Annotated in this window: 51 protein-coding genes, 1 rRNA gene and 2 pseudogenes (1 of these 54 cut by a window edge); 33 read left to right on the top strand and 21 right to left on the bottom strand. The window is 70.2% G+C overall.

All coding sequences use genetic code 11. The features are described from left to right. The 9 genes from rrf to AC067Z_RS12345 all read left to right on the top strand — a co-directional run. Positions 1 to 88, top strand: a 5S ribosomal RNA gene (gene rrf, locus AC067Z_RS12385); the annotation flags it as partial. A gap of 80 nt (positions 89 to 168) precedes the next feature. Further along, positions 169 to 813: an HAD family hydrolase gene (locus AC067Z_RS12380; RefSeq protein WP_478789414.1), complete on the top strand. Its 645-nt coding sequence runs from the start codon at positions 169 to 171 to the stop codon at positions 811 to 813. 43 nt (positions 814 to 856) lie between these two features. Further along, on the top strand, positions 857 to 2,095 hold the full coding sequence (locus tag AC067Z_RS12375) for an MFS transporter (protein WP_478789413.1): 1,239 nt from the start codon (positions 857 to 859) through the stop codon (positions 2,093 to 2,095). Then, positions 2,046 to 3,221 carry an acetoin utilization protein AcuC gene (locus tag AC067Z_RS12370; protein ID WP_478789412.1) on the top strand — a complete coding sequence of 392 codons (1,176 nt, stop codon included), beginning with the start codon at positions 2,046 to 2,048 and terminating at the stop codon, positions 3,219 to 3,221. The genes AC067Z_RS12375 and AC067Z_RS12370 overlap by 50 nt, the downstream gene beginning before the upstream one ends. 96 nt (positions 3,222 to 3,317) lie before the next feature. Beyond that, the gene (locus tag AC067Z_RS12365; protein WP_478789411.1) at positions 3,318 to 4,121 is read left to right on the top strand and encodes a phosphatase; all 804 of its coding nucleotides are present in this window, start codon (positions 3,318 to 3,320) and stop codon (positions 4,119 to 4,121) included. A gap of 128 nt (positions 4,122 to 4,249) precedes the next feature. Beyond that, positions 4,250 to 4,462, top strand: a complete 213-nt coding sequence (locus AC067Z_RS12360) for a helix-turn-helix domain-containing protein (RefSeq protein ID WP_014046653.1) — start codon at positions 4,250 to 4,252, stop codon at positions 4,460 to 4,462. Between the two features lie 122 nt (positions 4,463 to 4,584). After that, positions 4,585 to 4,683: a 30S ribosomal protein bS22 gene (locus tag AC067Z_RS12355; RefSeq protein ID WP_003948845.1), complete on the top strand. Its 99-nt coding sequence runs from the start codon at positions 4,585 to 4,587 to the stop codon at positions 4,681 to 4,683. 250 nt (positions 4,684 to 4,933) lie between these two features. After that, a complete protein-coding gene (locus AC067Z_RS12350; RefSeq protein ID WP_478789410.1) occupies positions 4,934 to 6,025 on the top strand; it encodes an NAD-dependent epimerase/dehydratase family protein in 1,092 nt (363 codons plus the stop codon). Positions 6,026 to 6,049: 24 nt separating this feature from the next. Further along, positions 6,050 to 7,204: a lysophospholipid acyltransferase family protein gene (locus tag AC067Z_RS12345; protein ID WP_478789409.1), complete on the top strand. Its 1,155-nt coding sequence runs from the start codon at positions 6,050 to 6,052 to the stop codon at positions 7,202 to 7,204. A gap of 80 nt (positions 7,205 to 7,284) precedes the next feature. On the opposite strand, the gene AC067Z_RS12340 is transcribed toward AC067Z_RS12345, so the two are convergent. The 3 genes from AC067Z_RS12340 to AC067Z_RS12330 form a co-directional block, all read right to left on the bottom strand. Continuing rightward, entirely contained in the window at positions 7,285 to 8,463 is a 1,179-nt protein-coding gene (locus AC067Z_RS12340; protein ID WP_478789408.1) for a DUF5667 domain-containing protein, read from the bottom strand. 296 nt (positions 8,464 to 8,759) lie between these two features. Then, on the bottom strand, positions 8,760 to 9,608 hold the full coding sequence (locus AC067Z_RS12335; RefSeq protein ID WP_478789407.1) for an ECF subfamily RNA polymerase sigma factor, BldN family: 849 nt from the start codon (positions 9,606 to 9,608) through the stop codon (positions 8,760 to 8,762). A gap of 335 nt (positions 9,609 to 9,943) precedes the next feature. Beyond that, a complete protein-coding gene (locus tag AC067Z_RS12330) occupies positions 9,944 to 10,894 on the bottom strand; it encodes an HAD family hydrolase (RefSeq protein ID WP_478789406.1) in 951 nt (316 codons plus the stop codon). Positions 10,895 to 11,009: 115 nt separating this feature from the next. Between AC067Z_RS12330 and AC067Z_RS12325 the strand changes: the two genes are divergently transcribed. From AC067Z_RS12325 to hemB, 7 genes are all read left to right on the top strand, one after another. Then, positions 11,010 to 11,285, top strand: coding sequence for a glutaredoxin family protein (locus tag AC067Z_RS12325; protein ID WP_478789405.1), 276 nt, complete (start codon positions 11,010 to 11,012; stop codon positions 11,283 to 11,285). 344 nt (positions 11,286 to 11,629) lie between these two features. Further along, positions 11,630 to 12,367: a redox-sensing transcriptional repressor Rex gene (locus AC067Z_RS12320; protein WP_478789404.1), complete on the top strand. Its 738-nt coding sequence runs from the start codon at positions 11,630 to 11,632 to the stop codon at positions 12,365 to 12,367. Beyond that, positions 12,364 to 14,094: a glutamyl-tRNA reductase gene (locus AC067Z_RS12315; protein ID WP_478789403.1), complete on the top strand. Its 1,731-nt coding sequence runs from the start codon at positions 12,364 to 12,366 to the stop codon at positions 14,092 to 14,094. The genes AC067Z_RS12320 and AC067Z_RS12315 overlap by 4 nt, the downstream gene beginning before the upstream one ends. After that, on the top strand, positions 14,091 to 15,050 hold the full coding sequence (gene hemC / locus AC067Z_RS12310) for a hydroxymethylbilane synthase (protein ID WP_478789402.1): 960 nt from the start codon (positions 14,091 to 14,093) through the stop codon (positions 15,048 to 15,050). Before AC067Z_RS12315 ends, hemC begins: the two co-directional genes overlap by 4 nt. Beyond that, entirely contained in the window at positions 15,047 to 16,708 is a 1,662-nt protein-coding gene (locus AC067Z_RS12305; protein WP_478789401.1) for a bifunctional uroporphyrinogen-III C-methyltransferase/uroporphyrinogen-III synthase, read from the top strand. Before hemC ends, AC067Z_RS12305 begins: the two co-directional genes overlap by 4 nt. A gap of 144 nt (positions 16,709 to 16,852) precedes the next feature. After that, positions 16,853 to 17,707, top strand: coding sequence for a class I SAM-dependent methyltransferase (locus AC067Z_RS12300; RefSeq protein WP_478789400.1), 855 nt, complete (start codon positions 16,853 to 16,855; stop codon positions 17,705 to 17,707). A gap of 64 nt (positions 17,708 to 17,771) precedes the next feature. Next, positions 17,772 to 18,773, top strand: a complete 1,002-nt coding sequence (gene hemB, locus AC067Z_RS12295) for a porphobilinogen synthase (RefSeq protein ID WP_478789399.1) — start codon at positions 17,772 to 17,774, stop codon at positions 18,771 to 18,773. Between the two features lie 91 nt (positions 18,774 to 18,864). Here hemB and AC067Z_RS12290 read toward each other — a convergent pair whose 3' ends face one another. After that, entirely contained in the window at positions 18,865 to 19,548 is a 684-nt protein-coding gene (locus tag AC067Z_RS12290) for a TetR/AcrR family transcriptional regulator (protein ID WP_478789398.1), read from the bottom strand. 207 nt (positions 19,549 to 19,755) lie between these two features. On the opposite strand from AC067Z_RS12290, the gene AC067Z_RS12285 reads away from it, so the two are divergent. After that, entirely contained in the window at positions 19,756 to 20,163 is a 408-nt protein-coding gene (locus AC067Z_RS12285) for a VOC family protein (protein ID WP_478789397.1), read from the top strand. Between the two features lie 134 nt (positions 20,164 to 20,297). Here the strand turns inward: AC067Z_RS12285 and AC067Z_RS12280 are convergent, their stop codons facing one another. Both AC067Z_RS12280 and AC067Z_RS12275 read right to left on the bottom strand, forming a co-directional pair. Further along, on the bottom strand, positions 20,298 to 23,075 hold the full coding sequence (locus AC067Z_RS12280) for a hypothetical protein (RefSeq protein ID WP_478789396.1): 2,778 nt from the start codon (positions 23,073 to 23,075) through the stop codon (positions 20,298 to 20,300). A 182-nt stretch (positions 23,076 to 23,257) separates the two neighbouring features. Continuing rightward, positions 23,258 to 24,127, bottom strand: a complete 870-nt coding sequence (locus AC067Z_RS12275; RefSeq protein ID WP_478789425.1) for a chitinase — start codon at positions 24,125 to 24,127, stop codon at positions 23,258 to 23,260. Between the two features lie 419 nt (positions 24,128 to 24,546). On the opposite strand from AC067Z_RS12275, the gene AC067Z_RS12270 reads away from it, so the two are divergent. Then, positions 24,547 to 24,816 carry a DUF1876 domain-containing protein gene (locus tag AC067Z_RS12270; protein ID WP_478789395.1) on the top strand — a complete coding sequence of 90 codons (270 nt, stop codon included), beginning with the start codon at positions 24,547 to 24,549 and terminating at the stop codon, positions 24,814 to 24,816. A 36-nt stretch (positions 24,817 to 24,852) separates the two neighbouring features. Here the strand turns inward: AC067Z_RS12270 and AC067Z_RS12265 are convergent, their stop codons facing one another. Then, on the bottom strand, positions 24,853 to 25,578 hold the full coding sequence (locus tag AC067Z_RS12265) for a DUF4232 domain-containing protein (RefSeq protein ID WP_478789394.1): 726 nt from the start codon (positions 25,576 to 25,578) through the stop codon (positions 24,853 to 24,855). 206 nt (positions 25,579 to 25,784) lie between these two features. On the opposite strand from AC067Z_RS12265, the gene AC067Z_RS12260 reads away from it, so the two are divergent. After that, complete coding sequence (locus tag AC067Z_RS12260; RefSeq protein ID WP_478789393.1) at positions 25,785 to 27,212, top strand: helix-turn-helix domain-containing protein; 1,428 nt, start codon at positions 25,785 to 25,787, stop codon at positions 27,210 to 27,212. A gap of 34 nt (positions 27,213 to 27,246) precedes the next feature. Here AC067Z_RS12260 and argS read toward each other — a convergent pair whose 3' ends face one another. After that, complete coding sequence (argS, locus tag AC067Z_RS12255; protein ID WP_478789392.1) at positions 27,247 to 29,019, bottom strand: arginine--tRNA ligase; 1,773 nt, start codon at positions 29,017 to 29,019, stop codon at positions 27,247 to 27,249. Positions 29,020 to 29,197: 178 nt separating this feature from the next. Here argS and lysS point away from each other — a divergent pair, with 178 nt between their 5' ends. Continuing rightward, complete coding sequence (gene lysS, locus AC067Z_RS12250) at positions 29,198 to 30,925, top strand: lysine--tRNA ligase (protein WP_478789391.1); 1,728 nt, start codon at positions 29,198 to 29,200, stop codon at positions 30,923 to 30,925. Positions 30,926 to 31,348: 423 nt separating this feature from the next. Here the strand turns inward: lysS and AC067Z_RS12245 are convergent, their stop codons facing one another. From AC067Z_RS12245 to AC067Z_RS12235, 3 genes are all read right to left on the bottom strand, one after another. Next, positions 31,349 to 32,683 carry a DUF2637 domain-containing protein gene (locus AC067Z_RS12245; protein WP_478789390.1) on the bottom strand — a complete coding sequence of 445 codons (1,335 nt, stop codon included), beginning with the start codon at positions 32,681 to 32,683 and terminating at the stop codon, positions 31,349 to 31,351. A 152-nt stretch (positions 32,684 to 32,835) separates the two neighbouring features. Then, positions 32,836 to 33,546, bottom strand: a complete 711-nt coding sequence (locus AC067Z_RS12240; RefSeq protein ID WP_478789389.1) for a DUF3558 domain-containing protein — start codon at positions 33,544 to 33,546, stop codon at positions 32,836 to 32,838. Positions 33,547 to 33,667: 121 nt separating this feature from the next. Beyond that, positions 33,668 to 34,561 (bottom strand): DUF3558 domain-containing protein, encoded by an 894-nt coding sequence (locus AC067Z_RS12235; RefSeq protein ID WP_478789388.1) that lies wholly within the window; start codon positions 34,559 to 34,561, stop codon positions 33,668 to 33,670. Positions 34,562 to 34,756: 195 nt separating this feature from the next. Between AC067Z_RS12235 and AC067Z_RS12230 the strand changes: the two genes are divergently transcribed. The 4 genes and pseudogenes from AC067Z_RS12230 to AC067Z_RS12215 all read left to right on the top strand — a co-directional run. After that, on the top strand, positions 34,757 to 36,013 hold the full coding sequence (locus AC067Z_RS12230; RefSeq protein ID WP_478789387.1) for an RtcB family protein: 1,257 nt from the start codon (positions 34,757 to 34,759) through the stop codon (positions 36,011 to 36,013). A gap of 232 nt (positions 36,014 to 36,245) precedes the next feature. Next, positions 36,246 to 36,416 (top strand): 50S ribosomal protein L32, encoded by a 171-nt coding sequence (gene rpmF, locus AC067Z_RS12225; RefSeq protein WP_266389065.1) that lies wholly within the window; start codon positions 36,246 to 36,248, stop codon positions 36,414 to 36,416. 5 nt (positions 36,417 to 36,421) lie between these two features. Then, positions 36,422 to 37,591, top strand: coding sequence for a GTP-binding protein (locus AC067Z_RS12220; protein ID WP_478789386.1), 1,170 nt, complete (start codon positions 36,422 to 36,424; stop codon positions 37,589 to 37,591). Between the two features lie 84 nt (positions 37,592 to 37,675). Beyond that, positions 37,676 to 38,001 (top strand): annotated as a pseudogene (locus AC067Z_RS12215) (permease); the annotation flags it as partial. A 224-nt stretch (positions 38,002 to 38,225) separates the two neighbouring features. Here AC067Z_RS12215 and rpsN read toward each other — a convergent pair. Together rpsN and rpmB are read right to left on the bottom strand one after the other, a co-directional pair. Continuing rightward, positions 38,226 to 38,531 carry a 30S ribosomal protein S14 gene (rpsN, locus tag AC067Z_RS12210; protein WP_478789385.1) on the bottom strand — a complete coding sequence of 102 codons (306 nt, stop codon included), beginning with the start codon at positions 38,529 to 38,531 and terminating at the stop codon, positions 38,226 to 38,228. Further along, a complete protein-coding gene (rpmB, locus tag AC067Z_RS12205) occupies positions 38,531 to 38,767 on the bottom strand; it encodes a 50S ribosomal protein L28 (protein ID WP_478789384.1) in 237 nt (78 codons plus the stop codon). Before rpmB ends, rpsN begins: the two co-directional genes overlap by 1 nt. 69 nt (positions 38,768 to 38,836) lie before the next feature. On the opposite strand from rpmB, the gene rpmG reads away from it, so the two are divergent. The 5 genes and pseudogenes from rpmG to AC067Z_RS12180 form a co-directional block, all read left to right on the top strand. Beyond that, a complete protein-coding gene (rpmG, locus tag AC067Z_RS12200) occupies positions 38,837 to 39,001 on the top strand; it encodes a 50S ribosomal protein L33 (protein ID WP_266992509.1) in 165 nt (54 codons plus the stop codon). Between the two features lie 30 nt (positions 39,002 to 39,031). Next, positions 39,032 to 39,286 (top strand): type B 50S ribosomal protein L31, encoded by a 255-nt coding sequence (locus AC067Z_RS12195; protein WP_478789383.1) that lies wholly within the window; start codon positions 39,032 to 39,034, stop codon positions 39,284 to 39,286. Continuing rightward, positions 39,286 to 40,440, top strand: coding sequence for a GTP-binding protein (locus AC067Z_RS12190; RefSeq protein WP_478789382.1), 1,155 nt, complete (start codon positions 39,286 to 39,288; stop codon positions 40,438 to 40,440). The genes AC067Z_RS12195 and AC067Z_RS12190 overlap by 1 nt, the downstream gene beginning before the upstream one ends. 54 nt (positions 40,441 to 40,494) lie before the next feature. Beyond that, positions 40,495 to 40,737 carry a 30S ribosomal protein S18 gene (gene rpsR / locus AC067Z_RS12185; RefSeq protein ID WP_478789381.1) on the top strand — a complete coding sequence of 81 codons (243 nt, stop codon included), beginning with the start codon at positions 40,495 to 40,497 and terminating at the stop codon, positions 40,735 to 40,737. Between the two features lie 312 nt (positions 40,738 to 41,049). Then, a pseudogene (locus AC067Z_RS12180) lies at positions 41,050 to 41,451 on the top strand (RtcB family protein); the annotation flags it as partial. A gap of 92 nt (positions 41,452 to 41,543) precedes the next feature. Here the strand turns inward: AC067Z_RS12180 and AC067Z_RS12175 are convergent. From AC067Z_RS12175 to AC067Z_RS12160, 4 genes are all read right to left on the bottom strand, one after another. Beyond that, positions 41,544 to 42,734 (bottom strand): low temperature requirement protein A, encoded by a 1,191-nt coding sequence (locus AC067Z_RS12175; RefSeq protein ID WP_478789380.1) that lies wholly within the window; start codon positions 42,732 to 42,734, stop codon positions 41,544 to 41,546. A 354-nt stretch (positions 42,735 to 43,088) separates the two neighbouring features. Beyond that, positions 43,089 to 43,637, bottom strand: a complete 549-nt coding sequence (locus tag AC067Z_RS12170; RefSeq protein WP_478789379.1) for a hypothetical protein — start codon at positions 43,635 to 43,637, stop codon at positions 43,089 to 43,091. A 304-nt stretch (positions 43,638 to 43,941) separates the two neighbouring features. Continuing rightward, positions 43,942 to 45,570, bottom strand: a complete 1,629-nt coding sequence (locus tag AC067Z_RS12165) for an alpha/beta hydrolase (protein ID WP_478789378.1) — start codon at positions 45,568 to 45,570, stop codon at positions 43,942 to 43,944. A 402-nt stretch (positions 45,571 to 45,972) separates the two neighbouring features. After that, the gene (locus tag AC067Z_RS12160; protein ID WP_478789377.1) at positions 45,973 to 46,905 is read right to left on the bottom strand and encodes an aldo/keto reductase; all 933 of its coding nucleotides are present in this window, start codon (positions 46,903 to 46,905) and stop codon (positions 45,973 to 45,975) included. 68 nt (positions 46,906 to 46,973) lie between these two features. On the opposite strand from AC067Z_RS12160, the gene AC067Z_RS12155 reads away from it, so the two are divergent. After that, positions 46,974 to 47,645 (top strand): helix-turn-helix transcriptional regulator, encoded by a 672-nt coding sequence (locus tag AC067Z_RS12155; protein ID WP_478789376.1) that lies wholly within the window; start codon positions 46,974 to 46,976, stop codon positions 47,643 to 47,645. Between the two features lie 7 nt (positions 47,646 to 47,652). Here the strand turns inward: AC067Z_RS12155 and AC067Z_RS12150 are convergent, their stop codons facing one another. After that, complete coding sequence (locus tag AC067Z_RS12150) at positions 47,653 to 48,417, bottom strand: SDR family NAD(P)-dependent oxidoreductase (RefSeq protein WP_478789375.1); 765 nt, start codon at positions 48,415 to 48,417, stop codon at positions 47,653 to 47,655. A gap of 122 nt (positions 48,418 to 48,539) precedes the next feature. On the opposite strand from AC067Z_RS12150, the gene AC067Z_RS12145 reads away from it, so the two are divergent. Beyond that, positions 48,540 to 49,040 carry a hypothetical protein gene (locus tag AC067Z_RS12145; protein WP_478789374.1) on the top strand — a complete coding sequence of 167 codons (501 nt, stop codon included), beginning with the start codon at positions 48,540 to 48,542 and terminating at the stop codon, positions 49,038 to 49,040. Between the two features lie 40 nt (positions 49,041 to 49,080). On the opposite strand, the gene AC067Z_RS12140 is transcribed toward AC067Z_RS12145, so the two are convergent. Beyond that, positions 49,081 to 50,607, bottom strand: coding sequence for an FAD-dependent monooxygenase (locus AC067Z_RS12140; protein WP_478789373.1), 1,527 nt, complete (start codon positions 50,605 to 50,607; stop codon positions 49,081 to 49,083). Positions 50,608 to 50,760: 153 nt separating this feature from the next. Between AC067Z_RS12140 and AC067Z_RS12135 the strand changes: the two genes are divergently transcribed. Continuing rightward, on the top strand, positions 50,761 to 51,336 hold the full coding sequence (locus tag AC067Z_RS12135) for a TetR/AcrR family transcriptional regulator (RefSeq protein WP_478789372.1): 576 nt from the start codon (positions 50,761 to 50,763) through the stop codon (positions 51,334 to 51,336). A 126-nt stretch (positions 51,337 to 51,462) separates the two neighbouring features. Then, a complete protein-coding gene (locus tag AC067Z_RS12130) occupies positions 51,463 to 51,963 on the top strand; it encodes a MarR family winged helix-turn-helix transcriptional regulator (protein WP_478789371.1) in 501 nt (166 codons plus the stop codon). A gap of 37 nt (positions 51,964 to 52,000) precedes the next feature. Here AC067Z_RS12130 and AC067Z_RS12125 read toward each other — a convergent pair whose 3' ends face one another. Both AC067Z_RS12125 and AC067Z_RS12120 read right to left on the bottom strand, forming a co-directional pair. Continuing rightward, a complete protein-coding gene (locus AC067Z_RS12125) occupies positions 52,001 to 52,729 on the bottom strand; it encodes a Mut7-C RNAse domain-containing protein (protein WP_478789370.1) in 729 nt (242 codons plus the stop codon). 63 nt (positions 52,730 to 52,792) lie between these two features. Then, on the bottom strand, positions 52,793 to 53,092 hold the final stretch of the coding sequence (locus AC067Z_RS12120) for an NAD(P)H-binding protein (protein WP_478789369.1). 546 nt of this gene lie beyond the right edge of the window; only the last 300 of its 846 coding nucleotides appear in the window; its start codon lies beyond the right edge, outside the window; the stop codon is at positions 52,793 to 52,795.

Below are 53,092 nucleotides of genomic sequence, written 5' to 3'. Positions count from 1 at the left end.
CGGTTACATTCCGAACCCGGAAGCTAAGCCTTTCAGCGCCGATGGTACTGCAGGGGGGACCCTGTGGGAGAGTAGGACGCCGCCGAACAATCATTGTGGGAAAGCCCCGGAACACCGTTCCGGGGCTTTTCTGCGTTTATCACCAGAACGAGGGATAGGGTCGTACGCATGCGCTATGACCTCGTCATCTTCGACAACGACGGCGTGCTCGTCGACAGCGAGCCCATCTCCAACACCATCCTCTCCGCCTACCTCACCGAGTTGGGACACCCCACTACGTACGAGGAGTCCCTGCGCGACTACATGGGCGCGGCCGTGCACCGGGTGCACGACATCGTGCGCGAGCGGACGGGGCAGGCGCTTCCCGAGGACTTCGACGAGACCCTGCACGCACGCGTCTTCGCCGCCTTCGAGCGGGAGTTGACCGTCGTCGAGGGAGCTACCGACGTACTGGAGAAGCTGAACGCCGACGGGACGCCCTACTGCGTCGCATCATCCGGGAGTCATGAGCGGATCAGGGTCGGACACCGCAAGACGGGGCTGGACCGCTGGTTCTCCGACGCGGTCGTGTTCAGCGCCGAGGACGTCGGCCGGGGCAAGCCGGCGCCCGACCTCTTCCTGCACGCCGCCGAGCGCATGGGCGTCTCGCCGGATCGGTGTGTGGTCGTCGAGGACAGCCGCCTCGGTGTCCAGGCCGCGCTCGCAGCCGGGATGGACGTCTACGGTTTCACCGCCATGACGCCGGCCGAGCGGCTTGCCGGTGCCCAGGGACACTTCGGAGCGATGGCGGAGCTGCCTGCATTGCTCGCGTGATCCACCTACCCCTCGGTAGGTCGCGGGCTTACGCTGTGCCGCCATGACGGATACGCGGTTGCGCCGTGGGCGCGCCTCCTTGGCGTTCAGCTTCTTCTCGCAGGGCGTCGCATTCGCTCTTCTCGTGACCCGTATCCCTGCCGTGCAGGACCGGTACGGGATATCCGACGGTCTGCTGCCGCTGTTCCTTGCGGCCGTGCCGATCCTGGCCGGAGTAGGGAGCGTCCTCACCGAGCGGGTGGTGCGGCGCGTGTCCGCGAGCGTGGTGCTCCGGTGGTCCCAGCCGGTGGTGCTGCTGTCGTTGCTCGGTGTCGCCGCCGGGCGGGAGCTGTGGCAGGTGGCTGTCGCCCTGGGGGTGTTCGGGCTTGCGGTCGGCGCGCTGGACGCGTCGATGAACATGCTGGGCGTCGGCCTTCAGCGGGCGTACGGGCGCAGCATCATGCTCGGCTTCCATGCGGCGTACAGCCTCGGTGGAATCGCCGGTGCCTCGCTCGCGTGGGCAGGCGCGCACTGGGATCTTGCACTGTTCGTCTCGTACCTGCCGGTGGTCGTGGTGCTGGTGCCGGCGGTGTTCGCGGGGAGCCGGTGGTACGTGGACCAGGCGCCTGGCGGCGTGGTCGTGGGGAGCGCGGGGGAGCGCGAGGGCGGTGGCGTGGCGTGGAAGCTGTTGATGCCGCTGTGCCTGGTGATGACGTTCGCGTACATCGGGGATTCGACCGTGTCCAACTGGAGCGCGAAGTACCTGCAGGACGTGCTGGGGAGTTCGGAGGAGCTGGCGACGGTTCCGTATAACGCCTACATGGTGACGACGCTCGTGGGCCGCGCTGTGGGCGATCTGGGCGTGCGGCGGTTCGGGGCCGCGGCAGTCGTCAGGGCCGGGGCGGTGTTGGCGGCGGCAGGGTTCGCGGTGGTCGCGGCGGCGCCCGGTGCGTGGGTGGGGCTGCTGGGCTTCACCTTGCTGGGGCTCGGTCTGTGCGTCATCGTTCCCCTGACGTTCGCGGCGGCGGGGCGGCTCGCGGCCGACAGCGACGCTCCGGGGCACAGCGATGCGGCCGTGGCGCGGCTCAACGTCTTCAACTATGTGGGGTTCCTGGTCGGGTCCCCTCTGGTGGGGGCGCTCGGGGACGCGTGGAGCTACCGGGGGGCCATGCTGGTGCCGATGGTGCTCGTCCTCGCGACGCTGGTGCATGCCAGGTCGTTCGGGGCGTTGCCCGCCCGATACGGTGACGGGCATGAGCGGCCGCGGGTTGTTGATGTGGGACGAGGCGGTAACGAAGTATGACTTCGGGGACAGCCATCCGATGGATCCGGTGCGGCTTGCACTGACCATGGGGCTGGTGCGGGCGTACGGGCTCGACCGTGCCATGGACGTGGTGGCCGCCAAGCCTGCCGGGGAGTCGACTCTCAGACTGGTGCACCGCGAGGACTATGTGGCCGCGGTCCGCGCCGCGTCCGAGAACCCGCGGAACGCGGACCAGTCGTACGGGCTGGGCACGCTCGACGATCCGGCGTTCGCCGGCATGCACGAGGCGTCGGCGCTGATCGCCGGGCAGTCGGTGGGTGCTGCGGAGGCCGTGTGGCGCGGGGAGACCGCGCACGCCGTGAACTTCGCGGGCGGGCTGCACCATGCGATGCCGGGTGGAGCGTCCGGGTTCTGCATCTACAACGACGCGTCGCTGGCGATCGCGCGGCTGCTGGAGCTGGGCGCCGAGCGGGTCGCTTACGTGGACGTGGACGTCCACCACGGCGACGGCGTGCAGGCGGCCTTCTGGGACGACCCGAGAGTGCTGACGATCTCGCTGCACGAGCACCCGCGCACGCTGTTCCCGCAGACCGGCTGGCCGGAGGAGACGGGAGGCCCGGGGGCCGGCGAGGGCACGGCGGTGAATGTGGCGCTGCCGGCCGGGACGGGCGACGAGGGGTGGCTGCGGGCCTTCCACGCGGTGGTCCCGGAGCTGCTGGCGGAATTCGGGCCGCAGGTGCTGGTGACACAGCACGGCGCGGACACGCACTTCGAGGATCCGCTGGCGCATCTGGCGGTGTCGCTGGACGCTCAGCGCGCGGTACAGGTGGCGTGTCACGACCTGGCCCATGCGCACGCGGACGGGAAGTGGATCGCGCTCGGGGGCGGGGGCTACGAGGTGGTGGACGTGGTTCCGCGTTCGTGGACGCATCTGGTGGGGATCGCGGCGCACGAGCCGGTGGATCCGGAGTCGGTGATCCCGTCGTCGTGGCGGGACGAGGTGTACGCGCGGACGCGGCAGTTGGGGCCGGCGCGGATGACCGACGGGCGCTGGCCGGTGAGTTGGCGGGCCTGGGAGGACGGGTACGACCCCGCGGACCGCCTGGACCAGGCGATCCTGGCGACGCGGCGGGCTTCGTTCCCGCTGCGGGGGCTGCTGGCGTAGCGCAGCAGAGCGACCGCAGGGGCCGGATTACGCCAACTGTGGGGCGTACATGGAGTTCTGCTTCGTCGGCCGGGCGGGTGCGCCAGCATCGGGAGGGTGTTGAGCACCGGGGCGCTGCGGGCGCATCTGCTGGCGGCGCGGCTGGCCGGGGACGTGGCAACCTCGCGTGAGGCGAGCCTGCGCAGTTATCGCGCCTTCGCCGCACGTGATCCGAGGGTGACGATCGGGCTCGATCCGTTGTGGACGTGGAACGAGCGGGATCTGATCGCGTTGATGGCCGACAAGTGCGGTGTGTCGGCGGATCCGGCGTGTGCGGCCGGACAGGATGTCATCGATCCGGAACTGACGCTGCGCGCCCTGGACGCGTTCGCCGGGCGGTTGGGAGAGACGGTGCGCCGAGGGGCGCCGGTGCTGTTCGGGACCGGGCATCCGCACCGCCTGCTCGGGTTCTACGCAGGTCTGGCAGACGCGGTGTCGGCGGCGGGTGGTTCCGTTCTCACACCCGCGCAGGGGCGATGTGTCGACATAACGACCCGGTTCGGCGTACGTACCCACAGCCTCGAGTACGTAAGAGGAGTGGCCCTGCTGCGTGAAAGCGGATCTCCCGAGGCGGGGGCGCACAGCCATTCCCCGCTGCCGGTTAGGGCCGCGTTGCAGGCGGCAGCCGCGGCCGGCGGTCCTCTGCCCGAGCTGGTCGTCGGGGACCACGGCTGGGTCTGCGGGGCAGGTCAGCTGGGTGTCGAGGCGATCGGGCTGGCCGATACGGACGATCCCGCGTTGTTCGTCGGCGAGGCCGAGGGGCAGGTGTCGGTCGCGGTTCCGCTTGATGACGCCGTTCGGTCGGACTACTACCGCCCTCTGGCGCGCTATGTACTCAATCGAGCGTGTCTGTCACAGTAGGCGGCCGATTGCAGCTCCTCTTCCCCACTCGTATCACCCGCCCCTAGTCTGGGCAGTGAGCGCACAGCGACGAAGAGTCACCGGAGGGGAAGCCGGTGCGCGTCGGGTGCGGAAGGTACAGGTGGGTCATGGCTGCTGGCAGCGAGAGGCCTCTGAACGAGGTCAAGTTTCTTACCGTGGCGGAGGTTGCCTCGGTGATGCGGGTGTCGAAGATGACCGTGTACCGCTTGGTGCACAGCGGTCATCTGCCGGCGATCCGGGTGGGGAGGTCCTTCCGGGTACCGGAGCAAGCGGTGCATGAGTATCTCCGCGAGTCCTTCGTGGGGGTGGAATCCGCGTAACGGGGGCCGGACGATTGGCCTCGGATTACGTCCCTCACTCGGCGGCAGGTAGGCTAGGCCGACGTAGGTCGTGTGGGCCCAGACGCCCCGCACCGAGTGAAGAGAAGTGAGCGAGGGTAGTCGTGGGCTCTGTTATCAAGAAGCGGCGCAAGCGGATGGCGAAGAAGAAGCACCGCAAGCTGCTCAAGCGCACCCGCGTTCAGCGTCGCAACAAGAAGTAAGGCGACAGCTGTAACGCATTTTCTCGGCCCTCCCACCAGCCCGGTGGGAGGGCCGAGGTGCGTTCTGGGGCCTGCGCCGTTGTTGGGGCGGTGGTGCGAACGAGTGACAGGGGGCGGAAAGAGGTGCGTGGGTGTGGACAGATGGGAGGGGCGTGAAAAGAAAGGTCGTGGCAAAAGTGCGCCGTGCGGTCATCACAGTGCAACATCGACGCGCTACGGTGACGCCAGGATCTAGGGGAAGGCGCTGATCTTGGGCAAGGTCGTGCTCGTCACCGGTGTGGCCCGGCAGCTCGGTGGCCGTCTCGTACGGCGCATTCAGCGGGATCCCGAGGTCGAGCGGGTGATCGGTGTCGATGCGATGGGGCCCGGACACCACCTGGGCGGAGCCGAATTCGTCCGTGCCGACATCCGCCAGCCGGCCATTGCACGGGTCCTTGCCGAGCACTCCGTCGACACGGTCGTGCACATGGACGTGACGGGGACGCCACTGGGCGCGGGCGGCCGTACGGCCGTCAAGGAGACCAACGTCATCGGCACCATGCAGCTGCTCGGCGCCTGCCAGAAGTCGCCGACGGTCAAGCGGCTGGTGATCAAGTCGAGCACGAGCGTGTACGGATCCGCGCCGCGCGATCCGGCCGTGTTCACCGAGACCACCCCGCCCAAGTCGCTGCCGAGCGGCGGCTTCGCGAAGGACGCCGTCGAGGTCGAGGGATACGTGCGCGGGTTCGCCCGGCGCCGCCCGGACGTCGCCGTGTGCGTACTGCGTTTCGCGAACATCCTCGGGCCGTGTGCCGACTCGCCTCTCGCCGAGTTCTTCGCGCTTCCGGTGATGCCGACCGTCTTCGGTTACGACCCGCGTCTGCAGTTCGTCCACGAGGACGACGTGATGGACGTGCTGCGGATCGCGCTGCACGAGCCGCGCCGCGGGACGCTCAACAGCGGCACGTTCAACATCGCCGGGGACGGTGTGCTGACCCTGTCGCAGTGTTCGCGGCGGCTGGGGCGGCCGACGATGCCGGTGCTGCTGCCCGCGGTCACCTGGGTGGGTTCCGCGCTGCGCACGGTCGGGATCACGGACTTCTCACCCGAGCAGATCCACCTGCTCACCCACGGCCGTGTGGTCAGCACGGTGCAGATGCGCGAGACACTGGGCTTCCGGCCGCAGTACACGACGGCGGAGACCTTCGCGGACTTCGCGCGCAGCCGCGGGCCCGGGCTGCTCCCGCCCGAGACCGTGGCCAAGGCGGTGGACCAGGTGGCGGCGGCACTGCCCTTCGGGCGCGGTGCGGGGTCTGCCGCAGAGACGACAACGCACAGCGAGACGACGCACAGCGCCGGATAGCCCGGAAAAGGAGCGCAGCCAACGATGGCGGACGCCAAGGTCATTCCCTTCGACGACGACCGTTCCCGCGGCAGTGCGCAGCGACCGGCGCGCCGGCGCCCGTCCGGGGCGGGTCGGCGCAAGGCCGACCCGGTCGCGGCGGGCGACGTCGTGGCGCGCGACGCGGCGGTGCGCGAGCCGAAGGACCGTGATCCGAAGGTGCGTGGAGTGGGCGCGCGTGGGGTGGTGGCTCCGGCACCGCTGCCGGAGCAGCAGGGCTTGCCCACGGCGGCGGCGAAGGCCGTGGTGGCTGCGTCGGCCGGAGGAACGGACGCGGGGGAGCCGGCCGAGGCGGGCGCCGGGAGCTGGGACCGGCGGATCGCGGGAGGGCTGGCGTTTCTGCGTCGCCGGCTGACCGGTGATTACGAGGTCGACGAGTTCGGTTACGACTCCGAGCTCACCGACCAGGTCCTGATGTCGTTGCTGCGGCCGCTGTACGAGAAGTACTTCCGCGTCGAGGTGAAGGGCATCGAGAACATCCCGTCAGAGGGCGGGGCGCTGGTGGTGGCCAACCACTCGGGCACGCTGCCGCTGGACGGGCTGATGATGCAGGTCGCCGTCCACGACAACCATCCGGCCGGGCGTCATCTGCGGCTGCTCGCCGCCGATCTGGTCTTCATGCTGCCCGTGGTGAACGAACTGGCGCGCAAGGCAGGGCACACCCTGGCGTGCGGCGAGGACGCGGAACGGCTGCTTCAGCGCGGTGAGGTCGTCGGTGTGATGCCGGAGGGCTTCAAGGGCATCGGGAAGCCGTTCAGCGAGCGGTACAAGCTGCAGCGGTTCGGGCGGGGCGGCTTCGTGTCGACGGCGCTGCGGGCCGGTGCGCCCATCGTGCCGTGCTCGATCGTGGGTGCGGAGGAGATCTACCCGATGATCGGGAACGCGAAGACGCTGGCCCGGGTGCTGGGCTTCCCGTACTTCCCGATCACGCCGACGTTCCCGTGGCTGGGGCCGCTCGGGGCGGTGCCGCTCCCGACGAAGTGGACCATCCAGTTCGGGGAGCCGATCCCGACGGACGGCTATCCGCCGGAGGCTGCCGAGGACCCGATGCTGATGTTCAACCTGACGGATCAGGTGCGGGAGCAGATCCAGCACACGCTCTACAAGCTGCTGGTGCAGCGCCGTTCGGTCTTCTTCTGAGGGGCCGGCACAGACGTTCCACCGAAACGGCAGAGGAGGGGTGCCCCGGCCGGGGCACCCCTCCTCTGGTCCTGCTCCTGTCAGTCGTCCTCGGCGTCGAAGCCGAGGCCCGGCAGGATGCCCGGCAGCAGCGGTGGGATGGTGACGTCCGGGCCGGGCGGGTCCGACTCGCTGCCGGGCGGGGACGAGCCCGCGTCCACCGGCGGGTCGAGCAGACCGCCGGTGTTCCCGCCGATCAGGCTGCCGTCGCCGGTGGCGGAACTGGAACCGGACGGGCGGGGCCTGTTGTCGTCGCCCGGGTGACCGCCGCCCGAGTCGGACGCCGACGGGGACGTACGGCCGGGGCCGGTGGAGCTACCGGAACCCTGTGGCGCGCCAGGACTCTGCGAACCGGGGGCCTCCGTCTCGGGGGCACGCGGCAGCAGGGACTCGAGCGGGCCGACTTCTTCGTCTATGGCGTCGAACACCGAACTGACCTCGTTGCCGACGTCGGTGAGCTGGGCGGGCAGCTGGTCGCGCAGTCCGTTCCACACGTCGCGGTGCGAGCGGGAGAAGGAGTTCAGTGTGGCCATCGGGCCGAGTGAGCCGTCGCGCTCGTACACCGCGCGCAGCAGGCGATGGCCCTCGCTCACGTCGTGCTTCATGCCGGTGAGCGTGCGACGGACCTCGCCGAGCGACTCGTGGTCCATGCTCCCGGAGCGGCCACGCTCCATCAGTCGGCGTGCCTCGCTGAGGCGGGTGGAGGCCTGGTCGAGATAGAGCTCGCCACGGTCGGAGTTGTCGTCCGCCATGTTGAGCTTGAGGTCTTCCATGCCACGCTTCAGCCCGTAGAGCGAATCACCGGGCAGGGCGTCGGAACTGGCAGCGGCCACTCCGCTGAACGCGCCCGCGGCCACACCGACGGTCAGACCGCCGGCCGCGAGCCCCTTCGACCAGCGGGAGCGCGGTCGCAACTTCCGGAGCGGGGAGGCCCGATGGGCGCCGCGGCCGTGTGTCCGCTGCTCGGGCACCGTAGGGCCCTCGGGCACACCTCCTTCGGCGATCATCGCTTCCATGGCTGCCACGAGCTGGGCCCGCTGCACCACCTTGACCTCGGGGTCCATCTCCGGTTTCGGCAGTTCGCCGAGACCGTGCGCCAGGCTCAACAGCCTTTCGTGCCCGGTCTCTTCGACCGACTCTTCGGGCTGATCGGCCGCCTGATCTTCCAAGGCCTGGGCGAAGGCGCTCGCCCGCCGGTGCGCCGAAACGTTCGCGATCACTGGCGGCACCTCCTCTCGTCATGACGATCGACTCCCCTGGGGGTCTGGAGGGTTGCACGCCTTGAGCACAACCACACGAATGAGTGAGTGGCTGCGGACATGGCGTGTCCACAGGGAGCCTGCATCCCGCACAACGAGCGGCGCGGCACTTGGGTTACGCGCGAAAGATGATCGGACCAGTGCGTCATCGAGGCGTCACCGATTGTGAGTTGGGTAGGGGTCGGTGGGGGTGTCCCGGGCTTTCCGGGGGTTCTGCGGCGTTGTCGTGGGGCTTCGGGTGCTGTGTACGGCACGGCTCAGCGTGCGTCGTCGGGCAGCAGTCGGGCCAGCGTGCGGACGGCCCGGTACTGAAGGGTCTTGATCGCGCCCTCGTTCTTGCCCATGGCCCTGGCTGTCTCGGCGACGGACAGGCCCTGCAGGAAGCGGAGAGTGACGCACTCCTGCTGCTGGGGGTTGAGCTTGCGTACGGCTTCGAGCAGAGCGGCGTTCGACAGGGACTCCAGGACCGAGTCCTCCGGGCTGCGCTCGACCTCGTTGGCGTCGAGCATCTCGCCGGTGGTGACCTCCAGGCGGAAGCGGCTCGACTTGAAGTGGTCGGCGACCAGGTTCCGGGCGATCGTCACCAGCCAGGCGCCGAAGTCGCGGCCCTGCCAGGTGAAGGTGGAGATCCTGCGCAGTGCCCGCAGGAACGTCTCGCTGGTGAGGTCCTCCGCAGTCGCCTTCCCGCCGACGCGGTAGTAGATGTAGCGGTAGACCGTGTCGCTGTACTGGTCGTAGAGCCTGCCGAAGGCCTCGGCCTCGCCCGCCTGGGCGCGCTCGACGAGGTCCATCATGCGGGCGCTGTCGCTGTCGGCGCTGGGCCGGCGGGCGGTGGTCGAGGCGCCGGAGGCGCTGCGTCCGCCGCGTCTGGCGACCGCCCGTCCGTCGACCGATCGCCGCCCCTCGACGACAGCGCTGCGCGCCGGGCCCTTGTCGATGCCGTCGGCGAGGGCGTAGCAGGGGGTGGCCGGGCCGCTGACGGCGAGGCCGGGCGTGGCGAAGGCGGGGACGGCGTACGCGGCAGGGACGAAGCCGCGCAAGTGGTCGAGGACCGCTGCGCGCAGCGTAGCCAGGCCCGAGGCGTCAACCCCGACGTGTGGGTACACGGGACTCCCAGAGGCAGAGCTTCCATCACGTGCAGTGCGGGACCGTTCACCCGTCGTGATGACTGATGGGGTCCGTCATGCGTCTGAGGAGAATAACGCTTCGTACAGGCAGTGCTACACCCAGTTGCTCAAATCGCCGTTTCCGTCGCTTCTGTTACGCCTTGACGACGGAACAAGTCGCACATTGTGAGCGGTTGTTGATCGAAGTGATGCGCGATCTGTCGTATTGGGCGGTGGCTTGTGGCCGCGCCGGGACAACGGGACTGGCCGGGGGCGTGCCCCGGTAAGAACGAAGATTCGGTGTGGCGACACGCGCGGGCGCGCCCGTGGGCGGGTCAGCGGCGGCGGCGGTGCAGGGCGACAGCTGCCGCGGTGCCGCCGGCCAGGGCGCCGACGCCCGCCGCGGCCGGGATGCCGACCTTCGCCGCCTTGCGGCCCGTGCGGTAGTCGCGCAGGCGCCAGTCCCGTTCGCGGGCGTGCTTGCGCAGCTTGGTGTCCGGGTTGATCGCGTAGGGGTGGCCCACCAGGGACAGCATCGGGATGTCGTTGTGGCTGTCGCTGTACGCCGCGCAGCGCGACAGGTCGAAGCCCTCCGCCGCAGCCAGGGCGCGGACCGCCTCCGCCTTCGCAGGGCCGTGCAGCGGTTCGCCCACGAGTTTGCCCGTGTAGACGCCGTCGACCGATTCGGCGACCGTGCCGAGCGCGCCGGTCAGACCGAGGCGGCGGGCAATGATCGTCGCCGTCTCCACCGGGGCCGCCGTCACCAGCCAGACCTTCTGGCCCGCGTCCAGGTGGGCCTGGGCCAGGGCGCGCGTGCCGGGCCAGATGCGGTCGGCCATGTACTCGTCGTAGATCTCCTCGCCGATGCTCATCAGCTCGGAGACCCGGTGGCCCTGCACGATCGACAGGGCGCTGTCGCGGGCGTCCTGCATATGTTCCGGATCCTCGACGCCGACGAGCCGGAACCATGCCTGCTGCCAGGCGAACCGGGCCAGTTCGCGGCGCTGGAAGAACTTCCGTTTGTACAGGCCGCGGCCGAAGTGGAAGATCGCCGCACCTTGCATGACGGTGTTGTCGAGATCGAAGAACGCGGCGGCGTGGACGTCCCCGGCAACGGGGAACTCGGGTTCCGCGGCAGCGCGCGTCTCCGCCGTTCCCTCGAGGTCCTGGAGCGCCTCGATCGTCTGCGAGGACTTGCGGGCTGCCTCGGCTGCGGCTTCGCCGGCGAGCACGCTGCGTGCGGTGGCGGAGCGCCTGCGGGGGGTGAGCCATCCCAGTGCGGCCATGACGTGAGCATAGCCAGTCTGTTCGGTGGTTCCCGACCTGCCGGGATGCGATGGCGTGAACAATCTGCGACCGCGTTGTTAAGGAGCCGATCGGCGGTGGAGCGAGAATGGGCTCATGAGTCCTGTGCTGCGGCGTACGAAGAAGAAGGCCGGCGAGCGGGTGGTCACGCTAATCGGCAAGCCCGGGTGTCATCTCTGCGACGACGCGCGGGTGGTGATCGAGACGGTGTGCGCGCAGACCGGTGCGTCGTGGGAGGAGAGGGACATCACGCAGGACGAGGAGCTGCACCGCGCCTATTGGGAGCAGATCCCGGTGGTGCTGGTGGACGGCGAGCAGCACACCTTCTGGCGCGTGGACGCCGGCCGGCTGCGCCGCGCTCTGGAGGGCTGACACCACGGAAGGCGGTTACCATCATGGTCGTTTTGCTTGGATTTCTCCGCCAGGCACGGCTCTATCGGGGCAGGGTCGCGACAGGGCAGAGTAGGCGGAGCCAGGCGGCCTCGGGGGCAGAATCGTGAAGGGTGTGTACCGCTTTGCCCTCTTCGGCGCCCGAACGGACCGGGGTGGTCCGTGGTTCCTGGATCCGGCCCCCGGATCGCGTGACCCCGGTCACTTTGCACGGACAAAACGGACACCATCTTTGTGCACGCGTTCACAAAGACATAGCCTGCATTCGACGGGGCGGTCTTGAGACACACGGCCGCCTGCAGCCTCGCTCATCCCGCAGGAGCACCGTGGCAACTGGCCGAAATCACCGACCGGCGACCCGTAGCCGAGGAATCCCCGAGGCCACCGTCGCCAGGCTTCCGCTGTACCTGCGCGCCCTGACGGCGCTCTCCGAGCGGTCTGTACCCACGGTCTCCTCCGAGGAGCTCGCGGCCGCCGCGGGGGTCAACTCCGCGAAGCTACGCAAGGACTTCTCGTACCTCGGCTCCTACGGGACCCGTGGTGTCGGCTACGACGTCGAGTATCTCGTCTACCAGATCTCCCGTGAGCTCGGTCTGACACAGGACTGGCCGGTTGTCATCGTCGGTATCGGTAACCTCGGCGCCGCGCTCGCCAACTACGGCGGCTTCGCGTCGCGTGGTTTCCGCGTGGCCGCGCTGATCGACGCCGACCCGACAATGGCCGGAAAGCCCGTCGCGGGCATCCCCGTCCAGCACACGGACGAGCTCGAGAAGATCATCAAGGACAACGGAGTGTCGATCGGCGTCATCTCCACGCCGGCGGGCGCCGCCCAGCAGGTGTGCGAGCGTCTGATCGCCGCGGGTGTCACCTCCATCCTGAACTTCGCCCCCACCGTGCTCTCCGTGCCCGACGGTGTCGACGTCCGCAAGGTCGATCTCTCGATCGAGCTGCAGATCCTCGCCTTCCACGAGCAGCGGAAGGCCGGCGAGGAGGCCGAGGCCGCGGCGGGTGCCGCCGGCCGGAAGGGACCCGACGGGGATCTGCCCGCCGTGATGCCGGCATGAGCCTCCTGGTCGTCGGGCTGAGCCACCGCAGCGCTCCCGTGAGCGTGCTGGAACGTGCTTCGCTGCCCACCGATTCACAGATCAAGTTGCTGCAGGACACCCTCGCCGCGGAGCCCGCGACCGAGGCGGCCGTCCTTGCGACGTGCAACCGCATCGAGCTGTACGCGGACGTGGACAAGTTCCACGCCGGCGTCGCCGAGCTGTCCACGCTCCTCGCGCAGCACAGCGGGGTGGGGCTGGAGGAGCTCACCCCCTATCTCTACGTGCACTACGAGGACCGGGCGGTGCACCACCTGTTCTCGGTGGCGTGCGGGCTGGACTCGATGGTCGTCGGCGAGGGCCAGATCCTCGGCCAGATCAAGGACGCGCTGGCGCTCGGGCAGGAACTTCACTCCGCCGGGCGGCTGATCAACGACCTGTTCCAGCAGGCGCTGCGGGTCGGCAAGCGCGCCCACAGCGAGACCGGGATCGACCGGGCCGGGCAGTCGCTCGTCACCTTCGGTCTCGAGCAGCTCGCCGCGGGTGCGCCGGTCGACACCTGGGCGTCCGACAAGCGGGCACTGGTCATCGGTGCCGGCTCGATGTCCTCGCTCGCCGCGACCACCTTGGCGCGGCTCGGCGTCCGCGAACTGGTCATCGCCAACCGGACGACGGAACGCGCCGAGCGGCTGGCCGCGGCACTGTCGGAGCCGGGCGGCGTCCGCGCGCACGCGGTGCCGATGTCCGCGGTCGCCGACGAACTGACACGTGCCGACGTGGCCGTCTCGTGCACCGGCGCGACGGGCCTCGTTCTCACTGCCGAGGCCGTCGCCACGGCGCTCGCGCAGCACGTGGTGCCGGATGCGGGCCGGGTCGCCGACCTGCGCGCGCCCGAGGGCAGCGTTGTCGCCCGCCTGGCCGCAGCCGCGGCACGCGACGGCCGCGTGGCCGAGCTGCCGGGCGGCACGGACGATCTGGCGGCTCTGCCGGGCGCGGGAACGGCCGGGGCCGACCGGGCCGAGACCGAGCGGCTCGCGGTCGCCGACACGGACCGGGATGCCGGTGGCGACCGCGTCGATGCGGGCGCCGACGAGCGCGGTGCAGATGTTGCCCCAGGCTCCGAGTGTCCCGTCGGGCTCGACGACTCCCTCGTGCAGCACGCGGCCTGGGTGGAGAACGCCTCCCGTGCCGCGCACGCCCCCGCCCGCACCACCGCTGTCAGCGGCAACGGGCCCGTGCGGCTCGCGCTGCTCGACCTCGCCATGCCCCGGGACATCGACGCCGCCGTCCACCGCCTCGCCGGTGTCCGGCTCGTCGACATCGAGTCCCTCGCCGAGGCCTCCGCCGACGCGCCGATGGCCGCCGACGTGGACCAGGTCCGCTCCCTCGTCTCCGACGAGGTGGCCGCCTTCGGCGCCGCCCAGCGTGCCGCCCACATCACCCCGACCGTGGTCGCCCTGCGCACCATGGCCGCCGATGTGGTCGCCGGTGAGATGGCCCGACTCGACGGTCGGCTCACCGGACTCGACGAGAAGCAGCGCGCCGAGATCACCCAGACCGTGCGCCGCGTGGTGGACAAGCTCCTGCACGCGCCCACTGTGCGGGTCAAGCAGTTGGCCAGCGAGCCCGGCGGTGCCGGGTACGCCGACGCCCTGCGGACCCTCTTCGACCTCGACCCGGAGACGGTCGCCTCCGTCAGCCGGGCCGATCTGAATGACGCAGACGTCAAGAACCGAGGGCGAGTATGACCGAGAGGGCACTGAGACTCGGGACCAGGCGCAGCAAGCTCGCCATGGCCCAGTCCGGGCAAGTGGCTCAGGCGGTGCGCCAGTTGACCGGCCGCGCCGTCGAGCTCGTCGAGATCACGACGTACGGGGACACCTCCCGTGAGCACCTCGCGCAGATCGGCGGCACCGGCGTGTTCGTCGCGGCACTGCGCGACGCGCTGCTGCGCGGCGACGTGGACTTCGCCGTCCACTCGCTGAAGGACCTGCCGACCGCGCAGCCCGACGAGCTTGCGCTCGCCGCGGTCCCCAAGCGGGAGGACCCGCGCGACGCGCTGGTCGCCCGCGACGGACTCACCTTCGACCGGCTGCCGAACGGCGCCCGCGTCGGCACCGGTTCGCCGCGCCGCATGGCGCAGCTCAACGCGTACGCCCGCTCCCACGGGATGCGCATCGAGACCGTGCCGATACGCGGAAACGTCGACACCCGGATCGGATACGTACGGAAGGGGGAGCTCGACGCCGTCGTGCTCGCCGCTGCCGGACTCCACCGCATCGGCAGGATCGACGAGGTGACCGACTTCCTGTCGGTCGACTTCGTCCTGCCGGCCCCCGGCCAGGGGGCACTGGCGATCGAGTGTCCCGCGGCTGACGCCGCGCTCGTCGCCGCACTCGCCGAGCTCGACGATCCGCACACGCGGGTCGCCGTGACCGCCGAGCGTTCCCTGCTCGCCGCCCTGGAGGCCGGCTGCTCCGCACCTGTGGGTGCGTTGGCCGACCTGCTGGCCGACGGACAGGTTGTCACCGAAATGCGCCTGCGGGGCGTCGTCGGCACGACCGACGGTTCCGCGCTGGTGCAGCTGTCCACCACCGGTCCCGTACCCACGTCGCACGGCGACGCCATCGCGCTCGGTCGCGAACTCGCGTCCGAGATGCTCGCCAAGGGTGCGGCCGGTCTTATGGGGGAGCGAGCACTTTGAGCCCCACCACCTCGAAACTGCCGGCCGTTCCGCCGCACGGGCACGTCACCTTCCTGGGTGCCGGTCCCGGCGACCCCGGTCTGCTGACCCTGCGCGCTGTCGAAGCGCTCGCCGTCGCCGACGTACTGATCGCCGAGCCGACTGTGCTCGACGTCGTTCGCGGCCATGCGCGGGCGAGCGTAAGCACGCCTGAGCTGACGGTTGTTGATGATGCATCAACAACCGCCGGGATCCCCGTACTCAGGGATGCGGCCAATCTTGTCATGGAGGCTGCGAGGGGCGGCAAGCGGGTCGTCCGTGCAGTCACCGGCGACCCCGGTCTGGACACGGACGCGGGTCGCGAGATGCTCGCCTGCGCCGCCGAGGGGATTCCCTTCGAGGTCGTGCCGGGTGTCGCCACCGCGGTGGGAGTACCGGCGTACGCCGGTGTGCCGCTGCGTGACGAGCAGGGCACGGACGTCCGCTTCGTCGATGCCCGCACGGCCTCCGACCGTTGTTGGACCGAGGTCGGCGCGAGTGACGGCACGGTCGTCGTCTCCACGACGCTGGAGACGGTCGCCGCGGCGGCGGGTGAGCTGGTGGCGGCCGGGCGCAAGCCCGACACTCCGCTGACCGTCACCGTCGCCGGTACGACGACCCGTCAGCGGACGTGGACGGCGACGCTCGGCACGATCGCGCAGATGCTGAAGCAGGCGAAGGTGCTGCCGTCGCCGGAAGGGCATCAGCCGGTCATAGCCGTGGTCGGTGAGCGCAGCTCCGCCGCCCAGCGCGACCAGCTCGCGTGGTTCGAGTCCAAGCCGCTGTTCGGCTGGAAGGTGCTCGTGCCGCGGACCAAGGAGCAGGCGGCGTCGCTCTCCGACCAGCTTCGTTCGTACGGCGCGGTGCCGCACGAGGTCCCGACGATCGCGGTCGAACCGCCGCGTACGCCGCAGCAGATGGAACGCGCGGTCAAGGGCCTGGTGACCGGCCGCTACGAGTGGATCGCGTTCACCTCGGTGAATGCGGTCAAGGCGGTCCGGGAGAAGTTCGAGGAGTACGGTCTCGACGCCCGTGCCTTCGCCGGGATCAAGGTTGCGGCGGTGGGCGAGCAGACCGCGGCCGCCCTGGTGGACTTCGGCGTGAAGCCGGATCTGGTGCCGAGCGGTGAGCAGTCCGCGGCGGGTCTGCTGGAGGACTGGCCGCCGTACGACCCGGTCTTCGACCCGATCGACCGCGTCTTCCTGCCGCGCGCCGACATCGCGACCGAGACCTTGGTGGCGGGGCTCATCGAGCTGGGCTGGGAGGTCGACGACGTCACGGCCTACCGGACCGTGCGTGCGTCGCCGCCGCCGGCGGATACCCGTGAGGCGATCAAGGGCGGTGGCTTCGACGCCGTTCTGTTCACGTCGTCGTCGACGGTGCGGAACCTGGTGGGTATCGCCGGGAAGCCGCACAACGTGACCGTGATCGCGTGCATCGGTCCCGCGACCGCGAAGACCGCGGAGGAGCACGGGCTGCGGGTCGACGTGCTGTCGCCGGAGCCGTCGGTGCACCGGCTCGCGGAGGCACTGGCGGAGTTCGGCGCGCAGCGCCGGGCGGCGGCGGTGGAGGCGGGCGACCATGTGACGCGCCCGTCGGAGCGGCGTCCCGGCGGACGGAGACGTCGCACGACGACGTGACCGGAGAGCGACGTGAACGCGGCACGGGCCGGACAGAATTTCCCTGTCCGGCCCGTGCCGCGTTCGACATTCGCGTCCACGGAGGCGTACACCGGAAGCAGAACGGCTCTTCAGGAGTTTCTGCGGACACGGTGGGTGACTTTCATGAGCGGCGGCACTGTGCATGTCGATCCGTCCAACGCCGAGCAGGCCCGGGCCTGGGACGGCGACGAAGGCTCGTACTGGGCCGCCCATGCAGAGGACTTCGACCGCGGGGTCCACGCCTATCAGGGCCCGTTCCTGGACGCGGCCGCCTTCCAGCGGGGTGAGCGTGTCCTCGACTTCGGCTGCGGCGCGGGTCTGACCTCCCGGGCCGCCGCGCGGCTGACCGTCGGCGGGCCGGTCCTCGGGGTGGACCTGTCGGGCGCGCTGCTGGGGGTGGGCCGGCGCGAGGCCGAGCGGGAAGGGCTCGACAGCGTCCGCTTCGAGCAGGGCGACGCACAGAACCACCCGTTCCCCGAAGCGTCCTTCGACGTCGCCATCAGTCGCACCGGGGCCATGTTCTTCGCCGAGCCGGTGACCGCGTTCCGCAACATCGCCCGCGCGCTGCGGCCCGGAGGCCGACTGGTGCTGATGGTGTGGCAGGACATGGCGCGCAACGAGTGGTTCAGGTCCTTCGTGACCGTGCTCGCAGCAGGCCGTGATCTGCCGAAGCCACCGCCCGGTGCACCCGGCCCCTTCTCCCTGGCCGATCCCGAGGTCGTGCGGGAGCGGCTGACGGCCGCCGGGTTCGACACTCCGCAGCTGACCGGAGTGGAGCTGCCGATGAACTTCGGACGCGACGTCGACCGTGCGTGCGGCTTCGTCTCCGGCCTGCTGGCGTGGATGCTCGAAGGGCTCGACGAGGCCGGCAGGGCACGGGCTCTCGGGGATCTGCGTGCGGACATCGAGGCGCACGAGACACCGGACGGTGTGCTGTACGGGTCGGCCGCGTGGATCGTCACGGCCACACGTCCGTAGGGGGCCCCGGCCGCCGACGGGCTGTCGGTAATCGTGGGTCCCCGGCGGGCGTAGCGTGGCACGTATGACTGTGTACGGATCCTTTCCCGGTGCGCGGCCGCGGCGGCTGCGGGTGAATCCTGCGATGCAGCGCATGGTCGCCGAGACCCGGCTGCATCCGGCCGACCTGATCCTTCCCGCATTCGTACGGGAGGGGATCAGCGAGCCAGTTCCGATCTCCGCGATGCCCGGCGTCGTGCAGCACACCCGCGACACCCTCCGGAAGGCGGCCGTCGAGGCTCGTGAGGCGGGCGTCGCCGGGATCATGCTCTTCGGTGTGCCCGAGGACGAAAAGAAGGACGGGCTCGGCACGGCGGGCACGGACCCGGACGGCATCCTTCAGGTCGCCATCCGGGACGTCCGCGCCGAGGTCGGCGACGAGCTCGTGATCATGTCCGACCTGTGCCTGGACGAGTACACCGACCACGGGCACTGCGGAGTGCTGGCCGATGACGGCCGCGTCGACAACGACGCCACGCTGGAACGTTACGCCGAGATGGCCCAGGTCCAGGCGGACGCCGGTGTCCACGTCGTCGGCCCGAGCGGCATGATGGACGGCCAGATCGGTGTGGTCCGCGATGCGCTCGACACGATCGGCAAGGAGGACGTGTCGATCCTCGCGTACACCGCGAAGTACTCCTCCGCCTTCTACGGCCCCTTCCGCGAGGCCGTCGGCTCGTCGCTGCGCGGTGACCGGAAGACCTATCAGCAGGACCCGGCCAATGTGCGCGAGTCGATGCGGGAGCTGGCGCTCGACCTGGAGGAGGGCGCGGACATGGTGATGGTCAAGCCCGCCGGCCCCTACCTCGACGTCCTGGCCAAGGTCGCCGAGTCCGTGGACGTCCCGGTCGCGGCGTACCAGATCAGCGGTGAGTACGCGATGGTCGAGGCCGCCGCCGAGAAGGGCTGGATCAATCGCGAGGCGGCGATCGCCGAGACGCTGCTCGGGATCAAGCGCGCGGGCGCGAGCATGATCCTGACATACTGGGCGACGGAGGTTGCCCAGGGCCTCGGCGCAGGTCGCTGACGAAGGACTCCCAGGCGGCCCGGTGCGAGCACGAGCACCGGGCCGTTCGCCTTTTCCGCATGCGTCGCCCGACTGCCCGGGCCGGCGGCGGTCAGGCGATCGCGTAGTCCCCGAGTGCCGGTTCGAGCATGTCGAAGGCGCGGGCGGCCTCGTCCGCGACGGCCTGCGCGATGTCGTCGTCGGTGCGGCCCGCGAGAGTGAGTTCCTGGATGCGCCCGAACAGGACGCGGTGCACCGCGCCGAGCAGGGCAGCCGCCGTACGCGGAGCGATGTCGGCAGCGGACGAGGCCGTGGCTCGGGCGAGGGCCTCGCCCAGGGCTTCCTCGCGCTGGTCGTGCAGGCCCCGCAGGCAGACCGAGAGGGTAGGGCTGTCGTCGATCATGCGGGAGAAGTCCGGGCCCGAGAAGCCCGCGACCGGGTCCTGCGAGGCGACGGCTGCCGCGAACGCGCGGCGCAGCGCGGTGAGGGCCGATTCCCCGTCGTTCCGGGATGCAACGGTGTGCGCCAGGCTGCCCACGAACGCGTCCTGGTGGTCCAGCGCCATGTCCTCCTTGCGCGGGAAGTAGTTGGTCACCGTCTTCTTGGCGACGCGCGCTGCGATGGCGATCTCGGCGATGGTCGTCTGCTCGAAGCCCTGAGCGATGAAGAGGCTGGTCGCCTGATCGGAGATCAGTTGCCGTGTCTCGCGCTTCTTGGACTCCCGCAGCCCGGTTGCCGGCGACTCGGTGGACGCGGGTGCGTGCGTGGCGGCCGGTGTGCTCGTCTCGATACCCATGGGAGAATCTTACATCCGTGGCAAATTTACATTGACACCCCTGGTTCCCTCGGGCTAAATTTACGTTCAACGTAAGTTCTCGTGGAGGGGGAGCACATGCGGACAGGGCAACAACCGTCGCGCCCGCAATCTCCCGCGTCGCGCTTCGTCTTGGTCACCGCCTCTACGGCGCCCCCGTCAACTGCCCTGCGCATGAAGGAGCCTGTCTTGCAGATCACCGCTTCCACCGTCTCGCTCACTGTCGACGATGTGGCCGCTTCCCAGGCCTTCTTCATGACGCACCTCGGCTATCAGGAGCAGGCCGCGGCCGATGGCTTCGCCTCCCTCACCCGGCCCGACGCCGCGGTGGACATCGTTCTCCTGAGGCGCGGCATGGAAGTGCTGCCGCCGGATCAGCGTGACCGGCACGCAGGAGGGCTGATCCTCGCCTTCACCCTCACGGGGCTGGAGGCCGAGGAGAAGCGGCTGCGCGACGAGGGCGTCGAGATCACCATGCCGTTGCGTGAGGAGCCGTGGGGGGAGCGCCTCTTCCAGGTCACGGATCCCAACGGCGTGATCGTCCAGTTCGTCGAATGGGTCACGCCGGTGGCGGACGGGGCAGCCGAGAGCATATGAAGAGGCGCTCTTCGGCCGGGCGTTCGCCCGCGAAGCGCCGGGCGTGACGGGAGGCGCCGGCCGACACACGGGGTGTCGGCCGGCGCGATCGGGCGGGTGATGATGCGAACTCACCCTGCCGTGAGACGTGATGGCTATGACGCGTCGCGCACCGTGCCGATGAGGACCGGGCCCTGCGGCTCGCCCTCGTCGTCGGTGGGCTGGAGGCCCACGTACTCAGCCGGCTCGGCCACCTGGTCGCGAACGGTGGGTACGGTCACCTCGGCGCTGGTCTGCCCGGCCGGCACCGACACCCACAGGGAGGCGTGCTCCAGTTGGGACAGGGGCACTTCACCGTCGGGGACCTCGCCGATCATGTCGAGCAGCCACTGCCGGTCGACGTCCTTGGTCGACAGCTCGGGGCGGCCCGGGACGGGCACGAACTGCAGCGTCTTCGTCAACTCCACGTCGGCGGGCGCGGACAGGGAGACCCGCCACTTCAACGGCTTGCCCTCCGCTACGTCATCGACAACCGGCTTCACGCTGACCTCGGGCATCGGGTCGTCGTTCTCGGCGGTGACCCCGCCGGAGTGCGAGCCGATCACGGCCCCTCGGACCGCCTTCACGAGCACGTCCTGGGACTCGTCCCAGGAGTAACGCGTGTCGCCCTTCACCTTGACCGCCACGTCGATGCCGCCGCTGCCGGGCCGGACGGTCACCAGCCGGTCCTTCGCCTTGCCGGTGACCGGGTCGACGACGTACAGCCGCACCGTGCCCTCGCCCTTGCCCTTCCCGGACACGCGCACGGGCACCCGGTATGTGCGTTCGCCCGAGTTGCCCTCCTTGACCTTCAGGCGGCCGATGTCGACGCGGGTGAGCGGTGCCTCCGACACGGCAGGGGTGCCCGGGCTCCAGGCCCAGGCATCCATCAGCCACGCGCGTCCGGAGCGGTTGCGCGGGGTCAGCTCCAGGGAGGCGACCCGGCGCAGGTCGAGTCCGGCGCGGGTGGCCTCGGTGAGCGGTACGCGTACCTCTCGCGCCCAGAAGGAGGCGGTGCGTTCGCTGCCGGGCAGCCCGTCCACCCGTACGCGACCGAGGTTCGCCCGCTTGCCGGAGGCGTCCGTGACGGACACGTCCAGCTGTGTCCCGGTGGAGTTCGGCGGCACGAAGACACGCAGTGCGAGGCTCTTGGCGCCCTTGACGGAAAGCGGCTTCTCGGGCCGGACCTTCACCGCCGAGCCAGGCGCGGACCAGCGCAGCGCCACCGCGCGGCGCCCGGTCTCGCGGTCCGGCTGCCACTGTGCGAAGTGGGGCGAGGCGCCGCCCTCCTCCGCGTTCATGCAGGCGGTGCGCGGGTCGGGGTCGATGGCGTTGCACAGCCGCCCGCCCGTCACCTTCACGGAGGCGTCCGGCAGGAACCCGGCGCCGCGGTTCGCGCCGACCGCGTGCGTCAGCACCCGCGCGGGGTCGGCGGAGGGGGCCCGGCGGCCGGAGCCGTCGAGCAGCTCGCGCACCCGGTCGTCACCGGCGACGAACAACCGGGCGGCGGCGGCGATGTAGGTGGCGCCGGCCCGGTGCTGCTGGTCCGCGGTCAGCCGAGTGGCGGTGCCGAGGGAGCACACCGGGTCCGGCTGCTCGGGGTCGTGCCAGAAGTCGTCGTCGGCGGGCGCCTGGGCCTGACCCGGCGTCCACTCGCTGTTGAAGTAGTTGTGGTTGGCACCGATCATGTAGACCGCGCTGTGCAGGGCCTTGCCCCGGCTGACGCCGCGTGTGCCGTCGGCGTAGACCTGGCCCTGGAGGTCGGAGACGTCGCCGTCGCAGCCCGGCAGGATCGTCAGCGACGGCACGTCCGGCACCGGGTTCTGGCCGAAGACCGTCGGGCCGATGAGCACGGTCCCGCGGATGTGCCAGCGCACCTTGCCGCGGTAGCCGTTCTGGCCGGCCGGAGGCGGGTACAGGCTGTCCATGGCGGCGAGGTTGACGCCCTCGCCGCCGCGCGAGTGGCCGACGAGCAGGACGCGGGAGAGGTCGGCCCTCGGGATGTCGCGTACGGCCTTGGGCGCCGTGGCCGGCTTGGCGGCCCAGTCGGCCCAGCGGGCCAGGTGGGTGCGCACCAGCGAGGAACGCGCCTGCGCACCGCCGTCCTCGGCATCCCCGTCCTGGCCGTTGACGCCGTTGGCGGAGATCGACACGGTCACATAGCCCTGGGAGGCCAGCAGCTTCTGATCGCGCAGGTACCCGCGGTGGCTCGGGATCGGCTCGGCGCCCTTGGCGCAGGGCCAGTCGATCGTCACCTCGTCGTCGTTACCGGGTACGTAGCAGGTGGCGTGCCGGCCGTGCAGGAACAGCGCGACCGGACGCTTGCCGGTGGCGCCCTTCGGGGCGACCACCACGCCGCGCATCTCGACCGGTGCCGAGAAGCCGGGCAGGCGGACGGGGGCGAGCGCGTACTCGCCGGTGACCGTCCCGTACGCGCCGGGCTTGCCCGGGTCGACGGAGCCCGCCGGAAGTTCGGCGGGCGGCTTCGCGGCGGGTGCGGAACGCCGGTCCCGGGCGTCGGTCGGCTGGTCCAGTCGTCGGCCGGCCGCCAGCACCTGAAGGTCGGTCAGGTCTGCCGTCCGTGCGTCGTCGAGGGGGAGCCGGAAGGTCCGCCCGTCCTGGTCCGGCTCGGGCGCGCCGACCAGCTTGCCGTCGGCGTGGAACTCCACGCGCGCGTCCCCCGCCGGCAACGGCCGCGGTGAACGCCACTCCAGCGCGTTCTTCCCGTCGGTGTTCGTGATCCGCCAGCCGGGCGGCAGATCACCGTCGTTGTGCTGTGCCGCTGTCGCGGGCCGGACATCCGGCGGCTGCCGGGCCTGCGCCACTGCCGGCGACACCCCCACCACCGTGAGCACCGCTATCGCGGTGGCCCATATCCTCCGGGCACGTATCAACAGTTCCCTCCTCAACCCCGTGGCTCAGACGCCCGGTTGGCCCGGGTGCCCCTCGCCCTCGGAGGACGGGGAGGAGATCCTGCGGGTTGCCTGTGGGCCCGCGTGAAAGCGCGTGAACATGGTGCGGCCGCGGCCGGGGGACGATGTCTCCCCGGTCCGCGGCCCGTTCATGTGGTGGCGGCTCAGCAGTACAGGTTGCCGCCGGTGGGCACGCCCAGGATCTGGGCGAACTGCTGGTACTTGCTGACCCTGCTCTGGACCTGCGCCGGGTTCTTTCCGTCGCATTCCAGGGAGCCGTTGATCGAGCGGATCGTGTGGCCGAAGCCGGCCTGGTTGACCATCGCGTTGTGGCCGGTCATGGTGCCGGGGCCGGACTGGGTGTTCCAGTACCAGAGGCCCGTCTTCCAGGCGACGGCCGCCTCGCGCTCCACACGCCACGGGTTGTTCAGCAGGTCGATGCCGAGTGCGTCACCCGCGGCCTTGTAGTTGAAGTTCCAGCTGAGCTGGATCGGCCCGCGGCCGTAGTACGCGGCCTGGCCGGCCGGGCAGCCGTACGGCTGGCTCCAGTCGCAGTAGTGCGGGTAGTTGGCGGTGTTCTGCTCCACGATGTGGACCAGGCCGCCGGTCTCGTGACTCACGTTCGCCAGGAAGGCCGCGGCCTCCTGCTTCTTGACGGTGTCGCTGCCGGTGTTGGCGAAGGCGGGGTACGCGCTCAGGGCCGCGGTGAGGCCGCTGTACGAGTAGAAGGAATTCCGGCTCGGGAACATCTGGTTGAACTGGGTCTCGCTGACCACGAATCCGGACGGGGACGGGTTGCCGCCTCCGCCGCAGTTGTACGGGTCCCAGTACCAGGTGCTGACCGTCGGGTCGTAGCCCGGGTTGTCGTGCTCGGCGATGTAGTACGAGCCGTTGTACTTGACAACGTTGCCAGTGGTGTACCAGGCGCCCTGTTGCCAGTTGGGCGCTGTGTCGCACGGGGAGGCGGCGGACGCGGACGGCGTCAGGACCACGGCGAGGCCTGTGGCGACGAGGAGCGCCGTCAGCAGGGCCATGAGGCGGATTCTCAGCACTCGATCACTCCTTTTTGAGCGCAACGACCCGGCCCGGAGCAGCAGTTGCTCTCCGGGCGAGGCCGCGGTGGGGGGCTGTGACGCCCACTCAAGCGCGATGTCATGATCGAGTCAAGGTATAGACCAATGAGAACTCCGGGTAACTTGCGACGCCGTCGGGAACGGGTGGGGTGTGCGCCCCCGAAGCTCGTGTCCGGTCGCTGTGTGCGGGATCGTGCACCTGAATGCCGGGGCGTCCGGCGCATGTGTGCACGATCCGGTGCACGCGGGGTCGCGGGCGGAGGGACCGCGGGCCGTCCGGGGTGTCTCGGGGGTGCTCCGGGTGGGTCGTGTGGGTGCGAGTTCGCGATCAGCCACGGGGCGGAGCACCCTTGAAGGGGTACCGCTGGAGGTGATCCGCCATGCAGACACTCGTCGGATGGCACATCGAGATGGAGTTCCGGGAGGACGGCGACCGGACGAGGGCGGCCGCGATGGTGAGGCTCGGCGACGGGACCGAGTACCGAGGGCACGGCGCCGCGAACCGGCACCGGTCCGATGAACCCCAGCTGCTGGTCGGCGAGGAGATCGCGGGCGCACGCGCCCTGATGGACCTCGCCTCCCAGCTGCTGCAGAAGGCTCACACGGAGATCGACGACGCGTCCGGGAGGACGTCGCACCCGCTCAGCTGACCCCGAGGAGCCGGTCAGGAGCCGGTCAGGAGCCGATCAGTACATGAGCGCGTCGTCCATGGAGCCCTGCCAGTAGGACACGGACGTAGAGCTGTCCGTGTAGGTGTCGGCAGGGAGCGTGAGGACGGTCGGAGCGGTGTTCGTGGAGTTCGAGCCGCTGCGCGGGGCGAACGACACGGCCAGGGTCTTCGCCGTCCGGCCGTCCTCACCGCTGCCGTCGGCCGCGGCCAGCATGATCGACGCGTAAGCGGACTCGCCGGGGGCGAGTGTGACGACTGCCTGCGGCTTGCTCTCCTGGTTGATCGCCGTGACCGCCTGGGCATCGTCGATGCGCAGGAGCGGGGCGTGGTAGGCGTTGCACGTCTTGCTGCCGGTGTTCGTCAGGGTCAGCAGTGCGTGATTGATCGGACGCTGCACCGTGCTGTAGGTGACCTTGGCAGTGGCGCCGGTGCAGGCGTCGTCGGCGCGGCCGGAGTCGTCGCCCTGGCCGCCGCCGTTGCCGCCGGTGCTCCCCTTTCCGGCGGCGTTCCCGGAAGTGCCGCTGCCCGAGCTGCCGCCGGACGCGGTGCCGGCGGTCGGGTCCGCGGGCTTGTCCTTGCCCTTGGAGGGGGCCCCTGCCGGCGCGTTGTCGGCAGGCACGCTCGCCGAGGGGCCGCTGCCCTCGTCGCGGGCGCCGCCGTCGTTCTGGCAGGCAGTGAGCGAGAGGGCCGCGGCGAAGGCGGTGGCGGCGATGCCTGCGGTGCGAATGCGGTAGGTGCGCATGGTGGTGGAACTCCCCGTTGGAACGTGCGATTCGGTCGGTGCCTTGCGGCGTGGTCACAGGCTGCCGGGCGGCGGATTCCGGCCGCAACGCGCCACGGACCATGAGGGACACCGGAATGCTCGCGGGTACTGTGACCTGGGGGGACGGACCGTCCCTGGAACGCCGTTCCGGGACGGGGCGACGGGCCGACGAGGAGGGGACCGCGGTGGCGACGACGCCGGAGGCCGAGGAGCTGGCAGCCCAGCTGCGGCAGTTGAAGGACCGCTCGGGGCACAGCTACGGGACCCTGGCCAGCAAACTGCACGTCAGCACGTCGACGCTGCACCGGTACTGCAACGGGGATGCCGTTCCCACGGAGTTCGCCGCTGTCGAGCGGCTGGCGCGTCTGTGCGGTGCGCAGCGCGAGGAGTTGATCGACCTGCACCGGCGGTGGATCCTCGCGGACGAGGCCCGCCGGCGGGGGCGGGCCGGCGCCGAAGGGCAGCCCCCTCCCTCGCCGACTCCGGCGCCGGGGCCCGTTGCGCCGGTCGGTGCGGTCCCGGCGCCTGCCGACGCGCCCGGCGCACCGCAACCGCACCCGACGGCACACCGCGAGCCCGATCCGGGACCTGAGCCCGCCCGCGAGCCCCATCCGGTACCTGAGCCCGCCCGCGAGTCCGAGTCCGCCACTGGCCGCGGGCCAGTGCCGGCCCCCGGAGCCCGGCCCGTTCCCGCCCCCGAGACCACCCCGCGCCGCAAGCGCGTCCTCGTTGCTGTCGCCGCCGCCGCGGTCGTCGCCCTCGCCGTCCCTGCCGCCGTCGTGGCGAACAGCGGTGACTCCTCCGACGGCAGCCGGAATGCCGAGGCCAAGGGCCCGGGCGCGACCGGCGCGGCGGCCCGTAAGCCCTCAGGCGGCGGGACCCCGTCCCGTTCCCCGTTGCCGAGCGCGACGCCGAGCGGCAGCGCGTCCCCGAGCGCGTCAGAGGCCGGGGCCACCCCGTCCGGCGCCGCATCGAAGCCGCCTGCCGAGCGCCCCGGCGGCGTACCGCTGCGCGTCGGCGTCAGCTCGTACAACTGGGCGTTGCCGTGCGGGCAGTTGTACCTGCTCGACCAGCAGCCGGGCGAGGTCCCACCGCCCCCCGCCCCGCAGGACCATCGCAGCTGGTCACGTGCGCTCGGCGGGGTCGACGGCGAGAGGGCGCGGCTCCAACTCACCGCCACCGGAAAGACGGAGGACTCGGTCGTCATCATCGCCGTGCACGTACGCGTCGTCGGGCGCGCGGCCGCCCTCCAGCGGCAGGCGTATTCGATGGGCGACGGCTGCGGCAGCGGGATCACCCCGCAGACCTTCGACATCGACCTGGACGCGCCGCGGCCGCTGGTGAAGCCCGTCGCCGGCCAGGACGGCGACACTGTCGTTCCCGCCAAGAACTTCCCGTACAAGGTGTCCACCACCGACCCCCAGGTGCTCAACTTCGACGTCCACACCGAGGGGCACGACGTCAGCTGGTACCTGGAGGTCGACTGGAGCAGTGGCGACCGGCGCGGGACCGTACGGCTCGACGACGCCGGCCGCCCGTTCCGCACGAGCGCGATCGAGGGCAGGCCCGTGTACGACTACTGGCCGGACAGGAGCGAGTGGGTGGCTCGCTGACCCGTCCGGCCAGTGGCCGTCGGCGCAGGAAGGATCAGAGCCGCTCGGGCGTACGGATGCCGAGCAGCGCCATGCCCTGGTGGAGCGTGCGGCCGGTGAGGTCGACGAGGAAGAGGCGGTTCTCCACGACCTCGACGGGGTTGTCGCCGCTCAGCACGTGGCACTGGTCGTAGAACGTGGTCAGGTGCGAGGCGAGCTGGTACAGGTACGCGGCCAGCTTGTGCGGCTCGTAGGAGGACGCGACCTCGGCCAGCACCTCGCCGAACTGGTCCAGGTGCAGGCCCAGCGCCCGCTCCGCCGGGGCCAGTTCGAGCTCGGGGTGCGCGACCGGCTTCGCCTCGCCCGCCTTGCGCTTGATCGACTGGATACGGGCGTACGCGTACTGCAGGTAGACGGAGGTGTCGCCGTTGAGCGACACCATCTGGTCCAGGTCGAACTTGTAATCGCGCACCGCTGACGTCGACAGGTCGGCGTACTTCACCGCGCCGATGCCCACGTGCTGTCCGTTCTCGACGATCTCCTGCTCGCTCAGGCCCACCTTCCCGGCCTTCTCGCGCACCACGGACGTCGCCCGGTCGATCGCTTCGTCGAGGAGATCGACCAGCCGCACCGTCTCGCCCTCACGGGTCTTGAACGGCTTGCCGTCCTTGCCGAGAACGGTGCCGAACGCCAGCTGGTGGGCCTTGACCTTGTCGTTCAGCCAGCCCGCCCGGCGCGCGGTCTCGAAGACCATCTTGAAGTGCAGCGCCTGCCGGGCGTCCACCACGTACAGCAGGGTGGTGGCGCCGAGGGTCTGCACCCGGTCGCGGATCGCGGACAGGTCGGTGGCCGCGTAGCCGTAGCCGCCGTTGGACTTCTTGACGATCAGCGGGACCGGGTTGCCCTCGGGGCCCTTCACATCGTCGAAGAAGACGCACAGCGCGCCCTCTGAACGCACGGCGACACCGGACTCCTCCAGCAGGCGGCAGGTCTCGTCGAGCATGTCGTTGTACCCCGACTCGCCGACGATGTCGGGGTCGCGGATCTCCATGTCGAGCTTCTCGAAGACCGAGTAGAAGTAGATCTTCGACTCGTCGACGAACTTCTGCCACAGCGCCCGGGTCTCCGGGTCACCGGACTGCAGGAGTACGACCCGGTCCCGCGAGCGTGCCTTGAACTCCTCGTCGGAGTCGAAGGCGGCGCGGGCGGCCTTGTAGAGCCGGTCGAGGTTGGACATCGCCTGCTCGCCGGAGGCTTCACCCTCGTGGTCCAGCTCGTGAGGGTGCTCGAGCAGGAACTGGATGAGCATGCCGTACTGCGTGCCCCAGTCGCCGATGTGGTGCCTGCGGATCACCCGCTCGCCCGCGAACTCCAGGATCTGCACCATCGCGTCGCCGATCACGGCGGACCGCAGATGGCCGACGTGCATCTCCTTGGCCACGTTCGGCTGCGCGTAGTCGACGACCGTGGTGCCGGGCTCCGACGCGAAGGGCACGCCGAGCCGGTCGTCCGCGGCGCGCGCGGCCAGCGTCCGCGTGATCGCCTCGTCGGTGATCGTGATGTTCAGGAAGCCGGGGCCCGAGACCTCGATGTCCTTCAGGACGTCATTCGCCGAGCCGTTGTCGAGCTCGGTGACGACCTTGGTCGCCAGCTCGCGCGGATTGCCCTTCAGCTTCTTCGCGAGCGCCAGGATGCCGTTGGCCTGGAAGTCGGCCCGGTCGCTACGTCGCAGCAGGGGATCGACGGAACCGGCCTCCGGCAGGGCTGCCGAGAGGGCGTCCGCGAGGCGCTGCTGCACGGTCGAAGCGAGGGAAGGGACCGAGGCCATGAGCTTCCGTTCCTGTTGAAGATTGCTGAGAGTGACTGTTGCGGTGGTCAAGTATCCCATGGAGGAGCAAGCCATTTCCCGCAAGAATGGGCGCCCTGTGGACAAGCGGGGGGATGATCCCCTCCGTCTGGGAGAATGGCTCACGCCGTTCCGAGAAAGAAGTTCGAGAAAGAAGGACGTGCCGACCGTGGCTCAGAGCAGCACCGAGACCGACTGGGTCTCCCGTTTCGCGGACGAGGTCATCGCCGAGTCGGAGCGACGTGCGCCTGGCAAACCGGTCGTCGTCGCCTCCGGACTCTCCCCCTCGGGCCCCATCCACCTGGGCAATCTCCGCGAGGTCATGACCCCGCACCTCGTCGCCGACGAGATCCGGCGGCGCGGTCACCAGGTGCGCCACCTGATCTCCTGGGACGACTACGACCGCTACCGCAAGGTGCCGAACGGCGTCGACGGTGTCGACGATTCCTGGGCCGAGTACATCGGCCGCCCGCTCACCTCGGTGCCCGCCCCTGCCGGCTCGGAGTTCGCGAACTGGGCCGAGCACTTCAAGGCCGCGATGACCGCGTCGCTCGCCGAGCTCGGCGTCGAGTACGACGGCATCAGCCAGACGGAGCAGTACACCTCCGGTGCCTACCGCGACCAGGTGCTGCACGCGATGAAGCACCGTGGCGACATCGACGCGATCCTCGCGCAGTACCGGACGAAGAAGGCCCCGGCCAAGAAGTCCCAGAAGCCGCTCGACGAGGCCGAGCTGGAGGCCGCCGAGGGCTCCGGCGCTGCCGCCGAGGACGACGGCACCGGCTCCGCCGGGTACTTCCCGTACAAGCCGTACTGCGGCTCGTGCGACAAGGACCTGACCACCGTCACGGCGTACGACGACGAGAGCACCGAGCTCACCTACACGTGCACCGCCTGCGGGTTCTCGGAGACGGTCCGGCTGAGCGAGTTCAACCGCGGCAAGCTCGTCTGGAAGGTCGACTGGCCGATGCGCTGGGCGTACGAGGGCGTGATCTTCGAGCCCTCCGGCGTCGACCACTCCTCGCCCGGATCGTCGTTCCAGGTCGGCGGGCAGATCGTCGGGATCTTCGACGGCGAGCAGCCGATCGGCCCGATGTACGCGTTCGTCGGCATCTCCGGTATGGCGAAGATGTCCTCGTCGCGCGGTGGCGTACCCACCCCGGCCGACGCCCTGAAGATCATGGAGCCGCAGCTGCTGCGCTGGCTGTACGCCCGCCGTCGCCCCAACCAGTCCTTCAAGATCGCCTTCGACCAGGAGATCCAGCGGCTGTACGACGAGTGGGACAAGCTCGAGGCCAAGGTCGCCGAGGACTCCGTCCTGCCCGCGGACGCGGCCGCGTACGCCCGTGCCGCCCGCACCGCCGCCGGTGAACTGCCGCGCACACCGCGGCCGCTGCCGTACCGCACGCTCGCGTCGGTCGCGGACATCACGGCCGGCCATGCGGACCAGACGCTGCGCATCCTCAGCGAACTGGACCCGGCCAACCCGGTCACGGACCTGGACGAGGTCCGGCCGCGTCTGGACCGCGCCGAGAGCTGGATCTCCACCCAGGTCCCGGCCGAGGCCAGGACCGTCGTGCGCACCGAGCCCGACACCGAGCTGCTCGGCTCGCTGGACGACGAGGGCCGCGAATCGCTGCGGCTGCTGCTGGACGGTCTGGAAACCCACTGGTCGCTGGACGGCCTGACGACCCTCGTCTACGGCGTGCCGAAGCTGATGGCCGGCCTGGAGCCGGACGCCAAGCCGACCCCCGAACTGAAGGTCGCCCAGCGCGCGTTCTTCGCCCTGCTGTACCGCCTCCTGGTCAGCCGCGAGACGGGGCCGCGACTGCCCACGCTGCTGCTGGCGGTGGGCGCCGACCGGGTGCGCAAGCTGCTGGCGGCATAGCCGCCCGGAGCGGTCCGAACAGCGTGTGCCGAAGGGCTCTCGACCCCGATGGGTCGAGAGCCCTTCGGCGTCACTGCAACCTTCGGCCTACTCGCAGGTCGGCCGTGCGCACGACGAATTGGGCAGCGGGCCAGGAGAGCGTGGAGCCATGAGGGAAATCGTGGCAATCATCGGCTGGGTGACCGGCATCCAGGGTGCGCTGGCCGGACCTTCGGAGACGGACCGTGGGGCCTGATCCACAAGTGGTGGGAGATCCCCACGGCCGCGTACGCGGTCATCGCCGCGGCGGGCCTGGCGTGCGCGGTGTGGGCGGAGACGGCGAAGAAATGGGCCTGACGGGCGCGGCCCCGACGGGCGCTGCGCTCGGCCGGCCATGCGGACCAGGCGCTGCGCTCGTCAGGCCCTGCGCTCGGCCGGCCCGGGTCAGGCGATGTGCTCGGCTTCCAGGTCGGCCTGGTAGCGGTTCTTGAAGTCCGGCAGCAGTCGGCGCAGCAGCACGGCACTGCGCGGATGCCGGATCCCGTGACCGTCGGCGAGGTGTATGTCGAGCTGGTCGGCGCTCGGCCAGTTGTGGTTCTCCTCGACGTACGCGATGAAGACCGGGTAGGCCAGCTCGGCGAACTCCTTGTCCTCCGCGGTGAAGTCGGGGACGGGCTCCGGGGCCTCGTACGGCTCCTGCTCGTAGCGTTCCTGCGCCGGGATCTCGCCGGTGAGCTGCCCGTCGAACGCCTCGGGAACGGGACCGGTGCCCAGAGGCCGTGTACGGCCGCCGGGGCCGGCCGGGACCGGCACCTGGACGGGCTCGAATCCGTCGGCATACGTCGGGTCGTACGTGCCCTGATACGCGTCCTGCGCGGCCTGCGACGCCGCGAACCAGGGGCTCTCGTAAGGGCCGGAGCGGGCGTCGGCGTACTCGTCCGGGGCCTGCGGCTCGGGGCGCAGATCCTCCCGGGCCCGATCACCTCCGCGGTCGGCGGACAGTCGCGCGGGCTCGGCAGGGATGGCCCCCCGCGGCGCGGTCAGCTCGGGACGGTCCTGCGCCTCCACCGGCGCGGGCGGCAGCAGCACGGGATCGATACCCGCGGCCGCCAGTCCGGCCGGGGCCGTGTCCGCCAGAGGCACCCCGTACTTCGCCAGCCGCAACGGCATCAACGCCTCGATGGGTGCCTTGCGGCGCCAGGCCCGGCCGAAACGTGCCTGCAGACGGGCCTGGTAGATCAGCCGGTCCTGCTCCAGCTTGATGACCTGCTCGTAGCTGCGCAGTTCCCACAGCTTCATCCGCCGCCACAGCTTGAACGTCGGTATGGGCGACAGCAGCCAGCGGGTGAGGCGCACGCCCTCCATGTGCTTGTCGGCCGTGATGTCGGCGATCCGGCCCACCGCATGGCGTGCGGCCTCGACGGAGACGACGAACAGCACCGGGATCACGGCGTGCATCCCGACGCCGAGCGGGTCGGGCCAGGCGGCCGCACCGTTGAACGCGATCGTGGCGGCCGTCAGCAGCCACGCCGTCTGCCGCAGTAGCGGGAACGGTATCCGCATCCAGGTCAGCAGCAGATCCAGCGCGAGCAGCACACAGATGCCCGCGTCGATGCCGATGGGGAAGACGATCGAGAAGTTGCCGAAGCCCTTCTGCTCCGCGAGCTCGCGCACCGCGGCGTACGATCCCGCGAAACCGATCGCGGCAATGATCAACGCTCCCGCGACGACGACACCGATGAGCACCCGGTGCGTGCGCGTCAGCTGCATTGCGGCCACCGCGTTCCCCTCCCCTTCAGCTTTCTGCGGGGCACAGCCTGGCACATGCCACCGGACGCCGTCCCTCCGCCCTCCGCGGCCCGTAGGGCGGGCAGCGGAGGAAAGAGCGGCATCGGGCCGCAACCGCGAGGGGGCGGCGGTCTTCCCGCGGACTACTTGTTGGCGGTGGCGACTGAGGCCACAGCCTCCTTGGCGGCCTTCAGCGCGTCCTTCGTCATGTCCGCGGACGACGGGTTCTTCGCGCCCGCGTAGCCGGTGCCGTTGTAGGTGAGCGTGATCAGACCGTTCTCCGTCCGCGCCACGATCGTGGCGTAGGTGAAGTCCTCACCGGTCTTCTTCAGCGTGTAGTTGACCGCGGTCGCCTCGTCACCGATGCCGGGGGCCGGCGCGCTCTTCACGTTCTTCGCGCCCTCGGTGTCCTGTGCCTTGGCGACCTCCTTCGCGAAGTTGTCCTTCGCGCGCTGCTCACCGCTGACGGCGAGGGAGGTGTCGGAGTCGTACCGCAGGAGGGAGACGTCGAGCCAGCGGTACTGCGAGCCCTTCACACCGTTGTCGTCCAGGCCGTTCCAGGAGCAGCTGCCGCGGTTGTCGGCGTCCGACGTCTTGCCTGCCGAACCGCCCTTCGACTTCGCGCCGGGGACCAGATCCTCGATCGTCTTGCGGGCGATCGTTTCGCACGGGTCCGGCAGCTTCGTGAACTTCGCGGGCGCCACCGCCTGCGACTTCTTCGCCTCGGGGGCGGACGAGGAGTCCGAGCCCTTGGACGAGCTGTCGGAGTCCGAGGAGCAGCCGGCGACGACGAGCATCACCGGGACGGCTGCGCAGGCGAGTATGCGAGTGAGTCGCGGGGCTGAACGGTGCATGGTTCCTTCAGTCGGTCGTCGGTCTGTCCGTACGTCGGCCACGGTCGGCCAGGCCACCGTACGCGTAGGCGCGTCGGCGGCGGGCCCGGATGCGGAAGCCGGAGCGGGCTCCCGCAGCCGCTCACTCGTCGAGGAGCTCCGCCAGCTTCCGGGCCAGACTCTGCGCCTTTTCCTGCAGTTCCTTGCTGTCCGGGACCTCTGTGACAAAGGCCGGCTGCTCGGCATAGTCGATCGTGACGATCACGTTCGATGTGCGGAACACCACGCTCACGGTGCGGCGCTGCGCCGTGGATCCGGCGCGGGCGAGCACGTCGTCGATGAAGGCGGCGTCGCCGAGGCCCTCGAGCACGCGGGGCTCCAGGCCGTCGGTGGACGCGCTCGTGGACGGCGTGCCGCCGGGGGAGCCCTCTTCGTCCGCCGGGGTGCCCGAGGGAGCGCCGGGGCTCGCGGGTCCGGACTCGCCGTCCTTGGCGGGCGACGAACCCGGCGCCGGGGACGCGGTGGACGAAGGCGAACCCGTGGGCCCGTCGGTCGCGGCATCCGTATCGGGATCGGCCGCGATCGGCACGGAGGCCGCGGACTGCTTCTTCGCGAAAACCTCCTGCGCACTGTTCTCGTCACTGACCGCGGGGTCGTAGGACACCACGCGCTCGAAGTCGACACGCAGCTGGTGCGAGGCGTCGGGGGCCTGGCCCTTCCAGCTGCACGCGGCACGGCGGTCGGTGTCGTACGTGGCAGACGCCGCGCCGCGCAGCACCTCCTGCTGCTGGTCCTCGGGCAGGGCCACGACACCCGGCAGAAGATCCTTCAGCGTGCCGCGCTCGACGGACCCGCAGGGCTCCAGCAGTGTGCGATACCTGCCGGGAGGCGCGGGGGAGGCAGTGGTGCTGCCGGCCTTGGCGTCGGTGGCCTCCGCCTCGGGGGCACCGCCGGCGGAGCAGCCGGTGGCCCCGGTGACGAACGCCGCTGCGGCGAGGAGCGCCGCCGCGCCGGGCATGAACGCCTTGCGTTGCACGACTCAGGCTCCCTTCTCCACGTCTCCAGGTCCCCCTGACGTCTCCACGCCGGAGGAAAAACGGTTGTCGCCCGCTGCGGGCCGACGGACACAATGTCTATCGCACGCGCTGCCCCGGATGCCGGTCCGCCGAACCATTCGCGGTTATTGGTCGGGCATTTGCGTTGCGAGCCATTTCGGGGGAATTGAGGAGTTATGTCGTATGTAGAGGTGCCGGGCGCGAAGATCCCGATCCGGATGTGGGCGGACCCTGCTGCGGTCGAGGGCGTCGCGATGCAGCAGCTGCAGAACGTGGCCACGCTTCCGTGGATCAAGGGCCTCGCCGTGATGCCGGACGTCCACTTCGGCAAGGGGGCGACGGTCGGCTCGGTGATCGCGATGCACGGGGCGGTCTGCCCGGCGGCGGTCGGCGTCGACATCGGCTGCGGCATGTCGGCGGTGAAGACCTCCCTGACGGCGAACGACCTGCCCGGCGACCTCTCCCGGCTGCGCTCCAAGATCGAGCAGGCGATTCCGGTGGGCCGCGGTATGCATGCCGAGATGGTCGACCCGGGACGGGTGTTCGGTCTCCCCACGGGCGGCTGGGACGACCTCTGGGACCGCTTCGACGGGGTGGCCGACGCGGTCAAGTTCCGTCGGGAGCGGGCGACGAAGCAGATGGGTTCGCTCGGCAGCGGAAACCACTTCATCGAGTTCTGTCTCGACGAGTCGGGCTCCGTCTGGCTGATGCTGCACTCCGGCTCGCGGAACATCGGCAAGGAGCTCGCCGAGTACCACATCGGCGAGGCACAGAAGCTGCCGCACAACCAGGGTCTGGTCGACCGTGACCTCGCCGTGTTCGTCTCGGAGACCCCGCAGATGGCGGCGTACCGGAACGACCTGTTTTGGGCGCAGGAGTACGCGAAGTACAACCGCGCGGTCATGATGGGGCTCTTCCAGGAGGTCGTCCGCAGGGAGTTCCGGAAGGCGAAGGTCACCTTCGATCCCGTCATCTCCTGCCAGCAGGAGGATGCCGAAGGCCAGATGAGGACCGTCGAGTACCGCCCTGGCGTGATCAGCTGCCACCACAACTATGTCAGCGAGGAGCGGTACGAGGGGATGGATCTGCTGGTCACTCGGAAGGGAGCCATCAGTGCGGGCTCGGGGGAGTGGGGGATCATCCCCGGTTCCATGGGTACGGAGTCGTACATCGTCCGTGGCCTGGGCAACCCCAAGTCGTTCAACTCGGCATCGCACGGTGCCGGCCGGAGGATGAGCCGGAACGCTGCGAAGCGACGCTTCTCGACGAAGGACCTGGAGGACCAGACGCGGGGTGTGGAGTGCCGTAAGGACTCCGGTGTCGTGGACGAGATCCCGGCCGCGTACAAGCCGATCAGCCAGGTGATCGACCAGCAGAAGGACCTTGTGCAGGTGGTCGCCAAGCTGAAGCAGGTCATCTGCGTCAAGGGCTGAAGCCGCCCGTCATCGAGGGGCCGTGGACTGCGCAGAGTGTGCGTCGTCCACGGCCCCTCTCTTGTGGAGCGCTTCGCGGTTTCGACGCGCGGACGACCGATGAGCGCGGTCCCGGTGTCGGCGCGGTGCTCTTCGAGATCCCGATGCTCCGCGATGACGCACAGCCTGCATTGGAAATGGAATCCATTTTCATGTACCGTCTGCGTCGCGCTGCCCAGAGAGGACCTGAACCATGGCTGTACCCAAGCGGAAGATGTCCCGCAGTAACACCCGTCACCGCCGCGCTCAGTGGAAGGCGATCACGCCGCAGCTCGTGCCGATTACGGTCGATGGCGTCGCCTATCTGGTGCCGCAGCGGCTGGCCAAGGCGTACGAGCGCGGTCTGCTGCGCCCCGAAGGCTGACGGGCATGGCCGAACAACTGCCCGTCACCGTCCTGTCAGGCTTCCTCGGAGCGGGCAAGACCACTTTGCTCAACCATGTTCTGAGTAACCGTGAGGGCATGCGCGTTGCGGTCATCGTCAATGACATGAGCGAGATCAACGTCGACGCCGCACTGGTGCGCGGCGGTGAGGCCGCCCTGTCGCGGACCGAGGAACGCCTGGTCGAGATGACCAACGGGTGCATCTGCTGCACCCTGCGCGACGACCTGCTTGAGGAGGTTGACCGCCTCGCTCGCGAGGACCGCTTCGACTACCTGCTCATCGAGTCCAGTGGCATCTCCGAGCCCATGCCGGTTGCCGCCACCTTCGCCTTCCCCCGCGACGACGGCGCAACGCTCGGCGATCTGGCCCGGCTGGACACCATGGTCACGGTCGTCGACGCCGCCAACTTCCTGCCGGAGCTGGCAGGTGGGGACGGGCTGGCCGAGCGGGGACTCGACCAATACGACGACGACGAACGCACCGTCAGCGACCTGCTGATGGACCAGATCGAGTTCGCCGACGTCATCGTGCTCAACAAGCTCGACCTCGTCGATATGGAGAGCGCCGACCGGCTGCGAGCAGCCCTGACCCGCCTCAACCCGGTGGCCCGGATCGTGTCCGCCACCCGCGGGCGCGTGGACCTCGGCGATCTGCTCGGGACCGGGCTGTTCGACCTGGAGCGCGCGCAGCAGGCCCCGGGCTGGGTCATGGAACTCAACGGCGACCACGTCCCGGAGACCGAGGAGTACGGCATCTCCAGCACGGTCTTCCGCTCCGAGGCGCCGTTCCATCCGGGCCGCCTGTGGACGTTCGTCACCGAGAGGCTCGACAGTGGAACCTTCGGGCAGATCCTGCGCTCCAAGGGGTTCTTCTGGCTGGCGAGCCGGCCCAACGTGACCGGTCTGTGGTCACAGGCCGGTGCCGTAGCCCGCTTCGAACCCTCCGGTGCCCGGGACGCGGACAGCTCACAGGGCCAGGAGCTGGTCTTCATCGGCACGGGCCTGCGCACCGCAGCGCTTCAGGCTGCGTTGGCCGGCTGCCTCATGAAGGAGGGCGAAAGCCTCCCGGCCGTCGACCCGTTTCCCGCGTGGGACACCTACGGCATCGACGACGCCTGCGAGCACACGTACCCCGAACTCGTACCGCAGATGTGAAGCTTCCGGGTTGGGCGGTGGTCGCAGCCACGGCACTGCCCAACCCGGTACCCTCGCCGGCCTACGAGGGCATGGACGATGACGCTCAACGCCTTCGTACCGGCGCGCGTGTTCAGCGAGGCGCTCCCGCGTAACCCCGCGCTCGCGGTGCCGGTCTCGAGCGCGGCCGGGATCGTGCTGCCGGGCTGTGAGTGTGCGCGTCGGTGCCCGTGGCGGGGGGTCTGATCCGGCGCGGTGTGACTCCGGCGGCCGCCTTCGCGTTCCTTCTGTCCGCACCGGCCGTCAATCCGATCGTGCTCGCCGCGACGGCTGTCGCCTTTCCGGGCAGGCCGGAGATGGTCGCCGCGCGGCTCGTCGCCTCGCTCGCCACCTCGGCGGCGATGGGCTGGCTGCGGCTGGGGCGGTCGGACACCCATGGCCCTCGCGTCGCCTGGCTTCTGCTGCCGCCCGTGCTCGCCCTGCTGCTCTTCGCCCCACCGGCCCTGGGCTCCTGCACCGCGACACGTGACCATCCGAAGATCGTCGAGGACTACGAGCGCTTCGAGCCGTTCCCCCGTGGTTGCCTCCAGCAGACGCCGGCCGTGACTCCGAAGAGTCACGGCCGGCAGTTCATCCACCGCGAGGGCGGGGACGATCACCAGGACGACTTGGTGACTCCGGGAAGGAATCCGGCGTGGGCCTGCTCCCGCATACGGACGCGGGACAGCCCAAACCGCCGCAGGTGTCCCCGGGGCCGGCCGTCCACGCTGTCCCGGTTGCGTACCCGGGTCGCGCTGGCGTCGCGTGGCTGCCGCCGAAGCTCCGCCAGAGCGGCAGCCCGCTCCGTCTCTGGGGTGCCCGGGCGGCGGATGATCTCCTTCAGCTCGGCCCGGCGGGCGGCGTACCGCTCGACGATTGCCTTGCGCTTCTCGTTCTTCGCGATCTTGCTCTGCTTGGCCATCAGACCTTCACTCCCCGGGCGCGGATGCGGGTCACGGCCGCCTCGATCCCGATGCTGTCGATCGTCTTGATCGCCTTGGTGCTGAGTGTCAGGCGTACATGCCTGCCCTCGCTCGGCAGCCAGTACCGCTTGCGCTGGATGTTGGGGTCGAAGCGCCGGGATGTACGCCGGTGCGAGTGGGAGATGTTGTTGCCGAAGCCCGGCTGGGCGCCGGTCAGTTGGCAGTGGGCGGACAAGGTGTTACCTGCCTCTCTTCAGACGAAGCTCTTTTTGGTAATGGAAACCATTGTCATATACTAGCGCCCATGGCTCGCAACGAAGTACGCCCGATCATCAAGCTCCGCTCCACCGCAGGGACCGGCTACACCTACGTCACCCGCAAGAACCGACGGAACGATCCCGACCGCATGGTCCTGCGCAAGTTCGACCCGATCGCCCGCAGGCACGTCGACTTCCGCGAAGAACGCTGACCCCATCACCCCTGTCTGAAGGACATCGTCATGAAGCCCGGAATCCACCCCGCCTACGGCCCTGTCGTCTTCCGCGACAAGGCCGCAGGCTCCGCCTTCCTCACCCGCTCCACCATGACCAGCGACAAGACGATCGAGTGGGAGGACGGCAACACCTACCCCGTCGTCGACGTCGAGATCTCGAACGTGAGCCACCCCTTCTACACCGGTACCGCCCGCGTCCTGGACACCGCCGGCCGCGTCGAGCGATTCGAGCGCCGCTACGGCCGTCGCGAGGCGAACTGATGCAGGGCAAACCCCGACTGCCTGTCGTGATCGTCGGCGGGCTGCACTCCGACGCCCGCAAACAAGTCGTGGAACGCCTCCTGCGGACCGTCCCCGGCAGTGTCGCCCTCCACCACGATCTGGCCACAGCGGCCGAAGGCACCCTGCGCCGCCTGGTGCGCGACTCGACGGGCGTGCTGTCGCACAGCAATGCACCGCTCGTCAACGACTGCGCCTGCTGCGCGCTGCGCGAAGACCTGGTCCCCGAGCTGGAGCGCCTGGCCGCCGAGGGCATGACCCGGCTCGCGATCGTCGAACTGTGGGACTCTGTCGAACCAAAGGCGATGGCGGAGGTCGTCGTCGCGCACGGCGGCGAGGCCCTCGAACTCACCAATGTGATGACCGCCGTCGACCCCGCGCTCGTACTGCCCTACCTCGCCAACGGCGACGACCTGGCCGAAGTCGGCCTCGCCGCTGCCGACACCGACCAGCGCACCGTCGGCGACACCTGGGCCCGTCAGCTGGAGTACGCGCCCGTGCTCGCACTCGTCAGCAGCGAAGACGCCGACGACGAGGACCGCGCCCTCCTCGCCCAACTCCACCCGACCGCCCGCCGGGTCCCCGCCGGATCAGGCGAACTCGCCCAACTGGCCTTCGCCGGCTTCGACGTGGAAACGGCAGCCGCCGCCCAGCACCCGGCCTGCGCCCTGCTGCCCCAAGAAGCAGACGAAGCAGGAGTCGCCACCCTCGTCTGGCACCGCCACCGCCCCTTCCACCCCGAACGCCTCTACCAGGCACTGGAAGACCTCTGCTGCAGCGCCGCCCGCAGCCGCGGCCGGTTCTGGCTCGCCGACCGCCCCGACACCCTTCTCGCCTGGGACGCCGCCGGCGGCGCACTGTGCGTGGAGAACGCCGGCCCGTGGCTGGCCTCCCTGCCCGACGCCGCCTGGGACATGGTGCCCCCGATCCGCCGGGCCGCTGCGGCACTGGACTGGCACCCCGAGCACGGCGACTGCTGCCAGCACCTTGTCTTCACCTCCCCCGGCCTCGACCGCGACCTCTTGGCACGGCTCCTCGAGTCCTGCCTCCTCACCGACGACGAGTACGCCGCCGGCCCCGAGGCGTGGAAACACCTGCCGCCCGCGTTCGACACCCTCCTCGCCCCCGTCTCATGACTCCACCCCGGCGCCAAGCACACAGCCGAATTCAGCACCGAAACAGGAGCGCTCATGGCCCGCCGTCACGACCCCCGCAAGTCGCTCAAACCCCGCCCCAACCCCCTTGAAGCGGCCGGGATCACGTACATCGACTACAAGGACACCGACCTGCTGAGGAAGTTCATCTCAGACCGCGGGAAGATCCGCAGCCGCCGCGTCACCCGCGTCACCGCGCAGCAACAGCGGCAGATCGCTGCAGCGATCAAGAACGCCCGGGAGATGGCGCTCCTGCCGTACGCCCGCGTCGGCGCGTAGTACCGCCGCCTGCGTGCTCAGACGGACAGGGCGATCTTCCCTCGGGGTTGGCCGTATGACGGTGCGGAATGCGCCTGCCGCCATCAAGGGCAGCACGGGGGTGAACGGCTCGGCGGTCGGCGTGCGGCTTCCTGCGGAGGCGGTGAGCCGTCGATGATGTCGAGGTCTGCGACGTGGAGGTCAAGGCCGTCGATCTTGACTAGTCGGGTAAGGATTCGGCGAGCTGGTTTGGCGGCGGTGGTTGCGGTGGACGAAGGTGCCTGTGGCGGGCCACTTGGGTTTGTTGCGTGGGCTGCGGGCGTGAAGTGCGACGTCATCGGGTGTCACCACAACTATGTGGCGGAGGAGCGCTACGACGGCATGGATCTGCTCGTCACCCGCAAGGGCGCGATCAGGGCCGGCTCCGGTGACTTCGGGATCATCCCGGGCTCGATGGGCACCGGCTCGTACATCGTGAAGGGTCTCGGCAACGAGGCGTCGTTCAACTCCGCGTCCCACGGAGCCGGCCGCAGGATGAGCCGCAACGCGGCGAAGCGGCGCTTCTCGACAAAGGACCTGGAGGAGCAGACGCGGGGTGTGGAGTGCCGGAAGGACTCGGGTGTGGTGGACGAGATCCCGGGTGCGTACAAGCCGATCGAGCAGGTGATCGACCAGCAGCGGGACCTGGTCGAGGTGGTGGCGAAGCTCAAGCAGGTCATCTGCGTCAAGGGCTAGGGTGCAGCAGTTGACGTGACCCGTGAGCCCCGGACTGGATCAGTCCGGGGCTCGGCCGTGCTTGGGATCCTGGGCGCTGCGGCGATTCGGTGCTAGGTGCGGGCGGCGAGGTAGACGCCGACGGCGACGGTGCCGGCAGCGGCGAGTGCGGCAAGCGGAACCGCCCAGTGGCCGGCGAGTGTGGTGGCCAGTACGAGGGCAGCCCCGATGGGCAGGACGAGCTGCTGAGCCGTGCTCCGCTTGAAGTGGCGCGCGTGCACGGCCCACACCGTGATCATGAACAGTGCGGTGGGCAGTGTGACGGACAGGGCTGCTGCCGTTGCGGAGATGTGGGCATGGCCGGTCGCCTGTTCGACCGTCACTTCCAGACCGGCACCGATCGCCGCGGCCGAACCGAAGATCACATAGTGGCTGTAGCCCCAGATGAAGGCCTGGCGGCTGGAGACCAGGTACTCGTGGATGGGCACGGCGAAGTAGATCCAGAATGCGGCGAAGACGATGACCAGGCCCCCTGCTGCGAGCGGCAGAAGTTCTGCGAGTGCTGTCCTTCCGGTCAGTGCCGACTGGACTGCCACGGTGGCGGCCGCGATGCTTTCGCCGAGCACGATGATGGTGAAAAGTCCGTAGCGTTCAGCGATGTGGTGCGGATGCCAACTCGTGCGCCCGCGGCGCTCCGCGAGCGCCGGGACCAGCAGCTCAGCGAGTACCAGCGGGCCGACCCCCCACACCCACGCCGAGTCCGGCAGCAGCAGGAGGGCCACCCAGCCGGCCTGGACGATCGCCAGTCCGGCGGCGTACCGCAGCGTGGTGGATCTGGCCGCGCCGGTCTCGCTGCGGGCCGCTCGGAGCCATTGGGCGGTCAGCGCGACCCGCATGATCAGGTATCCGGTGACCGCGACTCTGTAGTCGGCCCCGTCGAACGCGGCGGGGACCCCGGCGGCCAGCACCAGGACGCCGGCCATCTGTACGAGCGTGGCGAGCCGGTAGGGCACGTCGTCGCAGTCGTAGGCGGATGCGAACCAGGTGAAATTGACCCAGGCCCACCAGAGCGCGAAGAAGACGAGCATGTAGCCCGTCACGCCTTGCGCGGGATGCCCCTCGGCCACCGCGTGCACCAGGCGGGCCCCGGCCTGCGCCACGGCCACGACGAAACACAGGTCGAACAGCAGCTCCAGCGGCGTGGCCGTGCGGTGGGCCTCGGCCGGATCACGGGCCCGCATGTGGCTCAGCGGGCTGACTGCCACGCCGTGCCCCACTCCGCGGACGGTGTTCTGCTCGCGCATCGTCGCCGTGCCCTTCACCGGGAATGCCCGGACTTGTGCAGCCCTGGCGGCCTTACCCTCGTCAGGATGCCGCCGTGCGTCGCGCATCGCCCGATGGGGAGGCGGCCCCGCTGTCCGACCAGCGGCCTGCCTGCGGTCTGGGTCCTCTGCGTCGCCCCTGCGCCGCCCTCTCCCCCCGCCCCTCGTCGTCGCGGCCTTGACCCTTCGGCCGGTCCTCACTCATCGGCGACGTGCCCTGTCAGCGTGTCCAGGCAAGGAGGGCGCAGCGCGCGAACAAAGGCTTGCTGCGGACCCAAGAGCCGTGCGGCCGCTACGCGGCCAGATGTTCCTTGAAGAAGCCGGTCAGCTTCTCGATCACGGTCGGCACGTACTCCTCCTTGTCGTACAGATCGATGTGGGTGGCGCCGTCGATCCAGAAAAGCTCCTTGGGCTCCCTCGCCTTCTCGATCGCCTGGCGACTGAAGTAAGCGGTGTCTGTCTCGGTCCCGCGATCATCAGCAGCGGCCGCGGCGAGATGAGATGGATGAGGTCGTACGAGGAGTACTGAGCGATCTGGTCGATGCTGCGCAGGACGAACCAGTTCTTCGACCTCGGGTGCTGCGCACGGGGCGTGCGGTAGTAGTTGTGGCCCTGCCGGTAAAGAGTGGGCGAGTCCTTCGCCTCGTCCTCGGTTTCGGGGACGATGTGCAGCCGACGTGGCTCCTTGCCCTGCGCCTCCTCGGTACGCGACTTGCCCGCCTCGTCGAGCAACCCGCGGACGACGTCCTCGCTCTGGTCACCGCCCAGACCCTCGCGGCACAGCGCACCCATGTCGGCTCCGCTGACCGTGGCGACGGCCTTGATGCGGTGCTCGGTCTGCGAGGCATAGGGGACGTAGCCGCCCGACGCACAGATTCTGTCCATTCCAGGTCGGTCCGGCCTCGCCGTGACCGGGCCCGCCGTCGGCCGTTGAGGTGGCATGGATCTTGACGACCCCTTCGTGGTGCCTCCTTCGAGCGCTTCGACCATGTTGTCAAGGGCTGACGCCCGGCACACGACGTGATCGACAGGCCCCGGACCGACCGCAGTCCGGGGCCTCTTGCTGTGGGCTCGGCGGGTCGGACCTGGTCGCCGAGCGGCTCGGAATGGATCCGGGAGCGTTCTGGAACTCGATCGAATCGGCCCGTGCCCGGACCGGGGGCCTGCCCAGGCCGGCGGGTTGACCGGCTCAGGAGACGGTGCCGGCCATCCCGCCGCCGCCGGTGGCTACGCCGCCGATCGGCTTGGGGGCGGAGAAGGGGGGCGTGTCCTGTTCGCAGGTTGTCCCGGCCGGCGGGAGGGTGCCGTCGATGAAGTAGCGGCTCTCGTGGGCCTGGATGCAGCTGCTGGGGTTGATCAGTGCGGTGTGCCCGTACCCGTTGTTGGTGAGCAGGCGGGCGTTGGCCAGTTCCTTGGCCATGGCCTCCGCGTCCGAGTACGGAGTGGAGGGGTCGTACCTGGTGCCGACCAGCAGGACGGGATGTGCCGTCGGCTTGTTCCACGGGCCGCGGTAACGGTTGGGGGCGACCGGCCAGGTGGAACATCCCTCGGCGGCCCAGGTCCAGAAGCGTCCGGCGTCGCCCGCACGGGCGGCACTGGCCTCCTCCATGGCGTGGTAGACACCGGGGTCACGCGGATTGGGGCTGTCGCCGCACAACACCGCAGCGCCCTGTTCCTCGCCCAGGTACGGATTCGGATTCGGGACCGCCGGTGGCGGCGGGAGTGGGGACGGCTCCGGGACACGGCCCTGCCACAGGTCCTGCAGCCTGCCGGCGAGGTTGCTCCACCCGGGGTGGACGACGTAGAGGCTGTTCACCACGTCGGCGACTGCGCCCGCGTAGGTCCACGTGCCCACGGGATGCTTCCGGAGCCGCTGCATCAGCTGGTCGAACTTGTCCCGGGTCGCTATCGGGCCGCCGGCGGAGAAGGCGCAGCGGGCGGTGGTGGTGGACCCGCACAGGGTGAGGAACTTGTCCACGGTTGCTGCCGCGGTGCGGTCCGAGCCCATGCGCAGGAACGTCGTGAGCCGGGGGTCGTCGTCGGACGAGTGGTTCGTCCAGGCCTGCGGGTCGATGTTGCTGTCGAGGACCATGGCGCGGACCTTGTCGGGGAACAGGTTGGCGTAGGTGGCGCCCAGGATCGTGCCGTAGGAGATCCCCTGGTAGGTGAGCTGGGGTTCGCCCACCGCCTGGCGGAGCTGGTCGAGATCGCGAGCGGTTTCGGCGGTCGAGACATGGCGCAGGAGCTCGGGGTCACGCTGCTCACAGCGCCGGACCAGATCCTTGTACGTGGCGATGAAGGCCGTCCGCTCCTTCTCGCCCACCGGGAAGCCCGCCGCTTTCCTCGCACCCCACTCCGCGGCTTCCTCGGGACTCGCGAAGCAGTTCACCGCGGTGCTGCTGCCGATCCCGCGGGGGTCCCAGCTGACGATGTCGAACCGCTCCCGCACCTCGTGCGGGAAGGACTCGTAGTTCTGCGGCATCTGCACCGTTCCGGGCCCGCCGGGGCCGCCGGGGTTGAAGAACAGGGTGCCGATGCGTCGCCCGGGGTCGGTTGCCCTCCGTTTGACGACTGCCAGCTCGATGGTGCGACCACCTGGTCTGTTGTAGTCCAGCGGCACCTTCGCGGTCGCGCAGTCGAACTCGCTGCCTGGAACGCAGGATCTCCAGTCCAGCTGCGGGGCGGGCACCGAAGGGGTGGGCGTACCGCCGGCCGCGGCGAGTTCCTGCCCGGTCAGAACCGTCGAACAGGTCACCAACGCGGTGATGACCGAGGCATGACGTCGAAGGCCCGATATGAGTCCGCGTATAGGGGGCATGGGCATCGTCCTTCTTTCTCCGTGGCTGGGCGCCGTGGCTGAGCGCCCGAGGCCACCGATGCCCTGGACCTCGGCACGCATCCGTGTCCACAACACAGCGGTGCGGCAGTGGGCGCGAGGCAACGCAGCCGAATGGCCGAGCCACTGCGGCTCGGCAGCGCGCGCGTGGTGACTCACCCCTTCGGCTGCGCTGAGTGCCGGGAGGACAGGCGTCTTCAACGTGGCGGACGAGTACGCCGCAGCGACCCAGTCGGCTGCGCACTGGCGTGATCGGCTGCCATGTGGTGAGGACGAAGTCGGCCCAGGTGGTGTGCGTGAAGGGTCGAGGCTCTGTGCGCGTCGAAGTGTCGAGGGGCCCGGACCGGTTCGGTCCGGGGCCCTCGTGCATACCGGGGCCGAGGGTCAGCCGGTCGGCGTCAGGGTGTTCAGCGTGGCGAGGTCCTCCGGGGGGAGTCGGAGCGTCGTCGCGGCGATGTTCTCCTCCAGGTGGGTGCGGGACGAGGTGCCCGGGATCGGGAGCATCACCGGGGACAGGGCGAGCAGGGCCGCCAGCATGACCTGTGCCGGAGTGGCGCCGTGGCGGTCGGCGATGTCGCGGAGCGCGGCCAGGTCGGGGACGCCGAGGCCGCCGAGCGGGAAGAACGGCACGAATGCGATGGCTTCGCGCGTACAGATGTCGAGCACGTCGTCGCTCTCGCGGTGGCCGAGGCTGAAGCGGTTCTGCACGGCCGTGACAGGCGCGATGCGCCGGGCCTCGGCGAGCTGTTCGGCGGTCATGCCACTGATGCCGAGATGCCGGATCAGTCCCTGTTCCCGCAGTTGTGCGAGTGCGCCGAACCGTTCGGCGAGGGGACCGTCGCTCGGCAGGGCGCGCAGGTAGACCAGGTCCAGGTGGTCGCGGCCGAGTTCGCGCAGGTTCCGGTGGATGGCGGCCTTCAGTTCCTCGGGAGACGCGGAGGGCAGCCATTCACCGTCGTAGGTGCGGCCGGGGCCGACCTTCGTCGCGATGACCAGGTCGTCGGGGTACGGGTGGAGGGCGGTGCGGATCAGGGCACTCGCCGTGATGTCGCGGAAGAAGTAGAACCATGCGGTGTCGATGTGGTCGACGCCCAGCTCGACGGCGCGGCGCAGGACGGTGACGGCACGCTCGGGGTCGCCTGCGGGGCCGTGCCAGTCGCGGGACGGCAGCCGCATCGCGCCGAAGCCCATGCGGGCCACGGACAGGTCGCCGCCGATGCTGAAGCGCCCGGCGGCAGCGGCGGGTGAGATGGGCGCGGTGGGCGCGGTCCGCGGGGCGATCGGTGCTGGCGTGGGCGTGAGTTCGTTCGTCGGCATGCGGGAATCCTGCGCGCAGCCACAGGGGTGGTGGCGAAATGGCACGTTGCTGCCAGACTGATCGCACCATGGCGACCGATCGGATCGTGACCCTGCGGGGCGAGAAGGAACTGGTCCGCCGGGCGGGCCACTTGTTCGGCTCGGCGCGCAGTGAGTTCCTGTGTGCCGCCGAGGATCTGGTCACCTGGTCGGCCGGTGTCAACGCGGCGTTCGCCGAGGGGTATCGCCCTTCGCTGGAGCAGGGCCTGTCCATGCGCAAGCTCTACACCCCGCGGGCCGTGGCCGACGAGGATTCCGAGCGCCGGCTGGTGAGGATCTCGGCGTACGCGCAGGTGCGCATCTCCACGGCGCCGCTCGCCCGGGAGGCGATCGTCATCGACCGGAGGGTCGCGATCCTCGCGGGACCGCCCGCGGCCGGGACGCGGACGTACTCGGTCGTCAGCTCGCCCGACGTCGTCGAGGGCGTGCGGTCGCTGTTCGGAGCGGCGTGGGAGTCCGCCACTGGCCTGGACGACTTCCGGCGTGCGCGCAACGTCACCCGGCCGCCGGACCTGAGCGAGGACGCGCGCCGGATCCTGCGGATGCTCGGTGAAGGGCACACGGACGAGGCGGCGGCGCGGCTGCTCGGGATGTCGCTGCGCACCTACCGCAGACGGGTCGCCGAGGTGATGGCGCTGTTGGGCGCGACGTCGCGGTTCCAGGCGGGGCTGCGGGCCGGGGAGTTGGACGGGTCGGTCTGAGGGATCCTCACAGTTCCCTGTGGACCTTGGAGTTGGAGGCCTGCGCGCGGGGGCGCACCACGAGAAGGTCGATGTTGACGTGGGACGGGCGGGTGACGGCCCAGGTGATCGTGTCGGCGACGTCGTCGGCGGTGAGCGGGGCGGCCACGCCCGCGTAGACCTTGGCGGCCTTCTCCGTGTCGCCGCGGAAGCGGGTCGTGGCGAACTCCTCGGTCCTGACCATGCCGGGAGCCACCTCGATCACGCGGACCGGGGTGCCGACGATCTCCAGGCGCAGGGTCTCGGCGAGAACATGGGCGCCGTGCTTGGCCGCGACGTAACCGCCGCCGCCCTCGTAGGTGCCGAAACCGGCCGTGGAGGACAGCACGACGACCGTGCCGTCGCCGCTTTCGGTGAGCGCCGGGAGGAGTGTCTGCGTGAGGTGGAGCGTGCCGATGACGTTGACCTCGTACATCCGGCGCCAGTCGGCGGGGTCGCCCGTGGCGACGGGGTCGGCGCCGAGTGCGCCACCGGCGTTGTTGACGAGGACGTCGCAGCGGTCCAGGGATGCGGCGAAGTCTTCGACGGCCGGGCGGTCGGTGACGTCCAGTGCGTAGGCGGTGGCATGGTGGCCGGCCGCGGCGAGTTCGGCGGCGACGGCCTCGATGCGGTCCTTGCGCCTGCCGGTAAGCACGACATGGAATCCGGCGGCTGCCAGCTGACGTGCGGTGGCCGCGCCGATGCCGCTGCCGGCTCCGGTGACGACGGCGACGGGCGTCCCGGCGGTGGTCATGTCAGTCTCCTCGCGCGTGTGATCGAACCTGTGGTCAGGATAGGCGGGGCGGTGGGGGCCGGTGGCGCGCCGGGGGTGACGGGCAGTGGGGCGCATTGCGGCACAATCTGTATCTTCTGGCCATGTCTGTGATGCGTGGAACGCTGGCGGCCGGGGCCGCAGCGGTGCTGCTGGTGGTCGGCTCGGGGATGGGGGCGAGCGCGGGCACGGGGGACGGTGGGTCCGTCGGGGCGGTCGAGCCGGAAGCCGATGTCGCCCACCACGGGTACGTCTCGCTGAGTGAGGGGCGGCTCGGGGTCTCGGTGATGAGCCGGAACCACGGTCCGTCGAGCGTCACGAGCGCCACGGTGAGGCTGGAGTTCTCGCTGCGGCCGGTCGGGGATCTGCGGCTGCCGCGCAGGTGTCTGTGGGCCGCGGAGCGGGTGGTGCTGTGCGCGACGGGCCCGTTGTCCGCGGACGGGGTGGGCCGGACGGTCACCCTTGATCTGCGGACACACGGCACCTCGTCCGAGGGGGTCGTCAAGGTCGCCACCGTGTGGAACGGCGGGGCGAGCGACCGGAATCCGGCCAACAACGAGCACCAGGTGCTCGTCCCGGCCACCGGCGATCGGTACGCCTTCTGAGCGGTCCGCGCCGACCGGGCGTCGGACTCGGTCGCCGGGGTCATCCGACTGCTGTCCCGCGCCCCGACGCCCAGGCGATGTAGCCGTCGGGGCGGACCAGCAGCGCGCCGGTGCGATCCGAGGACCAGTGCGCCCGCATCACGCTGCCGGGGGCGGTCGGGGCCTTCGTGGTCGCCGCGGAGTCCGCGGAGCCGTCCCCTGAGTCGTCCGCGGGGCAGATCAGCACGAACTCGCCCGCGCGCAGCAGTTCGTAGAGCCGCCCCTCGGCGAGCTGCAGGTCGGGCGCGCGACGGCCGGTGAGCGGGTGCGCGCCGCGGGGTGCGCCGTATGAGACGCCGATGCCGGAGACCATGCCAAGTGCCTTGGTGGCGGCGGGCCTCACGGTGTTGAGGAAGCGGGCTGCGAGAGAGCGTGCGGCGCGCTGAAGCGGGGTGTGCGCCATCGCGAGACGCACGATCGCCCCACTGCTGCGGAGGACCATCCTGCCGACCGGGTGCCGCTCGGACTGGTAGGAGGCGAGAAGGGCTTCGGGGTCGGGCGCCTGGCCCCGGACGACCGATGCGAGCTTCCAGGAGAGGTTGGCCGCGTCCTGCAGGCCGGTGTTCATGCCCTGGCCGCCGGCGGGGGAGTGCACATGAGCGGCATCGCCCGCGAGGAAGACCTGGCCGACGCGGTAGGCGGGGGCCTGGCGTTCGTCGCTGTGGAAGCGCGAGATCCAGCGGGCGTCGTGCATACCGAAGTCGCTGCCGAGGGCGCGGCGGGCGATCTCGCGGACCTCGTCGAGTTCGACGGGCTCGCTGTCGGGGACCTGGCGGGTGCGGCTCCACCCCATGACGCGGTACCAGCCGTCGCCGAAGGGCGCCATGAAGGCGAAGGTGTCTCCCACGCCGTTGACCGTGAGGAGGTCGGCGGGCTCCTCGGCGAGCCTCACGTCCGCGAGGACGATGGACCTGATGACGGAGACGCCGGGGAAGGGCAGGCCGAGTGCCGTGCGCACGGAGCTGCGGACACCGTCGGTGCCGACCACATAGCGGGCGCGGAGCATGCCGCCCGCGGCGCCGGTGGGTGTGCCGTCCGGGGCGCCGTCCGTCGTGCTGAGCTCCACGGTGACGGACGCCGGTGCCCCGGCATTCCCGGTGGACTGGCGCAGGCCCGTCAGCTCCGTGCCGTAATGGAAGTCGACGCCCGCGGCCACCGCCCGGCGCTCCAGGAGCTTCTCCACCTCGTACTGCGGCGTGATCAGGAGGAACGGGAAGCGGGACGGGAGCGTGGCCAGGTCGAGCGAGAGCCGGCGGAACAGGCGCAGACCGCTGATCGGGGTGCCCTTCGTCACCAGCTCGTCGGCCAGGCCGCGGGCGTCGAGCAGTTCGAGGGTGCGGGCGTGCACGCCGAAGGCGCGGGTGATGTTGCTCGTCTCGTGGGGGCGGCGCTCGACGACCGTGACCGAGACGCCGGCGGCGGCGAGGTCGCCCGCGAGCAGCATGCCGGTGGGGCCGGCGCCCACGACGATCACGTCGGTGTCGACTGCGGTGGTGCTGTCGCGGTCCGTGCTTCCGGTGGCGTGCATGGCTGCCTCCCGTGAGTCGGCGGTGTGAGGTCGACGTTGCAGATCGGCTCCTGCAGTCGACGCCTGGGTCAACAGGTGTTGGTCAACGCTTGTTGGCAAATGTAGAGCGGGCCGCCCTGGCGTGTCAACACCTGTTGGCCTACAGTTGTTGGCATGACGACGGAAGCACCCGGCGCGCCGCGCCGCTCCGATGCCACCAAGGCCGCGATCCTCGAAGCCGCCCGCGAGCGCTTCGCGGCGGACGGGTACGAGCGCGCGACGATCCGCGCCATAGCGCGTGACGCGGGCATCGATCCCTCGATGGTCATGCGCTACTTCGGCAACAAGGAGGGACTGTTCGCCGCCGCTTCCGAGTTCGACCTGCGGTTGCCGGAGTTGGGTGCCCTGCCCGGCAAGCACGCGGGAGCCGTGCTCGTCGCCCACTTCCTCGAGCGGTGGGAGCAGGACGAGGTGTTGACGGCGCTGCTGCGGGCGGGCGTCACCAATGCCGTCGCCGCCGAGCGAGCCCGCTCGATCTTCAGCGAGCAAGTGGGCCCGGTCGCCGCGAGTCTGTCCCCGGACCCGGCCGACGCCCCGCGCCGGGCCGCGCTCGTCGCCTCGCAGATCCTGGGCATGGCGATGGCCCGCTACGTGCTCTGCTTCCCGCCTGCCGTGGAGATGACGCGGGAGGAGGTGGTGAGCTGGCTGGGCCCCACGGTGCAGCGCTATCTCACCGAGGAGCGCCCCTAGTGCCCCTAGTGCCCCTGGCGCCCCCGGCAGGCTTTGCCCTGTCGCGGTCGAACACTGCCGGTCGCGGCCACCAGGACCTGGCCGGCCGGGCACCGGTCGGCCAGGTCTGCGCCGTACGCTTTCTGCATGACGCAGAAGAGTTCGCGCGATGGCAAGCGGGTTCGGCTCATGGCCGATCTCTCCATTGCCTCGCGGCGCTACATGGCTTCCTACGCCCTGTTCAACCAGGCCATCGCCGACCATCTGCGGCTGCACCCCACGGATCTCCAGTGCCTGAACCTCCTCGGCCTGGAGTCCGGGCCGGTCACGACGGGACGCATCGCCGAGCTGACCGGGCTGACGACCGGTTCGGCGACCCGGCTCGTCGACCGGCTGGAGCGCTCCGGCCATGTGACCCGTGAACGCGACCCGCATGACCGCCGCCGAGTCCTGGTGCAATGCGTGCCGGAGCGCATGGCCGAGGTCGGGGCGCTGTGGGAGCGGTTGAACGCCCCGTGGGCCTCGATGTTCGACGCGTACTCGGATCAGGAGGTCGAACTGATCACGGCCCATATGAGGCGAACGGTGGACCTGGCCGCGCAGCAGGTGGAGCGGCTGCGCGCAGGTGACGTCGACACTCGGGCGTGACGCGAACGCGCTCGCACTGTCCCCGTTCCGAGCGGGGTTACGCCGAGCCCGAGGTGCGCAGCGCGGATTCGACGATTGCTTCCAGGCGCGCGTGGTGCGCGCCGCGCCAGTAGACCCGGTCGCATGCCGTGCACCTGGCGAACACGTCGTACGAGCGCTGCGTGCCCTGCTGCAACTGCTCCTGGACGGAGTCCTTGTCGGCTTCCGTCAGCGGCCCGTTGCACGCCGTGCAGCGGGTCCACGGTGCGAGCGCGGGCGCGAACCGTTCCAGGACGTCCTTGAGCTGGTCGTCCGGCCGGTCGCTGTAGACATAGGCACCTGCCCAGAGCTCCCGGCGGCGCAGCAGCCCGCGATCGCGCGAGAGCAGGACGCGGCGCTCCTTGGCGGAGAGGGTGGCGAGTGCCGGGTCGCCGATGTCCTCGTTCTCGTAGGCCGCGTCCACGCCGAGCAGGCGCAGCCGGCGCGCCAACGTGCCGAGATGGACGTCGAGCAGGAATCGCAGCGGCGCGCCGGGGATCTCCTGCGGCCGCTGCACGCCCCGGACCTCGACGTGTTCGCCCGCTTGCGGAACGTGCGAGACGGGCACCGGGCGGCCGTCGACCAGCAGGCTGCCCGCCTCGGTGAGCGGCACTCCCAGCGATTCGACGACATGACCGAGCGTCGACGAACCGTCGGTGACGACGGGTGTGCGGCCCTGCCGGCGCTCCGAGGAGACGAAGAGCCGCAACTCGGGGGCGACGCTGAAGGAGATCCTCGGTCCGTTCACAGCGCCAGCATGTCACTGGCTGCGCGGCTCCAGCCAGCAGTTTCCGTGCGCGGAATACCGCTCCTATGCGCGGAACGCCGCAGCGTGGTCCGCCGCCCATTGGGCGAAGGTGCGTGCCGGGCGGCCGGTCAGCTTCTCGACGGTGCCGGTGAGCGGCGCCGGTGAACCGTCCGTCGACGCCCAGTAGTCCAGCAGGCCCCGCGCGAACTCGCTCGGCATGTGCGCCGATGCCGACTGCTGCCACTCCTCCCTCGTCACCCGGCGGATCTCGATGGGCGTCGTGCGGCCCGCGGCGCGCTCCAGAATCGCGATCTGTTCAGTGAACGCAAGGGATTCCGGGCCGGTCAGGTGGTGTGTGCCGCC

The sequence above is a fragment of the Streptomyces sp. NPDC043812 genome (assembly GCF_056436245.1).
This window is presented reverse-complemented; position numbering and strand designations above follow the sequence as displayed.

Excerpts from the sequence above, each read along its gene's own strand:
- AC067Z_RS12130 (WP_478789371.1), top strand. The coding sequence starts at position 51,463 with ATGACGCAGAAGAGTTCGCGCGATGGCAAGCGGGTTCGGCTCATGGCC.
- AC067Z_RS12375 (WP_478789413.1), top strand. The coding sequence starts at position 857 with ATGACGGATACGCGGTTGCGCCGTGGGCGCGCCTCCTTGGCGTTCAGC.
- AC067Z_RS12135 (WP_478789372.1), top strand. The coding sequence starts at position 50,761 with ATGACGACGGAAGCACCCGGCGCGCCGCGCCGCTCCGATGCCACCAAG.
- AC067Z_RS12265 (WP_478789394.1), bottom strand. The coding sequence starts at position 25,578 with ATGCGCACCTACCGCATTCGCACCGCAGGCATCGCCGCCACCGCCTTC.
- rpmG (WP_266992509.1), top strand. The coding sequence starts at position 38,837 with ATGGCTCGCAACGAAGTACGCCCGATCATCAAGCTCCGCTCCACCGCA.
- AC067Z_RS12190 (WP_478789382.1), top strand. The coding sequence starts at position 39,286 with ATGCAGGGCAAACCCCGACTGCCTGTCGTGATCGTCGGCGGGCTGCAC.
- rpsN (WP_478789385.1), bottom strand. The coding sequence starts at position 38,531 with ATGGCCAAGCAGAGCAAGATCGCGAAGAACGAGAAGCGCAAGGCAATC.
- hemB (WP_478789399.1), top strand. The coding sequence starts at position 17,772 with ATGACTGTGTACGGATCCTTTCCCGGTGCGCGGCCGCGGCGGCTGCGG.
- AC067Z_RS12370 (WP_478789412.1), top strand. The coding sequence starts at position 2,046 with ATGAGCGGCCGCGGGTTGTTGATGTGGGACGAGGCGGTAACGAAGTAT.
- rpsR (WP_478789381.1), top strand. The coding sequence starts at position 40,495 with ATGGCCCGCCGTCACGACCCCCGCAAGTCGCTCAAACCCCGCCCCAAC.
- AC067Z_RS12275 (WP_478789425.1), bottom strand. The coding sequence starts at position 24,127 with ATGGCCCTGCTGACGGCGCTCCTCGTCGCCACAGGCCTCGCCGTGGTC.
- AC067Z_RS12300 (WP_478789400.1), top strand. The coding sequence starts at position 16,853 with ATGAGCGGCGGCACTGTGCATGTCGATCCGTCCAACGCCGAGCAGGCC.
- AC067Z_RS12270 (WP_478789395.1), top strand. The coding sequence starts at position 24,547 with ATGCAGACACTCGTCGGATGGCACATCGAGATGGAGTTCCGGGAGGAC.
- AC067Z_RS12380 (WP_478789414.1), top strand. The coding sequence starts at position 169 with ATGCGCTATGACCTCGTCATCTTCGACAACGACGGCGTGCTCGTCGAC.
- AC067Z_RS12330 (WP_478789406.1), bottom strand. The coding sequence starts at position 10,894 with ATGGCCGCACTGGGATGGCTCACCCCCCGCAGGCGCTCCGCCACCGCA.
- AC067Z_RS12315 (WP_478789403.1), top strand. The coding sequence starts at position 12,364 with ATGAGCCTCCTGGTCGTCGGGCTGAGCCACCGCAGCGCTCCCGTGAGC.
- AC067Z_RS12230 (WP_478789387.1), top strand. The coding sequence starts at position 34,757 with ATGTCGTATGTAGAGGTGCCGGGCGCGAAGATCCCGATCCGGATGTGG.
- AC067Z_RS12345 (WP_478789409.1), top strand. The coding sequence starts at position 6,050 with ATGGCGGACGCCAAGGTCATTCCCTTCGACGACGACCGTTCCCGCGGC.
- AC067Z_RS12160 (WP_478789377.1), bottom strand. The coding sequence starts at position 46,905 with ATGCCGACGAACGAACTCACGCCCACGCCAGCACCGATCGCCCCGCGG.
- AC067Z_RS12240 (WP_478789389.1), bottom strand. The coding sequence starts at position 33,546 with ATGCACCGTTCAGCCCCGCGACTCACTCGCATACTCGCCTGCGCAGCC.
- AC067Z_RS12290 (WP_478789398.1), bottom strand. The coding sequence starts at position 19,548 with ATGGGTATCGAGACGAGCACACCGGCCGCCACGCACGCACCCGCGTCC.
- AC067Z_RS12360 (WP_014046653.1), top strand. The coding sequence starts at position 4,250 with ATGGCTGCTGGCAGCGAGAGGCCTCTGAACGAGGTCAAGTTTCTTACC.
- AC067Z_RS12145 (WP_478789374.1), top strand. The coding sequence starts at position 48,540 with ATGTCTGTGATGCGTGGAACGCTGGCGGCCGGGGCCGCAGCGGTGCTG.
- AC067Z_RS12155 (WP_478789376.1), top strand. The coding sequence starts at position 46,974 with ATGGCGACCGATCGGATCGTGACCCTGCGGGGCGAGAAGGAACTGGTC.
- AC067Z_RS12220 (WP_478789386.1), top strand. The coding sequence starts at position 36,422 with ATGGCCGAACAACTGCCCGTCACCGTCCTGTCAGGCTTCCTCGGAGCG.
- AC067Z_RS12150 (WP_478789375.1), bottom strand. The coding sequence starts at position 48,417 with ATGACCACCGCCGGGACGCCCGTCGCCGTCGTCACCGGAGCCGGCAGC.
- rpmF (WP_266389065.1), top strand. The coding sequence starts at position 36,246 with ATGGCTGTACCCAAGCGGAAGATGTCCCGCAGTAACACCCGTCACCGC.
- AC067Z_RS12165 (WP_478789378.1), bottom strand. The coding sequence starts at position 45,570 with ATGCCCCCTATACGCGGACTCATATCGGGCCTTCGACGTCATGCCTCG.
- AC067Z_RS12170 (WP_478789379.1), bottom strand. The coding sequence starts at position 43,637 with ATGGACAGAATCTGTGCGTCGGGCGGCTACGTCCCCTATGCCTCGCAG.
- hemC (WP_478789402.1), top strand. The coding sequence starts at position 14,091 with ATGACCGAGAGGGCACTGAGACTCGGGACCAGGCGCAGCAAGCTCGCC.
- argS (WP_478789392.1), bottom strand. The coding sequence starts at position 29,019 with ATGGCCTCGGTCCCTTCCCTCGCTTCGACCGTGCAGCAGCGCCTCGCG.
- AC067Z_RS12140 (WP_478789373.1), bottom strand. The coding sequence starts at position 50,607 with ATGCACGCCACCGGAAGCACGGACCGCGACAGCACCACCGCAGTCGAC.
- AC067Z_RS12195 (WP_478789383.1), top strand. The coding sequence starts at position 39,032 with ATGAAGCCCGGAATCCACCCCGCCTACGGCCCTGTCGTCTTCCGCGAC.
- AC067Z_RS12175 (WP_478789380.1), bottom strand. The coding sequence starts at position 42,734 with ATGCGCGAGCAGAACACCGTCCGCGGAGTGGGGCACGGCGTGGCAGTC.
- AC067Z_RS12325 (WP_478789405.1), top strand. The coding sequence starts at position 11,010 with ATGAGTCCTGTGCTGCGGCGTACGAAGAAGAAGGCCGGCGAGCGGGTG.